Below are 55698 nucleotides of genomic sequence, written 5' to 3' on the forward strand. Positions count from 1 at the left end.
ACCGTCCAGGTGGATCCATCACCACCTCACGAGACCAGCAACACCCCGAGACCACTACAGCCGAGACCAGCAACACCCCGAGACCACTACAGCCGAGACCAGCAACACCCCGAGACCAGCCCTGCCGAGACAAGCCACCCCAGCCACACCCGAGACCAGCCACCCACCCCGAGACCAGCCACTGCCGAGACGGGCTGCCCACCTCACCAACCGCAGCCGAAGAGGCCTGAAGCAAGCCGGGATCGTGAACACCACAACCGCCAGCCGAGCCACCCACCCACCAGCCCGAACCCCGCACCGTCAACACCATGGCCGAAGGTCGTAATAAGCCCTTGATTGTAAAACCACAGACCAACCGCAGCTCCCACAGCTCCCACAGCGCCCGAGTCAGTGCCCGAATCATCGCCCGAGTCAGCGCTCAGCGAGAAACTCCAGCACCGCGGCCCCCGCGACCGCGCGGAACTCGTCGAAGTAAGCATGTCGCGCACCTTCGATGAGCACTCTGCGTGCTCCGGGGATGCGCTCGGCGATCAGCGGGGCGTTCGCGGCCGGGTTGAACACGTCGTCGGTGCCGTGGACGACCAGCGTCGGTGCGGTGATGGCCGGCAGCGCGTCCCAGGCGTCGTGCTTGGCGCTGGCGGCGAGGTGCCGGCCGCGCGCGTAGCCGGGCATGGCCGGGTCGCCGAGCACGAAGTACGGGCCCTGATGCCTGGCCAGGTACGCCGGTGTGTACATCAGCTCCAGCAGGAACCGCTCGGCCGCGTCCCGGTCGGTCTGGGCCAGGGTCTGCCGGACCGTCTTGTCCCGCTCGATCGCGTGCGGGCCGCCGGGGGAGGTGCAGCCGAGCACCAGTGCGTCGACGCGGTCGGGGAAGTCGGCGGCCACCCACTGCGCGACCCGGCCGCCCATCGACGTGCCGTAGACGTGGGCCTTCGCGATGCCCAGATCGTCGAGTACGGCGATGACGTCCGCCGCGAACCCGCGTGTGGTGTACGGCGCGTCCGGCTTGTCGGAGTCGCCGACGCCGCGCCAGTCCAGCGTGATCGTGCGGTAGCCCGCGTCCTCGAAGTCGCCGCGCGAGCTGTCCCACCAGCGGTGGTTGTTCGCCTGCCCGGCCAGCAGCACCAGCGGGCGATCGTGGCCGGCGTCGCCACCGGCGCTCTGGTACGCGATCGCGACGCCGTCCCCGGCGACCGCCTTCCCGGCCTCCCGGTTCACGGGGCCGCCGCCCCGGCCACCGTGACCTCGACCCCGGCCGCGCGCAGCTGCGCGACCGCGTCCTCGTCGGCTGAAGCGTCGGTGATCACCTCGTGGACCGCGCCCACCGGCGCCACCCGGGCGAACATCACGGTTCCCAGCACCGACCCCGGGGCCAGTGCGACCACCCGTCGCGCGCGTTCCAGCATCGCCAGGGCGGTCCGCGCCCCCAGCTCGCTGGCGGCGGTCAGCCCGGCCGTCGCGTCCATCGCGTCCGCGGTCACGAACGCCGTGCCGATGTACACGTCGGCCAGCGTCTGCTCGGCCCACGGCCCGGTGAGGTCGTAGCCGCCGGGCTGTGTGACGCCCCCGGTGACCATCACCTTCAGCCGCGGCCGCACGGTCAGCGCCGCGGCGATGTTCAACGCGTTCGTGACGATGGTCAGGTCCGCCCGGTCGGCGATGGCCTGGGCCAGCTCGCTGGTCGCCGCGCCCCCGGTCAGCCCCACGACGTGCGGACCGGCCGGCACCTTCCGCGCCGCGGCCCGCGCGATCGCCCGGACGTCGTCGTGGCCTGCGTCCCTCGCCCGCGTCGTCGGCAGGTCGTAGACCAGGTCCTGGGCCCGCGCCCCGCCGTGCGTCCGGGTGAGCAGCCGCTGTTCTTCCAGCAGTGCCAGGTCGCGCCGCAGGGTGGCGGTGGAGACGTGGAACCGGGCCGCGAGCTCGTCGACGTGTGCCGAGCCGGTCTGCGCCAGCGCTTCCAGGATCGCCGCGAAGCGCTCTTGGCGGCGCACCGGCGCGCGCGCGGCTGGCGGGTCGCTCGGCACATCCATGGTCAGGTCCTCGTCGGTCGGAGTTCATACGGCGGTCGCGCCGGCTGGACGCTACACGATTCAACCACAGTGCGCGGTTTGCGCGATGAGCACGTCGCCTGCGCGCACAGTCGGGAGCATTTCCGGTTTCTCTCCGCGTAAACACGCACCATGCGCAGTCAGGTCACGGTCCGGCCCGTAAAGTGCGCAAAGTGAGCGCACACTCTTGCGCGTTTGGACTCCTGTGGTTCACCATGCTTCGCGTGACGACTATCACCTTCATCGGGGCCGGCAGTGTCGAGTTCACCCGCGACCTGATCGCCGACATCCTCGGCTTCCCGGAGCTGGCCGACGTGGAGCTGCGGCTGCACGACATCGACCCGGAGCGGCTGAGCACCGCCGGCGCGATCGCCGCCTCGGTGGCCGCGCAGCTGGGCGCGGCGCCGAAGATCGGTGAGTACGCCGACCGGCGTGCGGCGCTGGACGGCGCCGACTTCGCCGTCAACATGATCGCCGTCGGGGGTCTGGACGCCACCCGCACCGACTTCGAGATCCCCGCGCGCTTCGGACTGCGGCAGACCATCGGCGACACCCTCGGCATCGGCGGCATCTTCCGCGCGCTGCGCACCTTCCCGGTGCTCGACGGCATCGCCGCCGACATGCTCGAGGTCTGCCCCGACGCCTGGCTGCTCAACTACACCAACCCGATGGCCATGAACATCTGGTACCTGTCGCGAACGGCCCCCAAGCTCCAAGCGGTCGGCCTGTGTCACTCGGTGTACTGGACCGTGGTGGGCCTGGCCGAGGTGCTCGACATCGACCCGCTGGAGGTCAGCCACCTCTCCGCGGGCGTCAACCACCAGGCCTGGCTGGTCCGGCTGGAGCGCGACGGCCAGAACCTCTACCCGCTGCTCGACGAGCGGATCGCGGCCGACCCCGAGCTGCGCCGCCGGGTCCGCGTCGACATGTACCGGCGCCTGGGCTACTACCCGACCGAGACCAGCGAGCACAGCTCCGAGTACGTGCCCTGGTACCTGCCGCGCGAGGCCGAGATCGACCGCCTGCGCATCGAGCCCGGCGTCTACGTCGGCATGAGCGAGGACAACGTGGCCAGCTACGAGGCCACCCGCGCCACCCTCGCCGCGGGCCTGCCGGTCCAGCTGGAGGGCACCGCCACCGAGTACGCCCCGCAGGTGATCCACAGCATCGTGACCGGCACCCGCCGCCGCATCTACGGCAACGTCCCGAACACCGGCCTCATCACCAACCTCCCGGACGGCGCCGCGGTCGAAGTCCCCTGCGTGGTCGACGAGCTCGGCGTGCAGCCGCTGCACTTCGGCGAACTGCCCGCGCAGTGCGCCGCGCTCAACCGCTCCTTCCTGAACGTCGCCGAACTGACCGTGCGCGCCGCCGTGGAGGGCGACCCGCGCCACGTCCGCCAGGCCGCGATGCTCGACCCGGCCACCGCCGCCGGCCTGCCCGTCGACCAGATCTGGACACTGTGCGACGAGCTGACCGCCGCCCACGGCGACCGCCTGCACCCGGCGCTCCGCACCCCGGTCCGCTGGTGACCCAGCCCTCGAATCCCGTCACGAGCACCGGAGGAAGATCTTGAGAAGCCGCTTCACGGTTCGCGCCCCGCGCACCCCCCGCGCCTCGCTCCGCACTTTCGCCGCCGCGGCCGGTGTCGCCGCCCTGACCCTGACCGCCGCCTGCTCCGGCTCCGACGGCTCCGACGGCAACGTCGCCTCGAACGCGCCCGCGCTGTCCTCCTCGCCGCTGGACCCGAACACCAAAGTGACGCTCACCATGTGGAGCGGCCAGACCGCCGACGCCGAGAAGTCGCTGGAGAATCTGGCCGCCGACTACCACAAGGCGCACCCGAACGTGACCATCGACGTCACGCCGGGCGCGCCGACCACTGACGAACTGCTGCAGAAGATCTCAGCGGGGTTCGTCGGCAACACCTTCCCGGACATCTCCTACGCCTTCGGCAGCTGGGCCTCGCAGCTCGGCCACAGCGGCCACACGCTGGACCTCACCTCCTCGGTCGCCGTGCCCGGCGTGGACTGGGGCGAGTTCCCGGGCGCGGCGCGGCAGACCGCGACCGTGGACGGCAAGGTGATCGGCGTCCCCGCGGTCGTGGACAACCTGGGCCTGGTCTACAACAAGAAGATCTTCGACGACGCCCACGTCCCCTACCCGACCGACGACTGGAGCTGGGACGACTTCCGGGCCGCGGCCAAGAAGCTCACCGACTCCGGCAAGGGGATCTTCGGGACCGCCTACCCGGTCGACGGCAGCGAGGACACCACCTGGCGCCTGTGGCCGCTGCTGTGGCAGAAGGGCGGCGACGTGCTGTCCCCTGACGGGAAGAAGGCCACGTTCAACTCCGACGCCGGTGTGCAGGCCCTGGAGTTCCTCCGGAAGATGGCCGTCGACGACAAGTCCATGTACCTGGACCAGACCGACCAGAAGTTCCCGCAGCTGTTCCTGGACGGCAAGATCGCCATGCAGATCACCGGACCGTGGACGCTGCAGGACATGAAGACCGCCGGCACCGACTACGGCGTGACCCGGCTGCCCGGCTTCGGCAACAACCACGAGACGGTCTCCGGCCCCGACATCTGGGTCGCCCTCGACCACCACGACGTGGCCCGCGCGACCGCCACCCGCGACTTCCTGCTCTACCTCACCTCCAAGGACGGGGACGTGAAGTGGAGCCTGGCCAACGGCAACCTGCCGCTGCGTGCCTCCGAACAGAAGACCCCGGAGTACGAGCAGTTCGCCAAGGACTTCGCCCCCGGCGCGCAGAAGTTCGTCGACAACCTGAACAACGCCACCAAGTCGCGGCCCACGGTGCCCGGCTACGTGGAGATGTCCAAGCACGTCGGCGACGCCATCGCCAAGGTGCTGCAGGGCGACGGGAGCGCCAAGTCGGCGCTGGACCAGGCGGCGCGGGAGTCCGAGGACGCGCTCAACCAATAAAGCCGTCCCCACTCACTGAGGTGGGCCCCTCCCCTCAAGGGGCCCACCTCGCGACCGCAGCATGAGAAAGATAGGACCGCGATGGACCACCTCGCCCCACCGATGTCCCGCCGCGCGGACCTCGTCTCCGACGAGCACGTCCGCCAGGCCGCCAAGCGCCGCCGGCGCCGTATATCCGACCTGACCGGCTGGGGCTTCATCGGCGTGCCGACCCTGGTCGTGGTCGGGCTGTCGCTGTTCCCCGCCGCCTGGGCGTTCTATATATCCCTGCACAAGTGGAACCTGCTCACCCCGGCCAAACCCATCGGTATGCGCAACTACCAGCGCATCGGCGACGACCCGGACGCCCTGAGCGCAGTGTGGAACACGGTGTTCTTCACGGCGGTGTTCGTCCCCGTCTCGATCATCCTGGGCATCCTGCTCGCCGTCGCGCTGAACCAGAAGATCCGCTTCTCCGGCTTCTACCGCACCGCGATCTTCGTGCCCTTCGTCGCGTCGGCCGCGGCCACCGGCATCCTGGCCGGCTTCGTCTTCGAACCTAACTACGGCGTCGCCAACGACGTCCTGCGCCGCCTGCACCTGCACACCATGAAGTTCCTGGAGTCGCCGACCCAGGCCATGATCGTGCTCGTCATCATCGCGCTGTGGGGCCAGATCGGGTTCACCGTCGTGGTCTATCTGGCCGCGCTGCAGGACATCCCGAAAGAGACCATCGAGGCCGCGATCGTCGACGGAGCGAACCGCCGCCAGGTGTTCCGGCACGTCACGCTGCCCGAGCTCGCGCCGGTCACGGTGTTCACCGCGGTCTGGCAGACGATCACCGCGCTCCAGCTCTTCGACCTCGTCTACACGACGACCCGCGGCGGCCCGATGAGCGCCACCGAGACCATCGTCTACTACGTCTACAAGGTCGCCTTCCAGGAGTCCCGTTTCGGATACGGCGCCGCCCTGTCCTACCTGCTGTTCGCCGTGACCATGCTGGTCACCCTGTTCATGATTTGGTACTCGCGCCGCGCGAAGGTGGAGGCGTTCTGATGCGGGCCCGCAGACTTCCCTTCAGCGCCTGGCACCTGCTGCTCATGCCGGTCGCCCTGATCTTCGCCGTGCCGCTGGTGCAGATGATCCTCACCTCGGTCATGCCGGACAAGGACATCAACAGCTTCCCGCCGAAGTTCATCCCGACCCGGTTCACCCTGGCCGGCTATCGCGGCTTCTTCGGCGAGCCGCACGCCTGGCGCTGGATCCTCAACACGGTGGTCGTCGCGACCGTGTCGGTCGTCTCGCACCTGGTGCTGTGCTCGCTGGCCGGCTACGGCTTCGCCCGGCTGAAGTTCCGCGGCCGCAACTTCGGGTTCTTCGCGGTCGTCGGCACCATCATGATCCCGACCCAGCTGCTGATGATCCCGACCTACGTGCTGTTCTCCAAGCTGCACCTGGTGAACACCCTCGGCGCGGCCATCGTGCCCTGGCTGACCTCGGCGTTCGGCATCTTCCTGATGCGCCAGTTCTTCCTGACGCTGCCGCACGAGCTGGAGGAGGCCGGACGGCTGGACGGCTGCAGCCCGTTCGGCGTCTTCTGGCGCATCGTCCTGCCGCTGGCCAAACCGGCCCTGGCCACCCTGGCCATCTTCACGCTCCTGAACTCCTGGAACGATCTGGTGTGGCCGCTGGTGGCGATCAACGACCCGCAGAACTTCACGCTCCAGGTGGGCCTGACGACCTTCCAGGGCATGCACCGCACCGACTGGTCCTCGCTCATGGCCGGCAACGTCGTGGCCACTATGCCCTTGATCATCGGTTTTGTGGCTGCTCAAAGGCAGTTCGTCGCGACCATGACGCTGAGCGGTCTGAAAGGGTAGGCCCCATGCCGACCGCCGCTCCGCTCCCACCCGCCGCCCTCGCCGACCTCAGGTCCCTGTTGGGGGACCGCGTGCTCACCGAGCCGGGGGCGCTCGCCGCCTACGGACGGGACGCCACCCCGCTGTTCCGGCACGCGCCGGACGTCGTGGTGCAGCCGCTGACCACCGAGGAGGTGGCCGGCGTGCTGCGCATCGCCACGAAGCACCGGCTGCCGGTCACCACCCGCGGCGCGGGGACCAACCTGTGCGCGGGGACGGTGCCGCTGTCCGGCGGGATCGTGTTGTCGACCACGCGGATGACCGCGCTGAAGGAGGTCAGCCGGGACGAGATGCTGGCGGTGTGCCAGCCCGGCGTCACCGCCGGCGCGCTGAACCGCGCGGCCGCCGTCGAGGGCCTGGTCTATGTCCCGGATCCGGGCAGCAAGGAGGCGTCGACGGTCGGCGGGAACGTGGCGACCTGCGCCGGGGGACTGAGGGGTCTGAAGTACGGCGTCACCCGTCAGTACGTGCTCGGTCTGGAGGCGGTCCTGCCGGACGGTGAGGTCATCCGCACCGGCGGCCGTCTGGTGAAGGACGTCGCGGGCTACGACCTCACCCGCCTGCTGGTCGGCTCCGAGGGCACTCTCGCGGTGATCACCGAGATCACCATGGCCCTGGTCCCCAATCCGGCCGCGGCCCGCTACGGCGTCGCCTACTTCACGACCATGACCGACGCCTCCGAGGCCGTGCGCGAGATCGTCGCCAGCGGTCCCGCTCCGGCGACGCTGGAGTTCATGGACACCGTCTGTATAGCCGCCGTCGAGGACTTCGCGCACCTCGGCCTGCGCCGCGACGCCGGTGCCCTGCTGCTGTTCGGCGACGACGGTGAACCGGACGCGGTGGACCGCTCGGTGGCGCGGATGGCCGAGGTGTGCGCGCAGCGCGCGACGCACATAGAGCTCGCCGAATCGGTGGCCGCCGCCGAGGACCTGCTGGCGGCGCGGCGCTGCAACCTGCCCGCCCTCGCCCGGAGCGGGAGCATGACGATCCTGGAGGACGTCACCGTGCCCCGGCCCAAGCTGGCCGAGATGGTCGCGTTCGTCGCCGAGACGGCGGAGAAGCACGGCGTCCGCATCGGCACCTTCGGCCACGCCGGCGACGGCAACCTGCACCCGACGGCCGTCGTCGACGGCGACGACCGGGCCGCGATCGACGCGGCGACGGCCGCCTTCGACGAGATCTTCCGCCGCGCAGTGGATCTCGGCGGTACGATCACCGGCGAACACGGCGTGGGGGCGGCGAAACTGCCGTATCTGGAACACCGATTGGGGCCGGAGCAGATGGCGCTGCTGCGCCGGATCAAGAGCGCGTTCGACCCGCTCGGTCTGCTCAACCCCGGGAAGCTGGGGTCATGAGCGCGCACGACAGCGCATCGGGGATGGCCGCGGGCTCCGGCCCGGCTGCGGCGGCCGACGGTTCGGGGAAGCCGAGCGCGCCTGGCGGGGTGTTCAGCAAGGACTTGCTGGACGCTTGCATCTCTTGTGGCTTCTGCCTTCCCGCCTGTCCGACGTATGCGATGACCGGGCAGGAGCAGTCCTCGCCGCGCGGCCGGATCACGTTGATGCGTCTGTTGGAGACCGGTGATCTCGCTCCCGACGACGACACCCTCGCCGAGGAGTCCTCGCTCTGCCTCGGCTGCCGGGCCTGCGAGACCGTCTGTCCGGCCGGCGTCCAGTACGGCCACCTCCTGGAGGAGTGGCGCGACAAGCAGTGGACCGGCCTCAAGCGACCCTGGATCGTCCGGCCGCTCCTGATGGTCGCGAACCGCAAGTGGGTGCTGCGCATCCTGGGTGCCGTGCGCTTCAGTGCCCGCAAGCGCAAGGCCACCGAACAGCGCACTCTGATGCTCGGCTGCTTCGAACGCGCGTTGTTCCCTTCAGTGAGCCGCAGCATGGCCGCCCTGGACCCGGCTCTCTCCGTCGACCCGGACCAAGGCTGCTGCGGCGCCCTCCACGCCCACAACGGCGAACTCGACAAGGGCCGCGAGCTCGCCCGCGAACTCGGCGAGCGCCTCCCCGGCACGATCGTCACCACCAGCGGCGGCTGCGCTGCCCACCTGGCCGACGTGATCGGCCGCGAGCGCGTGGTCGAGGCCTCCGAGTGGTTGCTGAAGAACGCCGAGACCGAGCAGCGACCGCTCCGCGTCGGCCTTCAGGACAGCTGCCATCTGCGCAACGGCCTCGGTGTCTGGAAGGAGCCGCGCGAGCTCCTCGGCCGTACGGCCACATACGTCGAGCTGCCTTCCGCCGGCTCTTGCTGCGGGGCCGCCGGCACCTACGCCCTGGTCCGCAAGAAGGAGAGCAAAGCGATCCTCGCCAAGAAGATCGCCGAGATCGAGGCCGCCGACCTGGACCTGGTGATCGCCGTCAACCCGGGCTGCCTGCGTCAGCTGCAGACCGGGCTGCGCAAGTCCAAGAGCCGTACCAAGGCCGTGCACATCGTGGACTATCTGCGTCGGCAGCAGACCTGAGGAACGGCCTGAGAACTACGGACGCTGATAAGCGTCCACCATCTCCCGCAGCGCCCGCCCGATCTCCTCGGTCGTCTCCAACGGCATCCGCTCCTTCGGCGCCGTCACGCTGACCGCCGCGACCGGCGTGCGGCCGCCGAAGAACACCGGCACCGCCACGCACCGCACGCCGAGTTCGCTCTCCTCGTCGTCGACGGCGTAGCCCCGCGCGCGGACCGCCGCCAGACGCGCGGCCAGTTCGTCCGCGGTGACGGCCGAGTACGGGGTGCGGGCCGCGAGCGGGCCGCGGTCGGCGACCCAGGCGTGCACGGCGTCGTCGTCGGCCAGCACCTGGGCCAGCATCGCCTTGCCGACGCCGGTGGCGTGCGCGGGGTTGCGGCCGCCGAGCACGGAGGTCAGCCGGACCGCGTGCCCGGCCTCGGCCTTGTCCAGGTACACCACGTCGGCGCCGGCCAGCACGGCCATGTGCGCGGTCTCGTCGAAGCGCTCGCGGACGGCGGTGATCAGCGGGTGGATCAGGGCCCGCAGGTCCATGGCCTCGTGGAACCCGAACGCCGCCTCCAGCGCCGCGGGGCCCAGGTAGTAGCGGCCGCCTTCCTCGGGCTGGGTGGCGAAGCCGTGCGCGCGGAACACCGCGAGCATGCGGTGCAGCGAGCTCTTGGGGATCCCGAGGGAACGGCTCAGCTCGTCGAGCGAGAAGCCGCCGCCCCGGGTTCCCAACAGCGCGATCGTGCGCAACGCTCTATCAACACCCTGCATCGCCGGAGGCTGCTCCGCCGCCATCTCGCCACCCCTCTCGTTCCGCCTACCGGAATCATAGTCCGCAGGAAGGAATTGCGCTAGGCTCGGACCCCGGCCGACCGACGGCCCACCGATGGAGGGGTGCTGATGCGTGCGTTGGTGTTCACCGGGCCCGGGCAGATGGAGCTGCGCGACGAGCCGCTTCCGGAGCCGGGCGCCGACGAGGTGCTGGTCACGGTCGAAGCCTCCGGCATCTGCGGCAGCGAACTGCACGGCTTCCGCAGCGTCGGGATGCGCAAGCCGCCGCTGATCATGGGCCACGAGTTCGCCGGCCGGACGCCGGACGACACCCGCGTCGTGGTCAACCCCCTGCACACCTGCGGCCGCTGCCCGGCCTGTCGCGCCGGCCGTACCCCGGTATGCCGGAACCGGCAGCTGCTCGGAGTGCACCGGGCCGGCGGGTTCGCCGAGCAGGTCGCGGTGCCGGCCGGGAGTCTGCACGCGCTGCCCGACGGGCTGGACTGGACGGCCGCGGCGCTGATCGAGCCGCTCGCCAACGCGGTGCACGCCTGGCGACTGGCCGCGCCGGGACCGGCCGGGAGGGCGGCGACGGCTGAAGCGGCGGCGACGGCGAGTACAGCGGCGACGGCGGGCACAGCTGGAGCGGGCGGCGGATCGGGAGCCGCTGTCGCAGGCGCGGCGATCGCCCCGGTCACTCCGGCGTCGGCCGCCCTCCCGTCGGCTTCTACAGTCTCGGCGGCTTCGGCACCACCCCCGCCCCAGCCGACCGGCCCCATAGCGATCCTCGGCGCCGGCGCGATCGGCCTGGTGTGCCTGCTCGTCGCCCGCCACCGCGGCGCCACCGACGTCGTCGTCGCCGACCCCTCGCCGCAGCGCCGCGCCATCGCCGAGGCACTGGGCGCCGAGACCGTCGCCGACCTCACTTCCTACGGCCCCGCCTCGGGCTTCGACATCGTCTTCGACGCCGTCGGCGTCCCGGCCACCCGCGCGGCGTCGCTGGAACGCCTCGCCCCGGCCGGCACCGCGCTCTGGCTCGGCCTGGCCGCGGCCGAGGCCACCGTCGACGGCAACGACATCGTCCGCTCCGAGAAGCGCGTCCTGGGCTCCTTCGCCTACTCCGACGCCGACTTCTCCGAGGCCGTCGCGCTGGCCGCGTCCGTCGACCTGGACTGGGCGACGCCGGTGCCGATGAGCCGCGCCCACACCACCTTCATGGAGCTGGCCGGCGGCCGCACCGACATCATCAAGGCCGTTCTGCGGCGCGAGGAGGACTGAGCACCATGCGCGGACTGGCCGGTAAAGGCGTCCTGGTCAGCGGCGGCACCCGCGGCATCGGCCTGGCGGCCGCCCGCCGCTTCCTGGAGGAGGGCTGCCGGGTCCACATCTGCGGCCACGACGCGGCCGATCTGGAGACCGCCCTCGACGAGCTGGCGGAACGGGCCGACGGCCGGGTCACCGGTTCCGTCTGCGACGTCGCCGACGAAGCCGCCGTCACCACCCTCGTCGAGATCGCCGAGGAGGCCGTCGGCGGCATCGACGTCCTGGCCAACAACGCCGGCATCGCCTGGCGCGAGCCGTTCCTGGACATCACCGCCGAGCACTGGGACCGGATCCAGGCCGTGAACGTGCGCGGCATGTTCCTGGTCGCGCAGCGCGTCGCGAAGACCATGGTCGCCGTCGGCCGGTCCGGCTCGATCATCAACATGGCCTCCACCAACGCGATCGGCGGCGAGGAGGACTACGCGCACTACAACGCCTCCAAGGGCGCCGTCCTGCAGCTCACCCGCACCATGGCCGTCGAACTCGGCGCGTACGGCATCCGCGTCAACGCGCTCTGCCCCGGATACATCGACACGCCGTTGAACGCCGCGATCGCCGCGGGCGAGGGCGAAGGCTTCGCCGACGACTACGCCCGCGACCGGATCCCGCTCGGGCGGGCCGGGACCGCCGACGAGGTGGCGGCCGCCTACGCGTTCCTGGCCAGCGACGAGGCGTCGTTCGTGCACGGTGCGGCTTTCGTGATCGACGGCGGACAGACCGCTGTGATGTGATGACATATGACAACGCAGCGCCGCGAAGCGGCTCCTCAACGGGCGGTGGCGGGCGACGGGAGGGCGACGAGAATCGTCCTGCTGGGCGCGGGCAGCATGGAGTTCTCACGCACTCTGCTCGCGGATCTGCTGACGTCGCCGGTCCTGCGCGACAGCCACCTGGTCCTGCACGACATCGACCCGGACCGGCTGGCCACCGCCGCCGCCCTGGCCGCCGCGACCGCCGAGGCCACCGGCGCACACCCCACCATCAGTGCCGTCGACGACCGCCGCAAGGCGCTGGCCGGAGCGGACTTCGTCGTCAACCAGATCGCGGTCGGCGGCTTCGACGCGCTGCGGCTGGACTTCGAGATCCCGCGCAAGTACGGCGTGCGCCAGACCATCGGGGACAGCCTCGGGCTCGGCGGCATCTTCCGCGGCCTGCGGACCATCCCGGTCGTGCGGGCCCTCGGCGAGGAGATGGCCGAGCTGTGTCCGGACGCGTGGCTGCTGAACTACACGAACCCGATGACCGTGGTGCCGTGGGCGGTCTACGCCGGGTCCCCGTTCGAGCGGGTCGTGGGCCTCTGCTACTCGATCCGCGACACGCAGCTCAACCTCGCCGGGCTGGTGGGGATCCCGGAGGACGAGATCACGTTCCTCACCGCGGGCGTCAACCACCAGGCCTGGGTGCTGCGCTTCGAGAAGGACGGCGTGGACCTGTATCCCCGGCTGCGGCAGGTGATCGAGGACCGTCCGGAGATCGGCAACCTGGTGCGGATCGAGCTGTTCCGGCACCTCGGCTACTTCCCGACCGAGTCCAGCGACCACGGCTCCGAATACGTGCCCTGGTTCCTGCCGCACGAGGCGATGGTGCAGCGGCACGGCATCGACGTGGACCTGTACCTGCGCCAGAGCCGCGAGAGCCTGCAGGAGTACGACGACCTGCGGCGGCGCCTGGCCGGCGGCGAGCCGGTGGACGTCGATCCGGTGGAGGAGACGGCGGCCGTCGCGATGGCCGCGATCGTGTCCGGGGTGCCGGCCACGGTGCCGGGCAGCGTGCCGAACCGGGGGCTGATCGACAACCTGCCGGCGGAGGCCTGCGTCGAGGTGCCGTGCCTGGTCGACGGCGACGGGTTCCACCCGCGGCCGGTCGGCGCGCTGCCGCCGCAGCTCGCGGCGCTCAACCGGCAGTTCCTGAACGTGTCCGAGCTGACGGTGCTCGCCGGGCTGGAAGGCAGCCGCGAGCACGTGTATCACGCGGCGATGCTCGACCCGAACACCGCCGCCACGCTCACGCTCGACGCGATCGTCGCGGCGTGCGACGAGCTGATCGAGGCGCACGCGGCGTGGCTGCCGCCGGGGATCACAAGGAGGCGATGACCATGGCGGGACCGGGACCCGTGGACGTGTGGCGGGCCGAGGTGTTCGTCCCCGACGCCGGCGCGCTGTGCGAGGGGCCGCGGTGGGACGAACGGAGCGAGCGGCTGCTGTGGGTGGACATCCTGGCCGGGCGGCTGCACGAAGCTGACATCACCGGCCGTCGCCTGGCCGGTCATGACGTCGGCCTGCCGCTCGGCTCCTTCGCACCGCGGGAGAGCGGCGGGCACGTGCTGGCGCTGGAGACCGGGTTCGCGGTGGTCGACGCCGACTGGTCCGCAGGGCCGCGTCCGATCGGCACGCACCGGTCGCGTCCCACGCCGATCCGGTTCAACGACGGGGTCTGCGATCCCTTCGGGCGGTTCTTCGCGGGCACGATGGACTACGACGAGGCTCCCGGCGCCGGGACGGTGTTCCGGCTCGATCCGCCCGGTGCGGACGGGGAGTTTCCCGAGGCGGTACCGGTCATCACGGGGACGACCGTGTCCAACGGACTCGGGTGGTCGGACGACGGACGCACGATGTACTTCGTCGACTCGGTAGCCCGGACGGTGGACGCGTTCGACTACGACCCCGGCGGCGGGACGCCGACGAATCGCCGAACGCTGATTTCGATCGCCGAGGGGGACGGCTTCCCCGACGGGCTGGCCGTGGCCGCCGACGGATTCCTGTGGCTGGCGCTGTGGGACGGCGGGCAGGTGCGGCGGTACACGCCGGACGGGGAGCTGGCCGGCATCGTCGAGGTGCCGGTCGGACGGGTGTCCGCGTGTACCTTCGCCGGACCTGATCTCGACGAGCTGATCATCACCACCGCTCGGCAAGGGCTGGACGAGGCGACGCTCGCCGCCCAGCCCGCGAGCGGGTCCCTGTTCCGTTGCCGGACCGGGCACACCGGCCGGCCCGTCAGCCGCTACCACGGCTGACCCAGCTAGAAACGAGGAGAAGAGCATGGTCCGCATCGCAGCATCCTCCGACCAGTCCCCGCCACCGGCCGGGCCCTACTCGCCGAGCGCGCGCATCGGGCAGATCGTCGCCGCTGCCGGACAGGGCGGGTTCACCGCCGCCGGCGAACTGCTGGAGGGCGTCGGCGCCCAGACGCGGCAGGCGCTGGAGAACATCGTGGCCAACCTCGCGGCCAACGGCGCGGGGGAGCGGGACATCATCAGCGTCCGCGTGTTCCTCACGGATCCGAGCCAGTTCAAGGAGATGAACGAGGCGTACGAGGGGATCTTCAGCGAGCCGTACCCGGCGCGCACCACGGTCTACGTCGGCCTGCCCGCGGGGATGCTCGTCGAGATCGACGCGCTCGCGGTCGTCGGCCAGGGGGACGGATCGTGAGGCTCGCACGGTTCGGGGCGGTGGGCGAGGAGCGGCCCGCGGTGCTGCTCGACGACGCGACGCTGCTCGACGTGTCGACGTTCGTCGACGACTACGACCGGGCGTTCTTCGCGCGAGGAGGGCTGGAGCGGCTGCAAGGCGTGCTCGACACGCACGGCGCCGATCTGCCGCGCGTCGCCGTGGACTCGGTACGGATCGGGGCACCGATCGCGCGGCCGGGCAAGGTGCTGTGCATCGGGCTGAACTACGCGGATCACGCCGCGGAGTCGGGGATGCCGATCCCCGAGGAGCCGATCCTGTTCATGAAGGGTACTGACACGGTCGTCGGGCCTTTCGACGACATCTACATCCCGCGGGGCAGTGAGAAGACGGACTGGGAGGTGGAACTCGGGGTCGTGATCGGAGCTCCGGCTCGGTATCTGGCCGACCGGGACGCGGCGCGCGGGGTGATCGCCGGGTACTGCGTCTCGCACGACGTGTCGGAACGCGCGTACCAGCTCGAGCGGGGCGGGCAGTGGGACAAGGGCAAGTCCTGTGAGCGCTTCAACCCGCTGGGACCGTGGCTCGTCACCGCCGACGAGATCGCCGACCCGCAGGACCTCGGCATGGAGCTGGACGTCAACGGCGAGCCGGCCCAGCGCGGCTCCACCAAGACGATGATCTTCGACGTGCTGGAGCTCGTCCGCTACCTGAGCCAGTTCCTGGTCCTGGAACCCGGTGACCTGGTGAACACGGGAACGCCGCCCGGCGTCGGGATGGGCCACAACCCGCCGCGGTACCTGCGGGCCGGGGACGAGGTCACGCTCGGGATCACCGGGTTGGGGCGGCAGCGGCAGCGATTCGTGCCGGCGCCGTGAGCGGGGAGCTGCTGGACGCGGCGTTCAAGGGTCTGCCCCTGGACGCCGCCGTGACCCTCGAAGAGCTCGGATCGCAGGGCTGGAACATCCGCCGTGGCGACACGTCGACCCCGGTCGCCGTCCTGCGCTCGGCGCGACTCGACGCGAACATCGAGGTGATGCGGCGGTTCTGCGAGCGGGCCGGCGTCAGCCTCGCACCGCACGCGAAGACGACCATGTCGCCCCAGCTGGTGGAGCGGCAGTTGGCGGCGGGGGCCTGGGGGCTGACGGCGGCCTTGCCGGCGCAGGTGCGGTTGCTGTGGTCGTTCGGGGCGGATCGCGTTCTGATGGCCAACGAGCTCACCGATCCCGGCGCTTTGCGGTGGCTCGCACGCGAGCTCGCGGCTCATGCTGGGCGCGAGGTGCTGTGCTACGTCGACTCGGTCGACGGTGTCCGGATCGCCGAGCAGGCTTTCGGCGAGGTGCCGGGGGCGCCTCGCCTGCCGGTTCTGATCGAGCTCGGTCATGACGCCGGCCGTACAGGAGCGCGCGACTTGTCCACGGCTCTGGCGGTCGCTGAAGCGGCTGCGGAGGCACCTCACCTCGCTGTGGCCGGCGTCGCAGGATACGAAGGCACCATCGGGCACGATCGCGGTCCGGAGACGCTCGAACGGGTCGACGCCTTCCTGACGGAGCTGCGGGATTTCGCACGCGTCGCCGCTGGTCGCAACCTCTTCGATCCCGACCGCGAGCCGATCGCCACCGCCGGTGGCAGCAGCTACTTCGACCGCGTGGCGCACATTCTCGGTCCCGTGGCCGACGACGGCCTCCGGGTCGTGCTGCGGAGTGGGTGCTATCTGACACATGACGTGGGTCTCTATGCGGAGCTCACCCCCAGCGCCACTCCCGAATGGGACCTGCCGGCGTTCCAGCCGGCGTTGGAGGTCTGGACGCGGGTCGTGTCGCGGCCCGAGCCGGGGCTGGTGTTGCTCAACGCCGGTCGTCGCGACCTCTCGCACGATGCCGGGATGCCGGTGCCGCTTGCGGCGTGGCGGGCGCCTGGGACCCCTCTCGAGGTGCCCGCGGGCGCCCATGTCAGCGCGCTCAGCGATCAGCACACCTTCCTTCGCGTCGATCCCTCCAGCCCGCTGGCCGTCGGCGACCTCGTCGGACTCGGCGTCTCCCATCCCTGCACCACGCTCGACCGGTGGCGACTCTTCCTGCTGGTGGATGAGGACTATGACGTGATCGGCGGCGCTCGCACCTATTTCTGACCGTCCACTCGGAGGCCCGCAGTGTCTTCATCCCACCCGTCCCGCCTTCTCCACCCCGACGACCTGCCGCTCGGGTCGTTCACCCCCAAGAGCCAGGTCCGCAACGACCTGCACCACGTGCCGCGCAGCGCGGTGCCCAGCGTCGACGCCCACAACCATCTCGGCCGCTGGCTCCACCCCGAGGGGGACTGGATGGCGCCGGACGTCGGCTGGCTCCTGGAGATGATGGACCGGTGCAACCTGCGCGCCGTCGTGAACCTCGACGGGATGTGGGACCAGACGCTCGAGGAGAACCTGGACCGCTACGACCGCGCGCACCCGGGCCGGTTCGCGACGTTCTGCCAGCTGGACTGGAGCCTGCTGGGCCGCCACGACCCGGGCCGCGCGGTCCGGCTCCTGCTGCGCCAGCTGGACGCCGCCGCGGACGCCGGAGCCCGGGGCGTGAAGGTGTGGAAGGAACTCGGCCTGCGCTGGCGTGACCAGACCGGAGCGCTGGTCCTCCCGGACGACCCCCGCATCGCCGACGTCTTCACCCGCGCCGCCGAACTCCGCCTCCCGATCCTGATCCACACCGCCGACCCCGTGGCCTTCTTCGAACCCGTCGACGCCTCCAACGAACGCATCGGCGACCTGGCGGGCAACCCCGAGTGGTGGTTCGGCGCCCCCGGCTTCCCCACCTTCGAACGCCTGATGGCCGCCCTCGAAACCCTGGTCGCCGCCCACCCCGAGACCACCTTCATCGGCGCCCACGTCGGCTGCTTCGCCGAAGACCTCCGCTGGGTCTCCCGCATGCTCACCGCGCACCCCAACTTCCACGTCGACCTCGGCGGGCGCATGCCCGAACTCGGCCGCCAGCCCCGAGCAGCCCGCCGCCTGATCCTGGACCACCCCCGCCAAGTCGTCTTCGGCACGGACCAGTTCCCCATCGAGGAGGAGGGGTACCACACCTGGTTCCGCTTCCTGGAGACCGACGACGAGGCGTTCCCCTACGCGCCCGGGTGCGAGATCCCGCCGATGGGACGCTGGGACGTGTCGGCGCTCGATCTGCCTGCCGAGGCGCTTCCGGCGCTGTACGCCGACAACATTTTGCGGCTGGTCGACGTCGGCTGACCGGCGTCAGACCACCCCGGCCACCGGGAACCCCATCTGATACGCCAACCGCGCCTCGGCCCCCTCGCCGAGGCGCGTCAGCACGTCGTCGAGTTCGAGGAACTCCTCCCAAGCCGCCGCGGCGGGTCGGCCCCCGTTCCAGAGGCCGACCCGCCGCGCGCTATCGCTTACCTACAGGGCAGATACGGCTGCGAGAACAAAGTCGCATCCGCATTCTTGTGAATCGAGTTGAACCCATACCCGTTCGCCGTCGCACACCGGGCCGGTGCCTGGTCCGTGTAGCCGCCGCCGCTGGCCTTCTCGGTGTACTCGACCTGGAACACGGCCTTGCCCGCGTTCGTGAACTGGTCGTAGCCGTAGCCGCCGTTCTGGCTGGACAGGCATTCGGAGTACTGGATGCACTGCTCGTTGATCGCGTAGTCGAACTTGCTCAGCAGCTGGGGGATCTGGCTGATGTCGTTCTTCAGCGCCACCGACATGCCGTAGCGGTGGGCCAGGTCCGCGAGGGCCGTGTTGTAGGTGATCTGCGTCGCCGCGCTGATGTCCCAGCCGGTCGTCGCCTGGCCGTCCTCGTAGGCGTTGACCACGTCGAACTCGACGCCGTCGAAGCCGGCCTGCTTGCACTTGGAGACGCGGGCCTCCATGCGCTGGAGGAGGAAGTCGCGCTGGCCGACGTTGTTGTTGATGTTGGCGTAGCTCTCGTCGGGGAAGCCGGGGTAGGGCTTGCCGATGAGCTGGTGGTTGTGGGCGTTGTCCCAGTCGACCGCCGCCTGGTAGTCGGGGCGGTACTTCTCGATGCCGCCGGCGTCGACGTAGCAGATCGCGTGGGCGCCGTTGGCGTGGATGGCGGCGACCGCGGCGGTGTTGAGGGTGGTGTTGTTGCCGGCCACGTTGGCGTCGGCGTACAGGTCGATGTCGAACACCGCCGGCTTCACGCAGGCGCCGCCGGTGTAGGGGACGGTGCAGATGTCGACGTCGACGCCGCCGGTGCTCGCGTACGCGGCGTCGCCCTGCAGCTGGTACTGCCACCGGCTGTTGAGTGGCGGCTGCCACAGGCCGCCGGACGTCGCGGTGGTCGCGGTCACCGGCGCGGAGGCCGGCGACAGGTTCCCTGCGGCGTCGAAGGCCCGCACCGTGAACGTGTACGCGGTAGCCGCGGTCAGACCGCCGACGGTCGCGCTCGTCGAGGTCACCGTGGCGACCGGTGAAGCGCCGCCGCCCTGGAAGACCTCGTACCCGGCCACGCCGACATCGTCTGTGGAGGCGGTCCAGGACAGTGATGCCGACGAGGCCGTGGTGCCAGTGACCGCCAGCCCGGCCGGTGTGGACGGCGCCGTGGTGTCACCACTGCCGCTGGTGACCGTCACCGCCTCGTAGTCCACGTCGGCGCTGTCGGCGGTGTCGTTCGCGCGCAGCTGCACCCGGATCGCGCCCGTGCCGGACACGAACGCGGAGGCGCCGCTGGTCTGGTCGAACGTCAGCAGCTTCCACGAGCCCCAGTCCGGCGCGCCGGCGTTGGTGCCGATCGAGGACCAGGTGCCGGTCGTCCAGTTGTACAGGCTCCACGTCCAGGTCTGGGTGGCACTGGCCGGCCCCCGGTAGTTCGCCGCCACCTTCAGCCCGGTCACACTGGCCGGAGAGACCGAGCTGGGCAGGGTGTAGGCGCGGTAGCCGGCGTAGGGCGTCGAGCCGGAACCGGAGAACTCCACGTACTTCGTCCAGGTGTTGGTGGTGCCGGACTGGTCCTGCACCGCCAGGTTCGCCACCGACTGTCCCGAGCCGGTGACCCCGGCCGTGGTGGTGATGGCCGTAGGCGCGAGGGTCGTGGTCGTGGCGGCGTGGGCCGCGTCGACGCCGGCGACCGCCGCGCCGAGGCCGAGGGCGGCGGCCAGGGCGAGGGTGAGCCGGCGGCGCCACAGTGGCGGGCTCGCCGAGGAACGTGCATCGAGAAAGTGGGCATGGCTCATCGGGCCATCCTCCATTCCGTCTAGCGGAACGACGTTCCGCATTTCTGCGGCCGAAGATAGGATGGCGGCGGGTGTGAGTCAAGGGTTTGCGTTGGCAGGGGCCTGCCCAGGGAAATCCCGCAGGCCCGTGGGCAGGACGTCGGACAGGCATGTGCCCATGTCAGGCTGCTTCGGCGTCAGCATGTGGCGGATCCACGCCGAACGCTCGTGGACCACGACTCCGAGCTCGTACACGCACCCGATGACGGGCAGTTCACGTCCCGAACGTAGGCGGTTGCCACCGACATCCCTTGTCGGCGGCAACCGCCCCGCTCCGCGCCGCCGCTCCGGCGCGGAGTCCAGGTGTCCCGGCTCAGCCGTTGTACTGCACGAGGATCTTCGTGAAATCCCACGGGTTCTGCGCCACGCTGGAGCACGTCCCGTCGGCCCAGTTGTGCGGCACGCTCGGGTCGCAGGCCCGGTCCCGGTTGACCGACCAGTACGCGAACCACGCCGGGTGGTTGGCCTTCGCGAAGGCGAGCAGGGCCGAGAAGTCGCTCTGGGTGAACAGCTCCGAGGGCTGGTCGGTGTGGCCGTTCATGATCTGCAGGCCCAGGTGGGACCAGGCCTGGGCGGCGGTCCAGCCGTAGATCGACTGCAACTGGGCCACCGCGTCGCCGGCGATGGTCTCGGTCTGCCCGACCTCGGTGCCGGAGGTCAGGCCGGTGTCGAAGTCCATGATGTTGACGACGTCCAGCCGGGCGCCGGCGGCCACCGCCTGCCGGATCTCGTCGGTCCCGGAGCCCGGGAAGCCGATCGTGGTCATCGGGATGGTGAGCGAGACCTTCAGGTTCGGGTCGGCGGCCTCCAGGATCTTGATCGCGCCGAAGCGGACCGCGGTGTTGCTGTCCAGCGCCGTGTTCTCGTAGTCGAAGTCGGCGTGGTTCAGCTTGTACTTGGTGATGACCTGCTGGTAGGCGTTCGCCAGAGCCGAGGCGCTGCCACAGGTGGACCCGAGCTCGGTCCCGTTGTAGCCGCCGAAGGAGACCGCGACGTCGCCTCCGGCCGCGCGGATCGCGTTCACGTCGGCCAGCACCGTGCTGTCGGAGGCGACCGACGTCGACGCGTTGCCGCCCCATGCCGGCGTGCAGCCGCCGGAGTCCAGGACGAACGCCAGGTTCAGCTGCTTCTCGCCGGCCGCCACGATGTCCGAGATCGCCTGCGGGCTGTTGTCCAGCGGCATGAAGTACGCCGGGTGCGCGTAGCCGCTGTCGGGCGGCGGGGTGGTGGTCTGCGACGTGGTCGGCGTGGTGGGTGTGGTCGGGGGAGTGGTGGGCGTGGTCGTGGGCGTCGTGGACGGCGTCGTGGGTGTCGTGGACGGCGTCGTCGGCGGAGTGCTCGTCGAGCCGCCCGACGGCCCGATCAGGCTCACATCGTCGGCGTAGTACGTGCCCTGCCCGTACCACCCGTGCAGATAGATCGTGACGCTCGTCGTCGAGGCCCCGGTGGTGAAGTTCGTGGTCAGCTGGTTCCACGCGCCGTTGGAGCTCCAGGTGCTGGGATCGGTGGTGCCCGTCCCGGTCGCACCTATGTAGACGTAGTTGCCCTGCACCCACGCCGACAACGTGTAGGACGAGTTCGGCTGCACGCTGACCGTCTGCGTGCACTGCGCGTCGTCGGACGACGTCGCGGCGGCGGCCAGCGCGTGCGAGCCGGAGTGCGCCGGGCTCCCGACGACCGAGCCGCTGCCGGCCGTGCAGGACCACGGGGACAGCGCCCCGGTCTCGAACCCGGGGTTCGCCACCAGGTTCGCGTCCGCGGCGCTGGCGCCGGTCGCGGCCAGCGCGACGCCGGCGGCGGCGAGCGCGGCGGCGGCCAGGGCGGACAGGACGCCCGCCAGGCGGCGGGACGGCCCGGGTGGTGTGCTCGTGACCATCAGGTCTCCTCATCGGTTCGATGTCCAAGCGACCCCGCTGCCAGGAGCGTGGACTAGACCAATGGCCGCGTCAAGGGACTAGACCATTTCCTTGCCGAGTCCTGGGACGGAGGATTCATCGGTCTCCGAATGTTCCGGCGATGTGGATCTGACCTGCGGCGGCGCGCGGTCCGCCGTCTCACGGGACGTTTCGCGTCGACGCTGGTCCGCGCGCCGCGCCCGTCATCCCCTTGACCGCGTTAGTGCGGCCGCCCTACAGTTCCCGCGAAGTTTCATCGATGAACGATGCAAGAAGGGTGGCGGCGGTGTGACCCAGCTCCGGTTCACCCAGAAGGGGACGAAGAGTTCCCTTCGGGCCCGCAACGACGTGCTGGTGCTCCAGTGCGTCGCCGCGGGTGGTGGCCGGTTCTCGCGCACCGACGTGATCCGGGAGACCGGGCTGCCGACCGCGACCGTCTCCGAGATCGTCGCCGACCTCATCGAGCGGCGGCTGGTCCGGGAGGCTGGGCGGGAGGCGCAGCCGGTCGGGAAACCGCGGGTGCTGCTGGACCTGGACGACGCCCACCACCGGTTCGTCGGGGTGCAGGTCGCCAACGAGCGGATCACCGCCAGCCGGTTCACCCTCAACGGCCACATGGAGGCCACCGAGACGGTCTCGCGCCCGCTGGACGCGCCCGCGCTGACCCAGGTCGCGGACATGGTGCACCGGATGGCCGCGCCCACGCCGGGCCGGATCACCGGGGTCGGGGTCGCGGTGCCGGGCATCGTCGGCGACGACGGCGTGATCCGTGCCGCCGTCAACTACGGCTGGCACATGGTGTCCCTCGGCCACGAGCTCCAGGAGCAGTGCGACGGCCTGCCGGTGCACGTCGTCAACGACGCCAACGCGGTCGCGCTGTCCGAGGTGGCGCTGTCCACCGACCGCGTCAACACCGTGGTGGTGCTCTGGATCGGGACCGGCATCGGCGCCGGCATCGTGTTGGACGGCCGCCTCTACCACGGCGGCGCGTTCCGCAGCGGCGAGATCGGCCACATCGACATCGGCACCTCGCTGCGCTGCCACTGCGGCCTGATCGGCTGCCTGGAGACGGTGGCCGCGCAGCCCACGATCCGCGGCGACGCCACCGACCAGGCGGTCGCCCGCTACCTGGCCGGTGGCGACGACCAGGACTCCCGCGCGCTCGGCGAGCGCGTCGGCCGGGCCGCCAAGGAGATCGCCCGGCTGTTGTCGACGCTGGCCGGCACGCTGGACGTCACCGAGTTCATCCTCGGAGGGCCGCTGGCCGGCGACCCGCTCGGGCCGCCGCTGATGCGCGCCGTCAACGACCTGCTGGCGCTGCGTGTCATGGAGGGTTTCGAACAGCTGGTCCTGCGTTCCTCGACGCTGGGTACCCACAGTCTCGTGTTCGGCGCCGCCGCGCACGCCATCCGGCAGGAGCTCGGGGTCGTCATCACGATGCCCGCGGGCGCCGACGAGGCCGGTGATGTCCCGGCGGCCTGACCGCCGAACCCGCCTTCCGGTCCACCCCAGACCACCCCAGACCACCTCAGACCACCTCAGACCACTTCAGACCAGCCCAGATCAGCCCAGACCACCCGAACCGCGGCCGCGCCGGCCGCCCGAGACAGTGCCGCCCCGCATTCCTGAGCCGGGGCGACACGCCGGAGCCGCCCCGAAATCCTGAGCCGGGGCGGCCCCGGGGAGGCCGTCCCGCTTTCCTGAGCCGGGGCGGCGTCCGGACAGCGCCGCCCCCGCATTCCTGAGCCGGGGGCGGCGCTGGTTTTCCGGGGAGTCTCCTACGTCGCCGCGGGCTGCCGCCGATACCGCCCTGGCGCGACCCCGTACTCCCGCTTGAACGCTTTCGCGAACGCGAACTCCGAGGAGTAGCCGACGCGCTGCGCCACCGTGCTCAGCGGTGCGTCCGACTCGCGCAGCAGGCGGCCGGCCACAGTCATGCGCCACCAGGTCAGGTAGGTCAGCGGCGGTTCGCCGACCAGCTCGGTGAAGCGCTGCGCGAACGCCGAGCGGCTCAGGCCCGCGCGGTCGCCGAGTTCGGCGACGGTCCAGCCCCGCGCGGGGTCGTCGTGCAGCGCCGTCAGGGACTCGCCGATCGCCCGGTCGGTCAGCGCCGCGCGCCAGCCTGGGACCGGTTCGCCGGCGTCCCGGTGGATCCAGGTCCGCAGGATCAGCAGCAGCATCGCGTCGACCAGCGCCGGCACCACGCCGTCCTGGCCGGGGCGTTCCTGCTCCAGTTCCTCGCCCAGCAGCGCGACGGCCGCCGCCAGGCCGGGGCCCTCGCCGGCGCGCAGGTGCAGCAGGTCCGGCAGTTCGGCCAGCAGCGGGTGCGGCCGGCTGCGCCCCAGCTGGTAGGCGCCGCAGATGAGCAGGGACCGCTCGCCCGGCCCTTCGACGTCGACCCGCCCGATCACCTGCCCCGGACGCCAGCCCTCCGGCCGGAAGTCGCGCAGCGGCGTCGCCGGGTCGTCGGCCAACGAGACCGTCCTGCCGTGGCGCAGGAACACCACGTCGCCCGGCGCCATCGCCACCGGCTCGCCGTCCGGCGGCAGGATCCAGCACCGGCCGCGCAGCAGCGCGTGGAACGTAGTCCCGCCGACCGCCGGGAACCGCAGCCCCCACGGCGCGCGGACCTCGGTGCGGGCCGACCGCGTCTGCCCGACGCGCATCGCGCCCAGGGCATCGGTGAGGACATCCATGCCGCCGATGATAGCTCGGACGATCGGATATGTTTTCAGGATTCGACGACATTCATCATCCGCCACCGCCCTCCTACCGTGGAACTCGCCAGCAACAGAAAGCAACAGGGAGCTGATGAAGATGACCGTCCTGGTGATCGGCGCGACGGGCAAGACCGGACGCTCGGTGGTCGAGGCCCTCACCGCGCGCGGTGTGAAGGTCGCCGCCGCGAGCCGCACTCCCGACACCGCGCACCACGGTGACGCCGTCCGCCCCGTGCGCTTCGACTGGGCCGACCGCGGCACCTGGGCGCCGGCGCTCGAAGGCGCCTCAGGCCTCTACATGGTCGGCCCCTACGCGCACCCCACCGGGGAGACCCTGGTCGGCGAACTCCTCGCCGAGGCTCCCGACCTCCGCCGCGTGGCCCTGCTGTCCGTCATCGGCGCCGACCGGCTGCCGCCGGAGGTCATGATGGCCGACTGGGAACGTGACGTCCGCGCCTCCGGCAAGGAGTGGACCATCCTGCGGCCCAACTGGTTCATCCAGAACTTCGGCAACGCCTTCGCGGCCGGCCTGCGCGACAAAGGTGCGCTGGACCTGCCCGCCGGCGACGCCGCCCTCAGCTTCGTCGACACCCGCGACGTCGCCGAGGTCGCCGCGGCGGCGCTGGCCGAGGACGGCCACACCGGCCAGACCTACGACGTGACCGGTCCGCAGAGCCTGACGTATGCCGAGGCGCTGAAGACCATCGGCGACGCCGCGGGCAAAGACCTGACCTACCATCCGATCAGCCACGAGCAGGCCGCCGAGAACCTGCGCGCGGCCGGTGTGCGGGAGCGCGCGATCACCTGGCAGCGCGGCCTGTACGACCTCATCCACGAGGGCGTGAACGCCCCGGTGACCGACGTCGTGGAACGGGCCACGGGGCGTCCGGCCCGCAGCCTCGCGCAGTACGCCGCCGAGAACGCCGCCACCTGGCGCTAGTGCCCCTCGCGCATCCCCCACGGCGAGCCGTACTCCACCAGCAAGTCCAGGAACGGCCGTGGTGCGAAGGCCTCCGGGCCCAACACCCCGGCCCCGTTCCACGCCCCGGTCGCCAGCAGCTCCAAGGCCACCACCGGGTTGATCGCCGTCTGCCACACCACGGCCTGCGACCCGTACTCCTTCATCGACCACTCGTTGTCGACCACGTGGTACAGGTACACCTCGCGGCGCGCGCCGTCCTTGGTGCCGGTCACCCACGTCCCCGCGCACGTCTTGCCGCGCATCCGGTCGCCGAGCGTCGCCGGGTCCGGCAGCGCGGCGGCGACGACGTCGCGCGGCGACACCGCCACCGGTCCGCGGGCGCTGCCCACGACCACCGGCTCGGTGCGGTCCAGCCCGAGATCGTGCAAGGTCTTCAGCTTGCTGATGAAGTCGTCGCCGAGCCCATACTTGAAGGTCACCCGCTTGGCGTCGATCCAACGGGGGACCAGCAGCACCTCCTCGTGCTCGACGTTCACGCACTCCACCGGCCCGATGCCCTCGGGGAAGTCGAAGACCTCCGGCTCGCTGAACGGCGCGGTGGTGAACCAGCCGCGCTCGCGCTCGTAGACCACCGGCGGGTTCAGGCACTCCTCGATCGTGGTCCAGATGCTGAAGGAGGGCGCGAAGTCGTAGCCCTCGACGGTGAGGTTCGCGCCGTCGCGGACGCCGATCTCGTCGATCTCGTCGAAGAGCTCATCGGCGGCGTACCGGGCGAAGACGTCGGACAGGCCCGGCTCGACGCCGATGCCGACCAGCGCCAGCCGTCCGGCCGCCTCCCACTCCCCGGCGCGGGCGAACTGGGCGTCGCCGAGCTTCTCGCCGCACTCCTCGTACGGCCGCTCGGGATGAGGGTGCGACAGCGACATGGCCATGTCCAGATAGTCGGCGCCGGCGGCCAGCGCGGCCTCGAACAGCGGCGGTACGAAACGCGGGTCGGTGGCGTTGAGCAGCACGTCGCAACGGTGCTCGGCGAGCAGCGCGCGGACGGCGCCGCGGTCGGAGGCGTCGACGCGGGCCGCGACGAAGCGGGGGTCGCCTCCGAGCGCGGCCACGGCGCTCGCGGCGCGGGCCGGGTCGTAGTCGGCCACCACGAAGTGCTCGAAGAAGGGACGGCGAACGGCGATACGGGTCACGGCGGTGCCGACACCGCCGGCGCCCACAAGAAGGATGCGCATGCCGGGATCGAACCGGCGCCGCCCCGCTAACGTCAATGGTGTTGACATAAGCCGCTACGCTGCCGGTCATGCCCCCCACGCCCGAGAGCGCCCGCCGCCGACGCCGCCCCACCAAGCAGGGCACCGTCCTGACCCACGACCTGATCGTCGCGACCGCGCTGCGCATGCTCGCCGAACACGGCGCCGCCGGACTGTCCGCGCGCCGCCTCGGCTTGGCCCTCGGCGCCGACCCCAGTGCCGTCTACCGCTATTTCGCGGGCATGGACGACCTGGTCCTGGCCATCGGCGACGAACTGATCCACCGCGCTCTCGACGGCTGGGAGCCCACCGGTGACTGGTGCGAAGACCTGCGCTCGCTGGGAACACGCATCCACCGCGCGTATCTCGCCCATCCGCAGGCCGCGCAGCTGACGGCGAACCGGGTGTCGGGCCGTTCCCACGAGATCGCCGCCGACGAGACGATCCTCGGCATCCTGCACACCGCCGGATTCCGTGGCGCGGCCGCCGCACGGGTCTACCACGCCTTCATCGACCAGACGCTGGCGTTCGCCGCCCTGGACGCCGCTTCGCTCGCGCTGCCGGACCAGGCACGGGAGGCGGACGAGCAGCAATGGCGGGCCACGTACGCGCGACTGCCCGCCGCGACGCATCCGCACATCGCCGCCGCCGCGCCGCTGCTGGTGGCGCGGATGAACGACAGCGCCTACCCGGCGGCGCTCGACCTGCTGCTCGCGGGCGCGGCCGCCGAGCTCGAAGCCTGATGCCGCCGACTCTCCCCGCATTGAACTAGTACAATGACAGTTGCTACTAGTTCAATTCTTGAATAGCATTCGATCATGCCTGCGAAGACTCCCGCACCCGTGACCTTGACCGGCCGCCACGTGCGCCTCGAGCCCCTCACCCGCGACCACCTGCCCGACCTGTTCGCGGCCGGCGGCAACGACGACGCGGTCTGGCAGTGGCAGGGCGGCCCGACGCCCCGCACCGAGACCGAACTCGGCGAGAAGCTGGACACCGTGCTCACCGGCGACTACGTCGCCTTCGCGGTCGTGCTGCTGGAGACCGGGCGCGCCATCGGCTGGACCACGTACCTCGACATCAGCCCCGTCGACGAGCGGCTGGAGATCGGCTGGACCTGGTACGGCAGCGCGTACTGGCGCAGCGCGGTGAACACCGAGTCCAAGCTGCTGCTGCTCACCCACGCCTTCGAGGACCTCGGGATGGGGCGCGTGCAGTGGAAGACGGACCACATGAACCAGCGTTCGCAGAACGCGATCGCGCGGCTCGGGGCCAGCCGCGAGGGCGTACTGCGCCGGCACCGGCTGCGGCCGGACGGGACGTGGCGCGACAGCGTGTACTTCTCGATGCTGAAGGACGAGTGGCCCGCGGCCAAGGAGCGGCTCACGGAGCGGCTGGCGCGCGGGTGAACGAGTGACGATCACGCGGTCCTTCGCCCGTTAGGGTGAAGGACCGATCAGTCACGCAGGGGGAGACCATGACTGCCACGCCCGCTCCCGTCGAGAGTCCACCCGGCACCGAGCACGATCCGGTCCCGCGCCGCGTCACCACGCTGGAGCTGTTCTTCGACCTCGTCTTCGTCTTCACCATCACCCAGCTGACGGTGCTGCTGGCCGACGACCTGTCCTTCGCGCAGGCCGGCCGCGTGCTGCTGATCTTCGCGATCCTGTACTGGATGTACGGCGCCTACGCCTACCTCACCAACCAGGTCCCGCCGGAGAACCTGGCCCGGCGCGTCATCCTCGTGGCGGGCATGTTCGGCTTCCTCACCTGTGCGCTGGCCGTGCCGAAGGTCTTCACCAGCGACGGCGTCGCCTTCGGACTGGCGTTCATCCTCGTCACCGCCGTCCACAGCACGCTCTACGCGCTCATCCACGGCAAGTACGTCCTCAGCTTCGCGATCCCGAACCTGGTCGCCGCCGGCTGCGTCACGCTCGCCGGAGCCGCCGACGGCACGGCCGGTGACGCGCTCTGGGTCGCCGCCGTGCTGCTCCAGCAGCTCGCGCCGATCGTCTCCTCCCGCATCACCGGCGAGTACGCGGCCGGCCGCGCCCCGGTCACCGAGCAGGTCGGCGAGCTGGACCCGGCGCACTTCGTCGAACGCCACGGCCTGCTGCTGATCATCGCCTTCGGCGAGTCCGTGGTCGCGATCGGCGTCGGCGCCGCCGATCTCCCGCTGGACTGGGCCCTGGCCTCCGGCATAGCCCTGGCGCTCGGGCTGGCCGCCACCCTGTGGTGGACGTATTTCGGCACCGACGAGTCCGCCGCCGAGCACGCGCTCGGCGCCGCTCGCGGAATCTCCCGTTTCCGCCTGGGAATGCTCGCTTACTACTACAGCTTCATCCCGATGTTGCTCGGGGTCGCCATCCTCGCCGCCGGACTGAAGAAGGCGATCGCCCATCTCGGCGACGCGCTGGGCACCGCGCCGGCCGTCGCCCTGGCCGGCGGCGTCGCCGCCTTCCTGCTCGGTGACCTGGGCTTCCGCCTGAGTCTGGGCATCGGGCCGCGGCGCTACCGGGCGCTCGGCGCGGCCGCCGTGCTCGCCACCGTCCCGCTGGCCCGAGTCGCGTCGGCCGCCCAATTGCTGGGCCTCACCGTTGTCATGGTTTTGATGCTGGTCGCGGAGGGTTACGCGGGACGCCGTGACGCGCCACCGGCGCCTGCCTAGATCCCAGTGGATCACCTATTGACGCCTGCCTTCCGGCTGGTTAGACAGAGCAGAGTCCGCACATCAGCCGCCCTGTCCTGAGGAGCGCCGACGATGACCGAACTGCTCGAACTGGAGCCGCGCGAGACCGCCACCGAAGACCTCGACGTCGACACCGCCTTCAGCAATGTGGTGGACGCCAGCCGCGACCATACGCAGTGCTTCCACTGCTCCGGCGACGACGCCGGCGAGTGGTTCCTCGCCGCGGACGTCCCCCGGTAGCGGCCCGGGCGGTCCCGCGGACACCCAGGGCCCCGGCGCGGCCCCGGCACGAGGACGGCGACGGTCCGACGCACTGACGGCACTGACGGCACTGACGGCTTTGATGGCACGGACGGCACCACGGCTCCACGGGAAGAGGGAACGGTCGACATGAAGGGCGGACTGTCGGCGGAAGAGGTCGAACGCCTGGTCGCGGCCCACGCCGAACGGGCCGGCACCCCGGTGCGGACCCAGCCCGGGCCGGTCTGGCTGATGGTCCTGCCGCACGGCGCGCGCGTCCCCGAACAGGGGTGGAAGCTGCACGTCTCCAGCCGCATCACCACCCTGGGCGCGACCGCGGACGCGATCCTCCCGGCGCTGCTCGCCGAGGGCTGCGCCTTCAAACTCGCCCGCTCGTCCGACGCACTGGCCCGCCTCAACGACGGCACCACCACCCCCTCCTCGATCGGCAAGGCCTTCACCGTCTACCCGGAGCAGAACCGGGTGCGCGAAGTCGGCCTGCTGCTCGCCCGGCTGTTACAGGGCTGGGCGGCGCCGCGCGTGCTCAGCGACCGCCGCGTCGCCCCCGACGCCCCCGTCTACTACCGGTACGGCCCGATCGACAAGCCGTGGACCGCCGACGCGCAGGGCAAGCTCGTGCTGACCCTCACCGGCCCGGACGGCGAGGAGTTCCCGGCGCTGGCCACGCAGCGGTACCGGCAGCCCGCCTGGGCCGTGGACCCGTTCACCGGCGAGCGCGGCCGCCGCGCCCGGCCTGCCCGCCCGGACCAAGCGGACCCGCCGACCCTCCTCGGCGACCACTTCCAGATCGACGGCGGCATCGTGCACGCCGGCCGCGGCGACGTGATGCGCGCCGTGGACCTGCGCGACGGCAGCCGCGTGATCGTCAAGCAGAGTCGCGCTCTGGTCGACGAGGGCGAGGACGGCGTCGACACCCGGCTGCGGGTCCGCAACGAACGCCGGGTCCTGGCGGCGCTGCGCGGCGTGGAGGGCGTCGCCGGCTACGTCGACCACTTCCGCACCGAGGCCGACGAGTTCCTGGTGACCCGCGACGTGGGCCGCTTCAACCTCGCCGACGACGTGGTGGAGCACGGCCGCTACGCCGCGGCCGGCGAACCCGGCGCCGTGCCCGGGCGCACCCTCGAACGGCTCGCCGAGCGCATGGCGGGCGTCATCCTCGCCGTGCACGGACGCGGGGTCCTGATCCGCGACCTGAACCCGCGCAACGTCGTCATCGGCCCGGACGGCGCCGCCACCCTCATCGACCTCGGCCTGGCCGGCTTCAACGGCCTGCACCTGCCCGGCGGCACCTCCGGCTACTCCTCGGCCCGCCAGTTCCGCCACCAGGAGCCGACGACCGGCGACGACCTCGTCGCGCTCGGCGCCACACTGCTCTACGCCTGGTCCGCGCTGCCGCCGGTGGTGCTGAGCGCCGACGTTGACGAGCCGCGCCGCGCGGCGCTGCGGATGATCCGTGCGCGCTGTGGCGAGAGCCCCGCCGGCGTCCTGGGCCTGATCTGCGACCTGCTCAGCATGGACGACGCCCGCGCCCACGACGCGGCCCGCCGCATGGCCGCGGGCGCGTTCGCCACAGCGGCGCCGACGCGCACGCCTCTGCCGCCGTCGGCCCCGGTGAGCGAGGCGCTGGTCGCCGAGATCACCGGCAACGTCCTGGCCGATCTCATGGCGCAGACCCGCAGGGTCCTGACGGAGGTGCCCCGCCACGAGAAGGTCGGCGTCGACGGGTGCGTGTACCGGGGCGGCGCGGGCATCGGCCTGGAGCTGCTGGAACACCTCGACACGCCGGGCACCGCCGAGCTCGCCGCCGGACTGGTCCGCTTCAGCGAGGCGGGAGCCGACGTCGTCGGCCTCGGACCGGGCCTGTGGACCGGACGCACCGGGCTCGACTACTTCCGGCTCAGCGCCCGCCGGCGGCTGCCGGCCCGCATGGTGCACCCGGCGCCGGGCTGGGGCGCCCAGATGGACTGGAAGCCCGAGTACTGCGACCTGATCAGCGGAGCGTCCGGCGTCGGCCTCGGGCACCTGCTCCTGCACGACCTCGACGGCCGTGCCGAGCATCTGGACGTCGCCCGCGCCTGCGCCGAACACGTCCTGGCCAACACCGCCCCGGACGAGACCGCCCAGCCCGGCACCCTGCCCGAGCCGGCGGGCGTCGAGCCGTCGGCGGCCAAGGGGCACGGCCTGGCGGGCACCGTCGACGCCCTCGCCGCCATCGGCGCCCGCCTCGGCGACACCACCATCCTCGCCGCCGCGGACGAACGCGCCCGGGACCTGATGCACCGCTCCGACCGGCTGGTCGCCAAGTCCCGGCGGCCCACGACGGTGCCCCTGGCCGCGTCCTGGTGCCAGGGACTGTCCGGTATCGCGTCATCGCTGCTCATGGCGGGCGACCACCTGGGGGAGCCGCAGTACGTCGCCGCCGCCCGCCGCGCCGCCGACGCGTGCATCGCCCTGATCCCCCGAGTCGACAAGCCGGTCCAGTGCTGCGGCCTCGCCGGCATCGGCAACATGCTGATAGACGTCGCGGCCCACGACGACGACGAGAAGTACTGGGACGCCGCGCACGCGGTCGCCGCCCAGATGCTCCTGCGCAGCGCCGGCCCCGCCGACCACCCGGTGTTCGTGAAGAACAACCCGACGGACTACAGCGCCTCCTGGGCCTACGGTCTGGCCGGCATCCTGGGCTTCTTCCGCCGCCTGTCCCGCCACGGCGGCCCCACCGCTCTGACCCTCACCGCGTCCGCGGCGGTTCTGCACTGATCCGGACCGCCATGCCGAGGTGCTCTTCAAGCAGGACCCTGAGCCGCGGGCCGTCGATGAGCGTGATGCGCCCGACCTCGTCGGCGAACGCATGGCTGGCCGGACCGAACGACGACGTGGTGACGACGACTCCGGTAGAGGCCTTCTGCGCCTGCATGCTCCCGAACAGCGCGCGCACCGCCTCGACCGGCACGGTGTGGTTGTACCGCTTCGCCTGGATGACGCAGACGCCGCCGATGGCGAGGTCGTCGCGGACGGCGACGGCGTCCACGCCGCCGTCGTGACTGTCCGGCGTCCGCCAGGCCTTGAAGCCCATGGCGAGGAAGAGATCGCGGATGAGGCGCTCGAAGGCGAAGGGATCCATCGTGGTCAGGTCCAGCTGCGCGTCCCGTGTATCCCCAGCAGCGCCGAGCCGCTCCAGATCGAGCTCCACGATCGGAAGGACGGCGTCGTGGTCGTAGGCACTGGGCGAGACGCGTGCCCCGAGGCGTTGCAGGCAGCGCACAGGGTCGAGGCCGGGCTCGTCGAGGGCCACGTGCGCGAAGGCCTCACGCGAAGTCAGGAGGCTGACGAGACAAGGCCGGACGGCGTGCCCGGTAGCGGGATCGGTGGTGCGCGCGAAGCCGTTGACGGCGACGGCGTCGACGAGAGCGGCGGAGGTGATCGCGGCGACGTAGTCGGCGACGCAGAGAATCAGGCGCGCGACGGCGTCCTGGTAGATGCTCCGCACCTCGGACTCTTTGCGAGGCTCGGCAACGACTTCTTCGCGCGCGGCGACATAGCGGTAGCACTTCTCGGCCGGTATGCCCTCCCGTCGCGGTAGGTCGACTTCGAGCGTCAGGCGCCGGTTGGCGGGGGAGTAGACAACCTGGACAGGCCGTCCTCGCTTGAGGAACGCGCGCTCCGCCAGGATCGCTGCCACACACTCGGCGAAACCTTCGGCCCCGTCGCTCTCGTACGCGCCGTCGGTCTCTTCTCGCAAGGCTTCCAGCCCACGATCCCGCCCGGCCAAGATGCTGCCGATCGCCCGGACCCGCCCCTCAACCTCCGCAGTCCGTTCAGCGGCCTCCGCCCGCAACCGCCGCGCAGCCTCCCCTTCCGCAGCCCGCAACGCCTCTCGCTGCCTCAGCAACGCCTCCCGCGCCTCAGCCTGCTGCCGCGCGGTCTCCCGCTTCTCCATCCCCCGCAGGACCTGCTCAACCTGCCGCGCATCAGCCGCCTGCTTCCGCCGCGCTTCAGCCTCCGCCGCCCGTTGCACCCGCCGGGCCTCCGCTTCGGCCCTGCGCGCCGCAGCTCGCCGCTCTTTCTGCTCCACCTCACGCTCGGCTTTCTCCCGCGCGGCCTTCTCCTTGGCCCGCCGTTGCTGCGCGTCGATCAACTGCTGCGTGATGCTCTTCGCCTTCGACCGTGCCACAGAGCAGCCCCTCCCGTACGCCGAGTCCTGCGTACCTGAGTAGCTTCCCGAGCCGGACTGAGTACGAACCCGGATAAACGATGCCGTCGGCCGTGCCTACTTTCAAAGTATGGGGCACATTGTGGCGAACGTCCTATTCGGTCTCTGCGCCGTGGCCGCAGTCGCGGGTCAGGCCTTCTACCTCTGTCTGGCTGGACAGGCGCGTCGCGGCGTCTCTGGTACCGAGATCGTAGCCGCAGCACTTGCCCCGATCACGGCTCCGATCGGAGGGATCTGCGCGCCAGCCGGCGCGATCCTCGGCTTCAACCTCGCGTCACAGGAGGCGAACACGGCTGCATGCATCGCCTACGCTGTACCCGCTATGGCGTTGCTGCTATTGGCGATAGCTTTCTTCCTCGCGACGGCCTACGCCATCTGGGACCGCCACCTGCTTTGACGTCGAAGCGTGACCCCCTACCAAGCCCACCGCCTCCACGGACTGTCCACCCGCGTCAACAACTGCTTCCCGCAACTGGTGAACCGCCGGTAGTCCCGTCCCATCTCCATCGAGTCATACCCGCCGGTACTGCTCTGCCAGAAGGCCCGCCCCGCGAGAAACCCGAGTTGGAACTCCTCCCACGAGGCGTACTCCGACCGGCACATCGCCGTCGCCTCCGCGATCGCGGACCACGCCTCGGCCGGGTCGAGGTAGCCGGCGTCGAGGATGAAGCGGCTGACGTGCACCACGCGGGCCGCGTCCCAGGCGGCGATCGAGTCGATGATGCGGCGGGGGTGGTGCCACTGCATCATCGCGCGCTGGGGCCAGGCGGCGTTGAAGTAGCGGAGGGCGACGTCCGGGCGTTCGCCGCGTTGGGCGGCCACGGCCGGGATCTCGCGGGTCGCCTGTTCCAGGCGGGCCCGCTCGTCGGAGCGTGTGAGGTCCCAGCCGGCGTTGAGGTAGCCGCGGACACAGGTGTAGACGGCGCGGTGACCGCCGCCCTGGAGCAGGAACGCGTACGTGTCCCGCGCCGTCGTGGCGTCCGTCACGCCCCAGCCCGCGTCCAGGATCTTCGCCGCGGAGCGCGGGTCGCACTCCGTCGTCAGGGCGTTGACCGGCAGGACGTCGTCGGCGGCGTACATGGCGCCCAGTGCCAGGCCGCGTTCCTGCTCCGCTGTCAGCGGGGGCGCGTCCGGCAGCACTCTGAAGCTGAACTCCAGCAGGCTCTTCAACTTGTCCAGCAGGCCCATGGCCACGGGACAGTAATCGGCCCGGACGGCGGGTCGTACCGGCACAACTACCCGCACTCGGGTGCGGGCCCGGGTATTTGTACGGTCACCGCGACGGCCGCTACCGATTACGCGTCGCGCGCTCCACGATCGCGTTCAAGCTGGTCGAGTGCGCGCCCCGCCAGTAGGCCTGACCACAGGATTCGCATTCGGCGAACGTGTCGTAGGTCCGCGCGGTCCCGCTCTGCAGCCGGTCCCCCATCTGCTCCTTCGTCACCGCCCGCAGTTCGCCGTTGCACGCGGTGCAGCGGGTCCACGGGGCCAGTTCCGGTTCGAACCGTGCCAGCACCTCGTCCACCTGCTCGGCCGGCTTGGTGCTGTAGACGTACGCGCCGGCGAACAGCTCGCGCCGGTGCAGCAGCCCGCGATCGCGCGACAGCATCACCCGGTGCTCCGCGGCCGAGCGGGCCGCCAGGGCGGCGTCGCCGATATCAGGGGTCTCATACGCGGTGTCGATGCCGAGCAGCCGCAGCCGCCGCGCCAGCGTGCCCAGGTGGATGTCCAGCAGCAGGCGCAGCGGTCCCTCGACGCGCTGCGGGGTCGTGAACTTGCGGACCTCGATGTGCTCGCCGTCCGCCGCGACGTGGCCGGGCGACACCGGCCGGCCGTCCGCCAGCAGCGCGCCGACCTCGGTCAGCGGGACGCCGAGCGACTCCACCACATGGCCCAGGCTGGAAGTGCCGTCGGTTTCGACCGGCGCGGCGGGCACCCGGTTCGGACCCGCGACGAACAGGTGCAGGCCGGGGTCGAAGGTGATGGTGATCTCCGCTTTCGCCACGGGCCCAGCATGCCAGGCGCGGTGATCGGGTCGCGACTCCTTTGCGCGGCCCGCCCCGTGGCCGGGGTGGCCTCTAATCCGGCTCCACCATGCTCGGCGCCGCGTTCGCCATCACCCACTCCACCAGCGGCGTCAACGCCCGCCAGTCCTTCTTGAGGACGGCCACGAAGCCCGGTCCGGCGGCGTCGGCCGGATCCACGTCGCGCCCAGCGTTCACGTACTCGCGGCGCATCAGGTCCAGCCGCGGGTGGTCCGCGGGCACGCCGCGCGGGCGAGTGCGTACCTGCCGGCCGCCGATCGTGAAGCCCCGCTTCTCCAGCCTCGCCACGATCGCGGCGAGTTCGGCCCCGGTCACGTCGTCGTCGACCGCCGCCCGGAACCGCTTGACCTGCTCGCGATCCTGCGAGCGGAAACCGCCGCCGACGTACAGCCCGTCCATGCTCAGTGAGAGGTAGTACCCGACGCCGCGCGCCGTCGACAGGAAACCCGTCTGGCGGGTCTTGTAGGGGGACTTGTCCTTGCTGAAGCGGACGTCGCGGTACGGCCGGAACATCGACGGATCGGCGGCGAAGTCCGGCGCCAGCTCGTCGAGCAGCGCTTGCATGGGATCGCGGACCATCTGCTCGTACACGTGCTTGTGCGCGGTCCAGTACTCCTTCGAGTTGTCGGCGGCCAACTCGAAGTAGAAGTCGTACGCCTCATCACTGAACCCTGCGAAACGCGCCATGCCGCCATCTCACCACGTCCCGGTCCCCCCGCCCCGCCCGCCCCGCCACCTGGCTCACCCGTTCGGACGGCCCGGATGCGCGAGCGGCCCCGATGCGGGAGCGTGGACCGGAAGTCCGCCGCCGTGGGAGGCAGAACATGAGCAACGAACACACTTACCGCGTCACCGAGATCGTCGGCTCCTCACCCGAGAGCATCGACGCTGCCATCCGCAACGGCCTCAAGCGCGCTGGGGCCACCCTGCGCAAACTCGACTGGTTCGAGGTCACGCAGATCCGTGGGCACCTGGTGGACGGCGAAGTCGGGCACTTCCAGGTCGGCCTGAAGGTCGGGTTCCAGTTGGAGGACCCGGAGTAGGGCTCAGCCGCGCGCGGCACCGCCGACCATGCGCTGTAGCAGCGCCAGCAGCGTCGCGCGCTCCTCCTCGTCCAGCGGGGCGAAGGACTCGGCGAGGGCCCCGGACGCGAACGGCCGTCCGTCGGCCAGCACCCGCTGCCCGGCCTCGGTGATGAAGTGCTCCACCCGGCGGCCGCGACCCGGCCGCCGCTCGATCAGCTTCTGCGCTTCCAGGCGCCCGGCCAGCGCGCCGAACGACTGCTCGCCCTGGAAGGTCTCCGCGGCCAGTTCCCGCCCCGACGAGCCCGGCGTCCGGGCGATCGCGCGCAGGGCGTCCCATTGCACGAGCGTCGTGCCGACCTGCGCCAGAGCGGTCTCCAGCGCGCGGTGGTTGCGGTATTGCGCCTGTTTGACGGCGCGTCCGAGCGATTCGATGTCCACGGGCACGGGCCTCATCCTATCGTGACTACGCATCAATAGCTACGCTTGCTTAACTACGCATACGTAGCTACGGTGGCGGGCATGGCTTCTGATGACTTCCTCACCCCCGCTCCTGCCTCCGCCCCTGCCCCGGCCCGCGTCGCCCTCGTCCTGCACGGCGGAGGCGGCCCGGCCACCGTCGCCGGCCTCGCCGAGCACCTGGCCGGCCGCGGCATGCACGTCCTGACGCCGACCCACCCCGGGTGGAACGGCACCGAGCGTCCGGAACAGCTCGTCGACGTCGCGTCGCTGGCCGCCTTCTACCTCGGCGAGCTGGCCACGGCCGGCCATCGGGACGTGCTGCTCGTCGGGTCGTCGGTGGGCGGCTGGATCGCGGCCGAGATGGCGGTCCGCGACGACGCCGGCCTCGTCGGCGGCCTCGTCATCGTCGACGGTGTCGGCATCGCCGTGGACGCCCACCCGATCCGCGACTTCTTCGCCCTCGACGCCCGCGGTGCCGCGGAGTACAGCTACCACGACGCCGACCGCTTCTACGTCGACCCCGCGAGCCTCACCGAGGAGCAGCGGGCGCAGCGCGTCGCCAACATGGCCAGTCTCAGGGCCCTGGCGGGCGACCCCTATATGCACGACCCGACCCTGGCCGCCCGGCTGGCCGCGATCGACGTCCCCACGCTCGTCCTGTGGGGCGAGTCCGACCGGATCGTCACCACCGGCTACGGCCGCGAACTCGCCGCCCGGATCCCCGGCTCCCGCTTCGAACTGATCCTGCGTGCCGGCCACCTCCCCCATCTGGAGCGTCCCGAGGCGACCTTCGCCGCGCTCGACGCGTTCGCGGCGGAACTGGATGTTGACCGGCCTCGATCCGTGCGGTAGAAACAACAAGAACAAAGAGAAACGGCGCCGAAACCAATCAAGCGGGCGCGACGTCGAGACGGCGATCTCAGGGGCGGGCCATGTACGCGGAGGAACGGCAGCTGGCGATTCTGGCGAAGGCGCGGGCCGAGGGCCGGGTCGACGTCGTCACCCTGGCCGAGGAGCTGGCGGTCACCACCGAGACCATCCGCAGGGACCTGACGGCGCTCGAGCGCGCCGGGGTGGTGCGCCGGGTGCACGGTGGTGCGATCCCGGTCGAGCGCCTCGGCTTCGAGCCCGGCGTCGCCGCCCGGGACGCGGTGATGACCGCGGAGAAGGAGCGGATCGCCAAGGCGGCGCTGGCCGAGCTGCCGGAGGAGGGCTCGGTGATCATCGACGCCGGGACCACGACCGGCCGGCTGGTGGAGATCCTGCCGGTCGACCGGGAGCTGACCGTGGTGGTCAACGCCCCGGCCTTCGCCGCGCAACTGGCCACCCGCCCCCATCTCACGGTGCTCATGGTCGGCGGCCGGATCCGCGGCCGCACCATGGCCGCGGTCGACGACTGGGCCCTGGCCCCGTTGTCGCAGCTGTGCGCGGACGTGGCGTTCGTCGCGACCAACGGGGTCTCGGTGGCGCGCGGTCTCACTACCCCGGACGTCACCGAGGCTGCCGTGAAGCGGGCGATGATCGCCGCGGCCCGGCGCACGGTCCTGCTGGCCGACCACACCAAGGTCGGCAACGACTGCATGGCCCGCTTCGGCACGCTGGCCGACGTCGACGTCCTCGTCACCGACACGGGTCTGGACGAGGAGACCGCCGCCGCGTTCGGCGGCGCGGGCGTGCGGGTGGTCCGGGCGTGATCGTCACCCTGACGCTCAATCCGAGCCTGGACCGGACGCTGGAGCTGCGCCGGCTGCGGCGCGGCGCGGTGAACCGCGCCGTCTCCGTGCACCTCGACCCCGGCGGCAAGGGGGTCAACGTGACCCGGGCGCTGCGCGCCTTCGGCGTCGCGTCCCGTGCGGTGATCCCGTGCGGCGGCGCCGACGGCCGGGAGACGGTGCGGCTGCTGGAGGAGGCCGGGATCCCGGTCATCGCGGTGCCGGTCGGGGGCCGGACCCGGTCGAACGTGACGCTCGTCGAGGGCGGCGGCACGTCGACGAAGATCAACGAGCCCGGGTCGCCGCTGACCGCCGGAGAACTGGCGGCGGTCGGCGAGGCGATGCTCCGGGCTTGCGGGAGCGAGGACGGCGCCGGCGAGACCACCGGCACCGGCACCGGCACCGCAACCGGCACCGCAACCGGCACCGAAGCAGCCGAAGCGACACGCGCATCCTGGGCCGTGCTGTGCGGCAGCCTGCCGCCCGGCGTCCCGGACGGCGTCTACGCCCGCCTCACCGAACTGTTCGCCGGGCACGGCTTCCGCGTCGCGGTGGACACCAGCGGATCCGCCCTGGTCGCGGCCGTCCCGGCCGGACCCGACCTGATCAAGCCCAACCGCGAGGAACTCGCCGGGGCCGTCGGACGGCCGCTGGCGAAGGTCTCGGACGTCGTCGCGGCGGCCGAGGAACTGCGGGAACGGGGAGCGGGGGCCGTGCTGGCCAGCCTCGGCCCCGACGGCGCGGTCCTGGTGGACCGGGACGGAGCGCGGTACTGCCGCGCCGACCCGGTCGAACCGCGCAGCACCGTCGGTGCCGGAGACGCGATGCTCGCCGGATTCCTGGCCGCGCAGGCGGCCGGGGCGTCCGGGGAGGACGCGCTGATCGAGGCGGTGTCCTGGGGGAGGGCCGCCGTCGGGCTGCCGGGCAGCCGGATGCCGGGGCCGAAGGACGTCAGTCGGGAGGGGGTCCGGGTCGTCCGCGATCCGGAGAACCGGCCCGGCGGGCAGCTCCTGTCGGCGTACGACACCTGACACGACACCTGACACGACACCTGACCACCGCCGGTTTCGCCGCCACTCGACGGCGGCTGAGCCGGTCATCGCAATCGCACTACCCGAAGGGCCCCATCCCCGAGAACACAGTCCGTCCCGAGGAGGACGACATGTCAACGATGGCTTACACGCCGGCTCCGACCGGCACCGGGCTGAAGGCCACGGTCCAGAAGTTCGGCTCCTCCCTGGCCTCCATGGTGATGCCGAACATCGGCGCCTTCATCGCCTGGGGCCTGATCACGGCCCTGTTCATCCCGACGGGCTGGACCCCGTCGGCCGGCCTCGGCAAGCTCGTCGGCCCGATGATCACCTATCTGCTGCCGATCCTGATCGGCTACACCGGCGGCCGGATCGTGCACGGCCAGCGCGGCGCGGTGATCGGCGCGGTGGCCACCATGGCGTCGTCGGCTCGCTGCTGCTCGGATTCGGACGTGGCGAGAAGGCCGGGGCTGAAGCCGGTGCCGAGGCCGGGGCCGAAGCAGGGGCCGAGGCCGAGGAGTCCGGCGACGCCGCCGGCACCGCGATCCCGGCGCAGGCCGCGACCGAGGGGGCGGCGGCATGACGGCCCTGGACGCCTCCGGCATCAAGAAGATCATCGTGGCCTGTGACGCGGGCATGGGCTCGTCGGTGATGCTGGCCGGGACCCTGAAGCGCAAGCTGAGCAACAACGGCGTGACCGTGGACCACGCGCCGGTCTCGGCGATCCCCGCCGACGCCGACCTGATCCTGACCAACGCCGGGCTCGCCCAGCGGGCTCGGGCGGCGGCGCCGGGCAAGCCCGTCGTCGCCTTCCAGATCTTCCTCGGCGACCCGGCCGTGGAGAAGGTCGTCAAGGCGATCCAGGACGGCGGCACCATCGATGTCTGACGTACGCGACGGTCTGCGCACCGAGCAGGCCGTCCGGGTCGGGGTCCACGCCGCCGACAAGGAGACGGCGATCCGGGCCTGCGGCGAGCTGCTGGTCGAGGCCGGAGCGGTCGAGGCGGGCTACGTCGAGGCGATGCTGGCCCGCGAAGACGAGATCTCCACCTTCATCGGCGAGGGCGTGGCGATCCCCCACGGCACGCTGGCCGGACGCGCGCTGGTGCGCCGCGACACGCTGGCCGTCGTCCGCCTCGCCGCCCCGGTCGACTGGGGCGACGGCGACGAGGTGGTGCTGTGCGTGGCGATCGCCGCGCTCGGCGAGGGCCACCTGGACGTCCTCGCCGACCTCGCCGAGATCCTCATGGACCCGGCCCGGGCCGAGGCGCTGCGCGCCGCCATCGGAGTCAAGGAACTGATCCGGCTGCTGACGCCGGACGGAGAGGCTGAATAAGAACATGGAAGTCGCACGTTTCCACGGTCCCGGCGATCTGCGCCTGGAGGACATGCCGGAGCCGGCGCCGGGCCCGGACGAGGTGAAGATCAGGGTCCGCAACTGCTCCACCTGCGGCACCGACCTGAAGATCTTCCGGTTCGGGCACTACCGGATCGACCCGCCGCGGGTGCTCGGCCACGAGATCGCCGGCGAGGTCGTCGAGGTCGGCGCGCAGGTCTCCGGCTTCGCGGCCGGCGACCGGGTGCAGGTGATCGCCGCCATCCCGGACGGGACGTGCGAGGAGTGCCGGCGCGGGCACCAGACCGTGTGCACGAACCAGGAGTCGATGGGCTACCAGTACGAGGGCGGGTTCGCCCAGTACATGATCGTGCCGCGCTCGGTGCTCGCCGTCGGCGGGCTCCACCGCGTCCCGGAGGGGGTCGGCTTCGACGAGGCCTCCGTGGCCGAGCCGCTGGCCTGCGTGCTGAACGGCCAGGAACTGGCGAGGGTCGGCGCCGGTGACGTGGTCGTCGTGTTCGGCGCCGGGCCGATCGGCTGCCTGCACGTGCGGCTCGCCCGCTCGCGCGGTGCGTCCCGGGTCATGCTGGTGGAGCTCAACCGTGAACGTCTGGAACTGGCCGCGTCCCTGGCGCGGCCGGACGAGGCGGTCTGCGCCGAGGACGGCGACGTGGTGGAACAGGTCCGCAAGCTCACCGACGGCCGCGGCGTGGACGTGGTCATCACGGCGGCCGCCGCCGGCGCGGCTCAGGAACAGGCGCTGCGGATCGCCGCGCCGCGCGGCCGGGTCAGCTTCTTCGGCGGCCTGCCGAAGGACAAGCCGACCATCACGGTCGACTCCAACCTGGTGCACTACAGCGAGCTGACGATCGTCGGCGCGAACGGTTCCTCGCCCGACCAGAACGCCCGCGCGCTGGAGCTGATCGCGTCCGGGGCGGTGCCGGTGAAGAACCTGATCACGCACCGGCTGCCGCTGGACCGTGTCCACGAGGCCCTGGACCTGGTGGCGCGCGGCGCCGCGATCAAGGTCACCATCGAACCCTGAGCGGGAGGAGCGAGGCATGCCGGAGCGCACGGTGACGGTCGGTTCCCGCAGCGGTCTGCACGCGCGGTCCGCGAAGCTGTTCGTGCGGGCGGCGTCGGCGCAGCCGGTGCCGGTGCGGCTGCGGGTGGGCGACCGCCCGGCGGTCGACGCGCGCAGCATCCTGGCGGTGCTGACGCAGCGCGTGAAGCAGGGGACCGAGGTGACGCTGGAGGCCGACGGGGAGGGCGCCGAGCAGGTGCTGGCGGCGCTGGCCGAGCTGTTGGGGCGGGACCTGGACGAAGAGGGCGAGGGGGCGCGGGCGGATGGGTGAGGTGACGGCCCGGACGCTGCTCAGCGGTCTCGGGGTCAGCGCGGGTGCGGCGTCCGGGCCGGTGGCGCGGATGGGACGGCCGCCGGCCCTGCCCGGGGCGCGGGTCGTCGCGGACGCCGAGGCCGAAGCCGCCGCGGCGCGGTCGGCGTTGGCCGCCCTGACCGAGGATCTCGAGGACCGGGCGGCGCGCACGTCGGGCGCCGCGCGGGAGATCCTCGAGGCCCTGGCGATGATCGCGGCGGATCCGCTGCTGGCCGAGGCCGTGGCGGCGCGGGTCGCCGGCGGCGCCGACGCGCCGCACGCGGTCACCGCCGCGTTCGACGAGCAGGCCGGACTGCTGCGCGAGGGCGGCGGCTATCTCGCCGAGCGGGCCGCCGATCTCGAGGATCTGCGGGATCGGGCGGTCGCGTGGCTGCTGGGCGCGCCGATGCCGGGGCTGCCGGCGCCCGGCCATCCGTTCGTGCTGGTCGCCGACGACCTCGCGCCGGCCGACACCGCGATGCTGGATCCGGCGGACGTCCTGGCCGTGGTCACAGTGCGGGGCGGGCCGACCAGCCACACGGCGATCCTGGCGCGGGCGCTGGGGATCCCGGCGGTCGTCGGGGTCGCCGGAGCACTGGAGCTCGCGGACGGCGTGGTGGTGGCGGTGGACGGCGACCTGGGGACGGTGCGGGCCGGGGGATCCGCCGCCACCGCGAGCGCGGGCCGTCCGCAGACGCGCGTCGCGGTCCCGGCCACGCCGGGCCGCACCGCCGACGGCCATCCCGTCGAGCTGCTGCTCAACATCGGGTCGGCCAAGGACGTCCGGCCCGAGGCCGAGGGTGTCGGCTTGTTCCGCACCGAGTTCCTGTTCCTCGGCCGCCGATCGGCTCCGTCCCCCGCCGAGCAGCGCGCCGCCTACGCCGAGGTCCTCGACCTGCTGCCGGGCCGCAAGGTCGTGATCCGCACGCTGGACGCCGGGGCCGACAAACCCCTGCCGTTCCTCGGCCTGCCTCCGGAGGAGAACCCCGCACTCGGGATCAGAGGCCTGCGAACGGCGGCCGGGCTCCCGCAGGTGCTCGACGACCAGCTGGCCGCGATCGCCCAAGCCGCGGCCGCGACCACCGCCGACGTCTGGGTCATGGCGCCGATGGTGGCGACCCCGGCCGAGGCCGCGTCCTTCGCCGCCCGCGCCCGCCACCACGGACTCGCGAAGGTGGGCGTGATGATCGAGATCCCCGCCGCGGCACTCCGCGCCCACCGCATCCTCCGCCACGTGGACTTCCTCTCGATCGGCACCAACGACCTCGGTCAGTACACGATGGCCGCCGACCGCCAGGACGGCCGTCTGTCCGACCTGCTCGATCCCTGGCAGCCGGCTCTCCTCGACCTGATCGGCCACTGCGCCGACGCGGGCCGCACCGTCGGCAGACCCGTCGGCGTCTGCGGCGAGGCCGCCGCCGATCCCCGCCTGGCGCCCGTTCTGGTCGGCCTGGGAATCAGTTCCCTGTCGATGGCGGCGACCGCCGTCCCCGCGGTCCACGCCGCGCTCGCCGAACGCACGCTCGACCAGTGCGCCCGGGCTGCCGCCCGGGTCCTCGACGCGGACGATCCGAGTGCGGCCCGGGAAGCGGCACCGTGATCCACGGCGCCGTCCGGATCACTGGTGTCCGACCAGCTCCAGCCAGCCGTGATGGGTCCACGCGGCCCGGCTGGCGGTGCGGAACATGGTGGAGGCGGGTCGCCAGGCGTCGGGACGGAAGCGGGCGGCCGTCAGGACGGGGTCGTTGAGGTAGGCCGCCGCCACACAGTCGCCGGCGATGTGCAGGGTGCCGGGTTCGCCGACGTCGCACGGCGTGCCGTCGTCGCGGAGGACGTAGTACCGGGCGTTCTGGATGGGGCGGCCGTAGGGCACGGTCGTCCACGCCGGATCGACCCGGGTGACGGGGAAGTCGTTCGACCAGATGCACGTCTCCGGCCCGCCGCCCAGCGTGACCAGCTCGGCGTTCGGAAACTGGCGCCGCATCTCCTCGAAGGAGGTGAGGGGCACCGGCTCGCGGGAGAGGAACACCCGCCGCATGCGGCTCCGGTCCCCGAGAGGCCGGGCGGCCAGGGCGGCGAGAAGCGCGGTGAACGCCGTCGGTCCGGAGTTCCACAACGTGACTCCGCTCCGCACCAGGACCTCGGCGACGCGGTCCGCGTGAGCGAGCGCGACCTCGGGTAGCAACAGAACGCTGCCACCCGCCGCGAGCATCCCGAACAGGTCGTACACCGAAAGGTCGCTCGTCAGCCCGGCGAACTGCAGGATCAGGTCCCGGTGGGTGACCTCGTGGCGCCGGTTGAACCAGTCCACCAGGTTCACCACACTCCGGTGCCGGATCGCCACCGCGGTGGGCGACTCCGCGGAGGTGGTGATCGCGTAGGCCGGATCGGCGGGGCTGGGAGCCGCGACCGCCGATCGCGGCAGCGCGTCCCACGCCCGCGGCTGGTCCGTCAACGGCACGCGAGGGAGTCCGGGCCCGGACTTCGGGCGGGGGCCGACGGTCAGCACGACGTCGTACCGCTCGGCCAGCGGCCCCAGGCCGGTCCGGCCGGTACGGGTCCTGACATGGATGCCGACCCCGGGGCGCGCCATGACGTACTTGCTCGCCCACCAGCGCCTCGGGATCCGCAGGCTCCCGGGCGACTGGCCGCTCGACGGGTCGATGAGGTCGGCCAGCACGATCGAGCCGCCCACCGGCAGGGCGTCGGCGATGGTGTCGAGGACGTCGGCCAGGTAGCCGATGCTCGGGAAGTCCTGCACCGTGCCGGCCAGGACCACCACCTGGGCGTTTCCGGCGTGGTCCAGGATCCCGCCGATCTCGTCGACGGCCACCACCGGCCGGCCCTGCTCGGTCAGGCGCCGGGCGAGCAGGCCGCTCCCGGCGCCGACCTCGACGACCGGACCGTCGGAGGGGGGAATCAGGCCTGCGACGTGCTCGATGTAGGCCAGCACCTCCTCGGCTGTGCAGTGGTAGGAGGGCGCGTAGGGTCTCGCCGCCGTCTCGACGCCCGCGGCCGCCGGCCGCAGGTACCCCGGCGTGGACAGCACCGTGTTCATCCCCGGTACGCTCGCGGCGATCTCCCATCCGAGCCGCCACAGGCCCTGCCCCGCGACCAGTCGTGTGACGCCCAGCGACACCAGCAGCTCGACAGACCGTGCCACCGGCCACCGCGGATCCAGTGGCACGTAGCAGCCACCCGCCCGCACGATCGCGATGATCGCCTGCACGCCCGCCGGTTCGTGGTCGACGAGCACCGCCACCGGCACCCCGGGCCCCACCCCGACCGACGCCAGTTGGGCCGCCTGCACCCGGGTCGCCTCGGCCAGCTCCCGATGCGACAGCGCCACGCCCGCCGCCGTCCGCAGCGCCGGAGCCGTCCCGTGCGCCCACGCCGCCGCGTCGAGCAGATCCGGGATCGTCAGCTCGGCGGGATACGGACGGTCCGTCGCGTTCGCGCGCGCCACCAGATCCGGGAACGTGGAGGCGAGCAGCGAGCCCGGCGTGCGCACCGGAAACGGCTGAGCAGGCGAACCCGGAACCGCCGCCGGGCCGTGGTTCATGCCGACGCTGCTGTGGTCTCGAGCCCGGCCACGGGCGCGTTCGCCGCCGCCCCCCTGTCGGCGAACGCACATACGTCGCGTGGGAACCGGGGTACGACCGTGGTGATCGCGAGCGCCGCGAGGCCGATCCCCGGCACGGACGCGTTCCCGATGCCCGCCGCGACCACGGGGGCCGGCGCCAGCCCCACCGGCTGCATGGCGAACGTGCCGCGGGTGTCGATCGCGAAGACCCGGCCCAGCATCTCCGACGGGCCGTCACCGACGGCGCTGGCCGCCTGCCCGGCCCAGACCCGCCGGAAGCGCGGGTGGCGCGGCGCGGCGGCGAACGACAGGACCTTCATTCACGTCTCCTTCGGGAACGGCCCGAGCGTGCTGCGACCGCGACGCGGTGTCCTGTCACGGGAAAACAGGACGTTCGCGGAGCCGCCGATCCCGGCACAGTGACGCTGCCGCTCCGCCGCGCATGAAGGATGTACCCGATGATGCTTGAAGCCCACTCGCCCCTGATCCACGAACTCGTCGCCGAACACGCCGCCCGGCAGCCCGACGCGGTCGCGCTCAGCCTGGGCGACACCACGGCCACCTACCAGCGGCTGCACTTCGTCGCCGACGGTTTCGCCGCGAAGATGCGGACGCACGGCGTGCGGCCGGGCGAAGTCGTCGCCGTGCTGATGCACCGCACGCCGCGGCTGGTCGTGGCCTTGCTCGCGGTACTCCGCGCCGGCGCTGCCTACCTCGCCCTCGATCCGGAGGACTCCGAAGCCCGGCATGCTGAGCTGGTCCGGGGTGCCGGAGTGCGGTTCCTGGTCTCCGACCTGGAAGACGGACTGCCTGTCGGTCTCAAGGTGCTCACTCCCGAGACTCCCGTCGCCGAGGGTGCCACCGACCCTGGCGCGCCTAACCAGACCTCTGACTCACCCGCCTACATCAGCTACTCCGCCGATCAGTCCGCCGGAACACCTGTGTCGCACCGGGCTCTGGCAGAGTTCGTCACCAGGCCGAACGGCCTCGTCCTCGGCGCCGACGCCTCGGCCGTGGCGCTCTGGGCTCCGCTGGTCCGCGGTGGTCATCTGGCGATGGCGGACATGCCGGCGCTGACCGGACGCTGACCGAACGCTGACTCACGCCTCAAGCGGTTCCCCAGCCACGCTCCAGCCGTTTCGCGCGGGATAGGGCCGCCGGCCTGCCATACGGCGGCCGGCGGCCGGCGGCACCGGATCGCGGTCGGGGGAGGGGAACCGTGCTCGAAGCCTGCCAGGTTGCCGCCACCTCTCAAGGTGGGTACTTCTGCCCTCGCACCCCGAAGCCCCGCGCAGGATCCTGTGCTGCGACCTTGAACCGCACCTGACGAGGAGGCACGCCGTGGCGACCGATCCTGGCTACTTCAGCATCGACCTGCACCAGGTCGGTCTGGTTGTGTCCGAGGTCGAAGGGCTGGTCTGCTCCGGCACCGACGTGGTCGGGGAAGTGGGTTCGCTGCTCCTCGGCAGCGAGGACTTCTCCCTCATCGGCTCCATGGTCGGCAGCGCGGACGGCCAGCTCCACAGCAACCTGATGGACGCTCTCACCCGCGGTATGCAGCTCTTCAGCGGCCTCAACGGCGCCGTGCAGTGCTGTGCCGCCGACTACGCAGCCCTGGACTCCCTCGTCTCCGACAGCTTCGGCGGCAAGCTGACGCCCACCGTCCCCGCCCGCGGCAGCGACCCCACCGCCGTGAAGAAGTGGTGGGACGCCCTGAGCGACGACCAGCGGAACACCCTGCTGACCACCGACGCCGCCGAGATCGGCGCCCTGGACGGCGTACCGGCCGCGGACCGCGACATCGCCAACCGGTCGGTGCTGTCCACCCTGCGCCAGGAGACCGAGCATCAGCTCACTGACCTGAAGAACACACCACTGTCGCCCTACGAGTCCGAGGGCGGCGCCTACATGCTGCGACAGAGGCAGATCGACGCCCTGCAGACCAAGCTGGACGGCATGGACGAGCTGCAGAAGGTCCTGCGCCCGGCCACCGACGGAACACCGCCGAAGTACCTGCTGGAGGTGGACACCGACGGCGTCGGCCACGCGATCGTCGCCAGCAACAACCCCGACACCTCCGCCAACGTCGTGACCGTGGTCCCCGGCGTGAGCACCGACTTGTCAGTGGGCCACGTCGACGCCTACACCCATGCCGCCGACAGCATCGTGGCGTCGGCCCACACCGCGGACGCCTCCCAGTCGACATCCGCCGTCGCATGGATGAACTACGACGCCCCACCGAACGTCCCCTCCGCCCTGTTCTCCAGCCCCGCCATCGCCGGCGGCCCCACTCTCGACCACTTCCAGCAAGCCCTCTACGCCACCCACGACCCGAGCGACCCGATGCACACCACCGTGATCGGCCACAGCTACGGCACCACCGTCGTCGGCGAGGCGTCCAAGGCGGCGGGCGGTCTGCGCGCCGACGACGTGATCCTGGCCGCCAGCCCCGGCATCAACGTCGACAACGCCGCCGCGATGCACACTCCCGGCGGCCCCACTCACGTCTGGGCCACCCGCGACGACCACGACCCGATCGTCTGGGCGGAGGGCTTCCACGACACCGACCCGGTGACCCCGGCGTTCGGCGCCCACGTGTTCGACGCGGGCGAAGGCCCATCCGGCTTCCTCGCAGCGCACTCGTACTACTTCGATCCGTCGTCCCCGGCCATGGCGAACTTCGGACGGATCGCGACAGGACATTATGGGGAGGTGACGGCGCCCGCACCGGTGGAGACGGATCCCGTGTTTCCGTTCATCGCGGATTGACGGGACGCACCCCGTTCAGCCCCACCCACATGCCGCCTGATCACCTCCGGGTTAGCGTCGCCATGTGGATCTCCCGGTCATGCCTCCAGTGCGGCCGATGCTGGCCAAAGCCGTACGTGAGGTGCCGCGCGAACCGGGCCTGGCCTACGAGCCCAAGTGGGACGGCTTCCGCTGCATCGTCTTCCGGGACGGCGACGAGGTGGAGCTGGGCTCGCGCAACGACCGGCCGCTGACCCGCTACTTCCCGGAGCTCCTGGAGCCTCTGCGCCAAGCGCTCCCGCCCCGCTGCGTCCTCGACGGCGAGATCGTCGTCGCCACCGAGGCCGGCCTCGACTTCGACGCCTTGCAGAACCGCCTGCACCCGGCCGCGTCCCGGGTTCGCAGACTCGCGGGGGAGACACCCGCCAGCTATGTCGCCTTCGACCTGCTGGCCCTCGACGACCGGGACCTGACCGGCGAACCGTTCAGCGCCCGCCGGCGCATGCTGGAGGGCCTGCTCGGCAACGTGGTCGGCGCCGTGCTGCTGACGCCGGTGACCGATGACCCGGACGTGGCGCAGGACTGGTTCACCAGGTTCGAGGGCGCCGGGTTCGACGGAGTGATGGCCAAACCCGTGGACCTGCCGTACGAGCAGGACAGACGGGTCATGATCAAGGTCAAGCACGAGCGCACGGCCGACTGCGTGGTGGCCGGCTTCCGCTGGCACAAGGACGGCCAGGGCGTCGGGTCGCTGCTGCTCGGGCTCTACGACGACGAGGGCGTCCTGCACCACGTCGGCGTGGCGAGCAGCTTCACCGCCGCACGGCGCCGGGAACTCGTGGACGAGCTGGCGCCGCTGCGGGAGAACGCGCTGGAAGGACATCCGTGGCGGAGGTGGGCCGACGCACAGGCCGACGCACAGGCCGCCACCCAGCCCGCCACCTCCACCACCCGCATACCCGGAGCCCAAAGCCGCTGGGCACCCACCAAAGACCTCACCTGGGAACCCCTGCGCCCCGAACTCGTCGCCGAGGTCCGCTACGAGCACCTCCTTTCCGGCCGGTTCCGCCACGGCGGACGCCTCGTCCGCTTCCGCCCGGACCGCACCCCGGAGTCGTGCACCTACGCCCAGCTCGAGCAGGTCGCGCCGGCCGAGCTGGCATCGCTGTTCGGTGAGGAGGAGCCGGGCTGATGAAGGACACGACGGTCCTGGAACTCGACGGCCACGAAGTCCCCGTGTCCCACCCGGACAAGATCTACTTCAGCAAGCGCGGCGAGACGAAGATGGACCTCGTCCGCTACTACCTCGCGATCGCCGACCCGATCATGAACACTCTGCGAAACCGGCCCCTCCTGCTGGAGCGCTACCCCGACGGTGCGGGCGGCAAGTCCTGGTTCCAGAAACGGGTCCCGAAGACCGCACCGGAGTGGCTGACCACAGTGGAGGTCTCTACGCCGAACGGCACCACCAGCGACGCTCTGGTCGCCGCCGACATGGCACACCTCGTCTGGGGCGTGAACCTGGGCTGCCTGGGCTTCCACGTCTGGCCGATCCGAGCCGCCGACCCGGACGTCACCGACGAGCTGCGCGTCGACCTCGACCCCTCGCCCGGCGTCGGCTTCCCGGAGGTGCGGCAGGCCGCGGTGCTGACCCGGGACCTCCTGACCGAACTGGGCATCGAGGCGTATATCAAGACGTCCGGATCCCGTGGCCTGCATGTCTATCTCAGGCTTCAGCCACGCTGGGACGGCTACGGGGTGCGCGCCGCGGCCGTCGCCCTCGCCCGCGAACTGGAACGGCGACACCCCGACCTGATCACCGCGCAGTGGTGGAAGGAGGAACGCGGGGCACGCGTGTTCGTCGACTTCAACCAGAACGCGCCCCACAAGACCGTGTTCGGTGCATGGTGCGTCCGCCCGCGAGTCGGCGCGCAGGTGTCCACACCGATCCACTGGGACGAACTCGCGACCGTCGTCCCCGACACGCTGACCATCGCCACGGTGCCCGCCCTCGTCGCCGAACGCGGCGATCCGTGGGCCGAGTACAACGTGCGGCCGCAGTCGATCGAACCGCTGCTGGAGATGTCGCGCCGGGACATGGAGAACGGTCTGATGGACGCGCCGTGGCCGCCGGTGTATCCGAAGATGCCCAACGAGCCACCCCGCGTGGCACCCAGCCGGGCGCGCCACACCGATGATGAGGTCTGATTCACTCCGCGCCCCGCTCTTGGGCGTGAAAGCGAAGCCGACCCTGACCCCGGCGCTGACCCTGACCCCACCCCTCGTCACTCCTCGGCGAACTCCGCGCGGACCCCGAGCAGCCGCACCGGCTGATCCTGGTCCAAGCCGGCCAACACCTCCAGTGCCGCGCGCTCGATCTCCTCAGCCGCACTCGTCGGCGCGGCCAGTGTGAGGCTGCGCGTCTTGGTGATGAAGGGCGCGTACCTGATCTTCACGCCGACGCGTGCCGCCGGACGGGCCTCCTCCACGACGTCCTCCGCCACGTGCCGGGCCAGCAGCCGCACCTGTTCGGCCAGTTCCGTGGGGTCGGTGAGGTCCTCCTGGAAGGTGACCTCCCGGCTTCGGGACCGCGGCGCATACGGTGTGTCGGACACCTCCGTGTCGCCCGCGCCGTGGGCCAGCAGCCAGAAGTACGGTCCCATCTTCGGGCCGAATCGTTCGGCCAGCGCGTCCGGGTCGGCGCGTGCGAGGTCGGCCACCGTCCGCAGCCCCATCTCGGCGAGTTTCTTCGAGGTGCGGGACCCGATGCCCCACAGTGCGTCGGTCGGCCGCTCGCCCATCACCGCGGCCCAGTTCTCGGCGGTCAGCCGGAAGACGTGGCCGGTCGCCGCCCCGGCCGGTTTGGCGAAGCCGGTCGCCGTCTTGGCCCGCAGCTTGTTGTCGCCGATTCCCACCGAACACGCCAGCCCGGTCTCGGCGCGGACATGATCGCGGACCCGCTCGGCCAGCGCCTCCGGATCGTCGGTCCGCGCGCCGAGGAAGGCCTCGTCCCACCCGATCACCTCGACCACGACCGGCAGCCGGCGCAGCGCGGTCATCACCTCCTCCGAGGCTTCCTCGTAGGCCGGCCGATCCGCCGGGAGGAACACGGCGTCGGGGCACTTCTTCGCCGCCAGCCGCATCGGCATGCCCGAGTGCACGCCGAACTCCCGCGCCTCATAGGAAGCGGTGGCCACCACGCCCCGCAGCGTCGGATCCCCGTGTCCGCCGACCACCACCGGACGTCCGCGCAGCTCGGGACGGCGCGCCACCTCGACCGCGGCGATGAACTGGTCGAGGTCGACGTGGAGCACCCAGTCCTCGGTGGACATGGCTCCAGTATGTGATCGTCGGGCGGGGCCCACCTGTCGGGCGGGCCATGGGAGCGCGGCAGCGGGTATGGGTCGATCCCCGTATTGACAGCGCCGCGCCGCACGTATGTGCGACCCTTCTGTCCGTCATTGAGAGTGTGACGGCGCGGACCGGGCGACGGCCGTGACCCGCCATTCCAGGAGGAGGCCGACGTGGAGCACGGGCCGGGTGACTTGACGAAGGCGCAGCAACGACAGGTGCTCGACCTGCTCGGCTCCGAACTGCGGGCCGCGTGGCGTGCGGCGGTGACACCGGAGGCGGACGACGACGGACCGCCGGAAGAGGCCGCGGAGCGGGCCGCCGCCAGGCGTGCCGCGCTGGCCGCGCACCTGGAGGACCGTCGCGCGGCGCTGGAGCACCACTCGGAGGAAGCGCCGGCCGAGGCGGTGGGCAGCGAGGAATCGCAGAACCTTGACGAGACCGTGACCTCGTGACGCGGGTCCTGCGCTCGCGCCGGGACCGGCCTGAGGTCCAGCGTTCGGCGACCCGCCGGGACCGGACCGGTGTGGCTCCCGGCGGCGCGTCGGACCTGCGTGCCATCCGTCGTCGGGCCGGGACCGGCGGGGCGTTCGCGGCGCGCGACCGGCGTGGAATCCGGCAGCGCGCCCCGGGCCGGCACGGTGTCCGGCAGCCCGCGTCGTGTCAGCACTCGGTGATGATCGCCAGAACCGCGGTCACGATCCGCTCGATCTCAGCCGGGTCGCCGACCAGTGCCAGCGCGCGCTCACCGGGCTCGGCGTGGTCGTGGGGCGGCCGCGCGTGAGCCTCGGGGTCGTCCGCGGCGCCGAAGACGGTCCGCACGACCGTCTCCACCGCCGCGCGGGCCGGCTCGCCGGCCACGAGCCGGCGGCGGATCTCCTCCAGCGCCGTCTCGGCGAGGGCGTCCAGGCGTGCGTCGTCCTCCTCGTCGCTGCTGACCAGGCGCAGCGGCGTCGGATCGGCGGCGGGCCCGGCCGGCTGGGCGGCGACCGGCGCGACCTTGTGACCGAGCGGCCGTTCGACGTAGTCGGCGAACCAGCGCGGCCGCAGCCGCATCGCGGCCAGCACCATGTCGACGTCCCGCTGCACCCGGTGCGCGTCGCTGCCGGGCCAGTCGCCGGTGGTCTCGGCGCGGCGCTGGGCCCAGTCGTCCAGCGGCCACAGGCCGGCTCCCGCGGTGGCCGGGACGCCGACCCAGACCAGGATCCGCACCGCGAGCTCGCAGGGCCAGGGCTCGGTGTGCAGGGCGGTGGCCAGCCAGGCGGGGAGGCGGGGCCGTTGCAGTGCCCCGCGCTGGCCGCGCTGGCGGCGATGGGCGTCCACCGTCGCCGGGGATATCCGGGTGGCTATCCACGCCGGCAGGTTGCGGATCGGGGTGTCGGCGTGGACGAGGACGTATTCCACGACCGCGCCCACCGCGTCGTGGAAGCCGTCGAGGCACTCCGGCAGCATCTTCTGGAAGGAAGCCGCGCAGCCGCGGTGGCCGCGGCGGCGCTCGATGTCCCGGGTGAGGCGTTCGAAGACGATCGGCCAGGCGACCGTGTAGACCTGCCCGGCCAGCCGGCGCCGGGCCTCCGGCGACCGGGCGGCCGCGCTCGCGAGGGTGCCGCTGCGGGCCAGTTCGGCCGCCTCGGCCGCCCCGGCCGGGCCGGCGGATTCCGCGGACAGCAAGTCGACCTCCTGGTGGGAGTCATGAGATCAGGACCCGTATGCCGGCGGCTGGTGGCCCCACGGCGGCGATACGCGCAGACATTCTGCGACCGCCGCGCCGCCGGAACTGGCCAGATACCGGCCGGGAATCGGGGGTAATGGCCACACGGCGGCCGGCTGAGGGTGGCGTGCCTGGGCGAATACGGGTTCTGCCGTCCACCGCGCCGCCGGGCCCGGCATAATCGGCGGGCGTGGAGCCTGACGAACGCCCGCGCACCGGCCAGACCCGCCTGTCCGACGTCGGCGACGTCGAGATCTTCGACGGCGCCGAGTGGCAGCCGGTGGGGACCGCGGGATCGGTCCTGGTGGATCCGCAGCTCGGAAGCCGCCAGGGGCCGGACGGCGGGCCGCTCCGGGCCGGGTCCCGTGACGCGTCCGGCGGCGAACCCGATCACGAGCCCGCTGAGTCCGGCGGTGACCCGGCGCCCCCGGACCCCGGCGATTAAGGAAGCACACCCCCGGCATCGCCGCACTCGACCCGCAGCTGGCTGAGCAGCAGAACGGTGCGGAGCGTGTCGGGGTGCTCGTCGCCGAGGATCTTGCGGCGCCCGGCATGAGCCGCCTCGGCGAACTCCCTGGCGCGGTCGGTGTCCCCGGTGTGGTGCAGGCTCACGGCCAGACCGTAGGCCGAGCGGAGAGTGTCCGGGTGGTCGGGGCCGAGGGTCCGGTTGAGCCGGTCGTGAGTCTCCTCCTCCAGTTTCAGGGCTTCGGGGTGGCGCGCCAGCGCGCGGAGGTCGAGCGCGGCGGCGAGCGCACTGCGGAGCGTGTCGGGGTGGTCGGGGCCGAGAGCCTCGGCGAAGTGCGTCCGGCAGGTCTCGTCGAGCTCCAGGGCTTCGGCGAAGGCGCCGGCGGCACGGCGGGCCAAGGCCAGGTTGTGCACCGAGCGCAGCGTGTCCGGGTGGTGGTCGCCCAGGATCCGGGTGCGCCTCCGGACGACGTCCTCGAGCAGCGCGGTCGCGGCGGCGCGGTCGCCGTCGGCCTGCGCGGCCGCCCATCGGTCGATGGCCAGATTGTGTTCGGCCCGCAGGGTCCGCGGGGCGTCGGCACCGTCCGAGCGGCGCCGTTCTTCGAGCACCGACACGTCCAGCCCGGCCGCCCGCCGGTGGTCGCCGAGCCGGTACCAGGCCTGGGCCAGCCGCTCGGTCGCGGCCGCGGCCTCCGGTCCGGCGGCCCAGTGCTCCACCGCCGACTGCGCGAGGTCGCGGGCCGTGCCGGCGTCGGCGTGCACGACCAGGTACTCCATGACGTCCAGCGACAACGCCCGCCAG

54 protein-coding genes and 1 pseudogene (1 of these 55 only partly in view) are annotated in these 55698 nt (G+C 71.8%); 38 read left to right on the forward strand and 17 right to left on the reverse strand.

The window, feature by feature from the left end:
- Nucleotides 1-411: 411 nt before the first annotated feature.
- Both ABD466_RS35590 and ABD466_RS35595 read right to left on the reverse strand, forming a co-directional pair.
- Nucleotides 412-1218 carry an alpha/beta fold hydrolase gene (locus tag ABD466_RS35590; RefSeq protein ID WP_344661656.1) on the reverse strand — a complete coding sequence of 269 codons (807 nt, stop codon included), beginning with the start codon at nucleotides 1216-1218 and terminating at the stop codon, nucleotides 412-414.
- Entirely contained in the window at nucleotides 1215-2030 is an 816-nt protein-coding gene (locus ABD466_RS35595; RefSeq protein ID WP_344661657.1) for a DeoR/GlpR family DNA-binding transcription regulator, read from the reverse strand. The genes ABD466_RS35590 and ABD466_RS35595 overlap by 4 nt, the downstream gene beginning before the upstream one ends.
- Before the next feature lie 242 nt (nucleotides 2031-2272).
- On the opposite strand from ABD466_RS35595, the gene melA (ABD466_RS35600) reads away from it, so the two are divergent.
- From melA (ABD466_RS35600) to ABD466_RS35625, 6 genes are all read left to right on the forward strand, one after another.
- A complete protein-coding gene (gene melA, locus ABD466_RS35600) occupies nucleotides 2273-3580 on the forward strand; it encodes an alpha-glucosidase/alpha-galactosidase (protein ID WP_425558829.1) in 1308 nt (435 codons plus the stop codon).
- A 40-nt stretch (nucleotides 3581-3620) separates the two neighbouring features.
- Entirely contained in the window at nucleotides 3621-4997 is a 1377-nt protein-coding gene (locus ABD466_RS35605; RefSeq protein ID WP_344661658.1) for an ABC transporter substrate-binding protein, read from the forward strand.
- Nucleotides 4998-5078: 81 nt separating this feature from the next.
- Nucleotides 5079-6032 carry a carbohydrate ABC transporter permease gene (locus ABD466_RS35610; protein WP_344661659.1) on the forward strand — a complete coding sequence of 318 codons (954 nt, stop codon included), beginning with the start codon at nucleotides 5079-5081 and terminating at the stop codon, nucleotides 6030-6032.
- Nucleotides 6032-6856 (forward strand): carbohydrate ABC transporter permease, encoded by an 825-nt coding sequence (locus tag ABD466_RS35615; RefSeq protein WP_344661660.1) that lies wholly within the window; start codon nucleotides 6032-6034, stop codon nucleotides 6854-6856. The genes ABD466_RS35610 and ABD466_RS35615 overlap by 1 nt, the downstream gene beginning before the upstream one ends.
- A gap of 5 nt (nucleotides 6857-6861) precedes the next feature.
- A complete protein-coding gene (locus ABD466_RS35620; RefSeq protein WP_344661661.1) occupies nucleotides 6862-8250 on the forward strand; it encodes an FAD-binding oxidoreductase in 1389 nt (462 codons plus the stop codon).
- Nucleotides 8247-9365, forward strand: a complete 1119-nt coding sequence (locus ABD466_RS35625; RefSeq protein WP_344661662.1) for a (Fe-S)-binding protein — start codon at nucleotides 8247-8249, stop codon at nucleotides 9363-9365. Before ABD466_RS35620 ends, ABD466_RS35625 begins: the two co-directional genes overlap by 4 nt.
- Nucleotides 9366-9380: 15 nt before the next feature.
- Here ABD466_RS35625 and ABD466_RS35630 read toward each other — a convergent pair whose 3' ends face one another.
- Nucleotides 9381-10148 (reverse strand): IclR family transcriptional regulator, encoded by a 768-nt coding sequence (locus tag ABD466_RS35630; RefSeq protein WP_344661663.1) that lies wholly within the window; start codon nucleotides 10146-10148, stop codon nucleotides 9381-9383.
- Nucleotides 10149-10253: 105 nt separating this feature from the next.
- On the opposite strand from ABD466_RS35630, the gene ABD466_RS35635 reads away from it, so the two are divergent.
- The 8 genes from ABD466_RS35635 to ABD466_RS35670 are packed head-to-tail and all read left to right on the forward strand — an operon-like array spanning nucleotide 10254 to nucleotide 18095.
- Entirely contained in the window at nucleotides 10254-11402 is a 1149-nt protein-coding gene (locus ABD466_RS35635; protein WP_344661664.1) for a zinc-dependent alcohol dehydrogenase, read from the forward strand.
- A gap of 5 nt (nucleotides 11403-11407) precedes the next feature.
- Nucleotides 11408-12178 carry an SDR family NAD(P)-dependent oxidoreductase gene (locus ABD466_RS35640; RefSeq protein WP_344661665.1) on the forward strand — a complete coding sequence of 257 codons (771 nt, stop codon included), beginning with the start codon at nucleotides 11408-11410 and terminating at the stop codon, nucleotides 12176-12178.
- A 6-nt stretch (nucleotides 12179-12184) separates the two neighbouring features.
- Nucleotides 12185-13540 (forward strand): alpha-galactosidase, encoded by a 1356-nt coding sequence (melA, locus tag ABD466_RS35645; RefSeq protein ID WP_344661666.1) that lies wholly within the window; start codon nucleotides 12185-12187, stop codon nucleotides 13538-13540.
- Nucleotides 13541-13542: 2 nt separating this feature from the next.
- Entirely contained in the window at nucleotides 13543-14460 is a 918-nt protein-coding gene (locus ABD466_RS35650) for an SMP-30/gluconolactonase/LRE family protein (protein WP_344661667.1), read from the forward strand.
- Nucleotides 14461-14485: 25 nt separating this feature from the next.
- Entirely contained in the window at nucleotides 14486-14875 is a 390-nt protein-coding gene (locus ABD466_RS35655) for a RidA family protein (RefSeq protein WP_344661668.1), read from the forward strand.
- Nucleotides 14872-15732 (forward strand): fumarylacetoacetate hydrolase family protein, encoded by an 861-nt coding sequence (locus ABD466_RS35660; protein ID WP_344661669.1) that lies wholly within the window; start codon nucleotides 14872-14874, stop codon nucleotides 15730-15732. Before ABD466_RS35655 ends, ABD466_RS35660 begins: the two co-directional genes overlap by 4 nt.
- 50 nt (nucleotides 15733-15782) lie before the next feature.
- Nucleotides 15783-16985, forward strand: coding sequence for an alanine racemase (locus tag ABD466_RS35665; RefSeq protein WP_344661670.1), 1203 nt, complete (start codon nucleotides 15783-15785; stop codon nucleotides 16983-16985).
- A 21-nt stretch (nucleotides 16986-17006) separates the two neighbouring features.
- Nucleotides 17007-18095 carry an amidohydrolase family protein gene (locus ABD466_RS35670; protein ID WP_344661671.1) on the forward strand — a complete coding sequence of 363 codons (1089 nt, stop codon included), beginning with the start codon at nucleotides 17007-17009 and terminating at the stop codon, nucleotides 18093-18095.
- Between the two features lie 167 nt (nucleotides 18096-18262).
- Here the strand turns inward: ABD466_RS35670 and ABD466_RS35675 are convergent, their stop codons facing one another.
- Both ABD466_RS35675 and ABD466_RS35680 read right to left on the reverse strand, forming a co-directional pair.
- On the reverse strand, nucleotides 18263-20062 hold the full coding sequence (locus ABD466_RS35675) for an endo alpha-1,4 polygalactosaminidase (RefSeq protein WP_344661672.1): 1800 nt from the start codon (nucleotides 20060-20062) through the stop codon (nucleotides 18263-18265).
- A 352-nt stretch (nucleotides 20063-20414) separates the two neighbouring features.
- On the reverse strand, nucleotides 20415-21977 hold the full coding sequence (locus ABD466_RS35680; RefSeq protein WP_344661673.1) for a carbohydrate binding domain-containing protein: 1563 nt from the start codon (nucleotides 21975-21977) through the stop codon (nucleotides 20415-20417).
- A 307-nt stretch (nucleotides 21978-22284) separates the two neighbouring features.
- On the opposite strand from ABD466_RS35680, the gene ABD466_RS35685 reads away from it, so the two are divergent.
- Nucleotides 22285-23478, forward strand: a complete 1194-nt coding sequence (locus tag ABD466_RS35685; RefSeq protein ID WP_344661674.1) for an ROK family transcriptional regulator — start codon at nucleotides 22285-22287, stop codon at nucleotides 23476-23478.
- Nucleotides 23479-23774: 296 nt separating this feature from the next.
- Here the strand turns inward: ABD466_RS35685 and ABD466_RS35690 are convergent, their stop codons facing one another.
- Nucleotides 23775-24692, reverse strand: coding sequence for an AraC family transcriptional regulator (locus tag ABD466_RS35690; protein WP_344661675.1), 918 nt, complete (start codon nucleotides 24690-24692; stop codon nucleotides 23775-23777).
- Nucleotides 24693-24807: 115 nt separating this feature from the next.
- On the opposite strand from ABD466_RS35690, the gene ABD466_RS35695 reads away from it, so the two are divergent.
- Complete coding sequence (locus tag ABD466_RS35695) at nucleotides 24808-25656, forward strand: NAD(P)H-binding protein (RefSeq protein ID WP_344661676.1); 849 nt, start codon at nucleotides 24808-24810, stop codon at nucleotides 25654-25656.
- On the opposite strand, the gene ABD466_RS35700 is transcribed toward ABD466_RS35695, so the two are convergent.
- On the reverse strand, nucleotides 25653-26873 hold the full coding sequence (locus ABD466_RS35700; RefSeq protein WP_344661677.1) for a saccharopine dehydrogenase family protein: 1221 nt from the start codon (nucleotides 26871-26873) through the stop codon (nucleotides 25653-25655). The genes ABD466_RS35695 and ABD466_RS35700 overlap by 4 nt on opposite strands.
- A gap of 68 nt (nucleotides 26874-26941) precedes the next feature.
- On the opposite strand from ABD466_RS35700, the gene ABD466_RS35705 reads away from it, so the two are divergent.
- The 5 genes from ABD466_RS35705 (at nucleotide 26942) to ABD466_RS35725 (ending at nucleotide 32601) form a co-directional block, all read left to right on the forward strand.
- Nucleotides 26942-27634 carry a TetR/AcrR family transcriptional regulator gene (locus ABD466_RS35705; protein ID WP_344661678.1) on the forward strand — a complete coding sequence of 231 codons (693 nt, stop codon included), beginning with the start codon at nucleotides 26942-26944 and terminating at the stop codon, nucleotides 27632-27634.
- Nucleotides 27635-27709: 75 nt separating this feature from the next.
- Nucleotides 27710-28300: a GNAT family N-acetyltransferase gene (locus tag ABD466_RS35710; protein WP_344661679.1), complete on the forward strand. Its 591-nt coding sequence runs from the start codon at nucleotides 27710-27712 to the stop codon at nucleotides 28298-28300.
- Between the two features lie 68 nt (nucleotides 28301-28368).
- Nucleotides 28369-29559, forward strand: coding sequence for a low temperature requirement protein A (locus tag ABD466_RS35715; RefSeq protein WP_344661680.1), 1191 nt, complete (start codon nucleotides 28369-28371; stop codon nucleotides 29557-29559).
- Between the two features lie 93 nt (nucleotides 29560-29652).
- Complete coding sequence (locus ABD466_RS35720; RefSeq protein WP_344661681.1) at nucleotides 29653-29820, forward strand: hypothetical protein; 168 nt, start codon at nucleotides 29653-29655, stop codon at nucleotides 29818-29820.
- 150 nt (nucleotides 29821-29970) lie between these two features.
- Nucleotides 29971-32601 carry a class III lanthionine synthetase LanKC N-terminal domain-containing protein gene (locus ABD466_RS35725; protein WP_344661682.1) on the forward strand — a complete coding sequence of 877 codons (2631 nt, stop codon included), beginning with the start codon at nucleotides 29971-29973 and terminating at the stop codon, nucleotides 32599-32601.
- Here the strand turns inward: ABD466_RS35725 and ABD466_RS35730 are convergent.
- A complete protein-coding gene (locus ABD466_RS35730; protein WP_344661683.1) occupies nucleotides 32573-34015 on the reverse strand; it encodes a restriction endonuclease in 1443 nt (480 codons plus the stop codon). The genes ABD466_RS35725 and ABD466_RS35730 overlap by 29 nt on opposite strands.
- A gap of 109 nt (nucleotides 34016-34124) precedes the next feature.
- On the opposite strand from ABD466_RS35730, the gene ABD466_RS35735 reads away from it, so the two are divergent.
- Complete coding sequence (locus ABD466_RS35735) at nucleotides 34125-34451, forward strand: hypothetical protein (RefSeq protein WP_344661684.1); 327 nt, start codon at nucleotides 34125-34127, stop codon at nucleotides 34449-34451.
- A gap of 17 nt (nucleotides 34452-34468) precedes the next feature.
- On the opposite strand, the gene ABD466_RS35740 is transcribed toward ABD466_RS35735, so the two are convergent.
- The 3 genes from ABD466_RS35740 to ABD466_RS35750 form a co-directional block, all read right to left on the reverse strand.
- Nucleotides 34469-35242 (reverse strand): DUF1266 domain-containing protein, encoded by a 774-nt coding sequence (locus ABD466_RS35740; protein ID WP_344661715.1) that lies wholly within the window; start codon nucleotides 35240-35242, stop codon nucleotides 34469-34471.
- Nucleotides 35243-35342: 100 nt separating this feature from the next.
- Nucleotides 35343-36059, reverse strand: coding sequence for a Mut7-C RNAse domain-containing protein (locus tag ABD466_RS35745; protein WP_344661685.1), 717 nt, complete (start codon nucleotides 36057-36059; stop codon nucleotides 35343-35345).
- A gap of 73 nt (nucleotides 36060-36132) precedes the next feature.
- Entirely contained in the window at nucleotides 36133-36786 is a 654-nt protein-coding gene (locus ABD466_RS35750) for a DUF2461 domain-containing protein (RefSeq protein ID WP_344661686.1), read from the reverse strand.
- A gap of 137 nt (nucleotides 36787-36923) precedes the next feature.
- On the opposite strand from ABD466_RS35750, the gene ABD466_RS35755 reads away from it, so the two are divergent.
- Entirely contained in the window at nucleotides 36924-37142 is a 219-nt protein-coding gene (locus tag ABD466_RS35755) for a dodecin (RefSeq protein WP_344661687.1), read from the forward strand.
- Nucleotides 37143-37145: 3 nt separating this feature from the next.
- Here ABD466_RS35755 and ABD466_RS35760 read toward each other — a convergent pair whose 3' ends face one another.
- A complete protein-coding gene (locus tag ABD466_RS35760; RefSeq protein ID WP_344661688.1) occupies nucleotides 37146-37568 on the reverse strand; it encodes a MarR family winged helix-turn-helix transcriptional regulator in 423 nt (140 codons plus the stop codon).
- Nucleotides 37569-37643: 75 nt separating this feature from the next.
- On the opposite strand from ABD466_RS35760, the gene ABD466_RS35765 reads away from it, so the two are divergent.
- From ABD466_RS35765 to ptsP, 9 genes and pseudogenes are all read left to right on the forward strand, one after another.
- The gene (locus ABD466_RS35765) at nucleotides 37644-38435 is read left to right on the forward strand and encodes an alpha/beta fold hydrolase (protein WP_344661689.1); all 792 of its coding nucleotides are present in this window, start codon (nucleotides 37644-37646) and stop codon (nucleotides 38433-38435) included.
- An 80-nt stretch (nucleotides 38436-38515) separates the two neighbouring features.
- Complete coding sequence (locus tag ABD466_RS35770; protein ID WP_344661690.1) at nucleotides 38516-39277, forward strand: DeoR/GlpR family DNA-binding transcription regulator; 762 nt, start codon at nucleotides 38516-38518, stop codon at nucleotides 39275-39277.
- A complete protein-coding gene (locus ABD466_RS35775; RefSeq protein ID WP_344661691.1) occupies nucleotides 39274-40326 on the forward strand; it encodes a 1-phosphofructokinase family hexose kinase in 1053 nt (350 codons plus the stop codon). Before ABD466_RS35770 ends, ABD466_RS35775 begins: the two co-directional genes overlap by 4 nt.
- Before the next feature lie 131 nt (nucleotides 40327-40457).
- Nucleotides 40458-40745 (forward strand): annotated as a pseudogene (locus ABD466_RS35780) (PTS mannose transporter subunit IIA); the annotation flags it as partial.
- A gap of 160 nt (nucleotides 40746-40905) precedes the next feature.
- The gene (locus ABD466_RS35785) at nucleotides 40906-41214 is read left to right on the forward strand and encodes a PTS lactose transporter subunit IIB (RefSeq protein ID WP_344661692.1); all 309 of its coding nucleotides are present in this window, start codon (nucleotides 40906-40908) and stop codon (nucleotides 41212-41214) included.
- Nucleotides 41207-41662 (forward strand): PTS mannitol transporter subunit IIA, encoded by a 456-nt coding sequence (locus tag ABD466_RS35790; protein ID WP_344661693.1) that lies wholly within the window; start codon nucleotides 41207-41209, stop codon nucleotides 41660-41662. Before ABD466_RS35785 ends, ABD466_RS35790 begins: the two co-directional genes overlap by 8 nt.
- Nucleotides 41663-41666: 4 nt before the next feature.
- Nucleotides 41667-42707 carry a zinc-dependent dehydrogenase gene (locus ABD466_RS35795; RefSeq protein WP_344661694.1) on the forward strand — a complete coding sequence of 347 codons (1041 nt, stop codon included), beginning with the start codon at nucleotides 41667-41669 and terminating at the stop codon, nucleotides 42705-42707.
- 16 nt (nucleotides 42708-42723) lie between these two features.
- Nucleotides 42724-43017, forward strand: a complete 294-nt coding sequence (locus tag ABD466_RS35800) for an HPr family phosphocarrier protein (RefSeq protein ID WP_344661695.1) — start codon at nucleotides 42724-42726, stop codon at nucleotides 43015-43017.
- Nucleotides 43010-44638, forward strand: coding sequence for a phosphoenolpyruvate--protein phosphotransferase (ptsP, locus tag ABD466_RS35805; protein WP_344661696.1), 1629 nt, complete (start codon nucleotides 43010-43012; stop codon nucleotides 44636-44638). The genes ABD466_RS35800 and ptsP overlap by 8 nt, the downstream gene beginning before the upstream one ends.
- 18 nt (nucleotides 44639-44656) lie before the next feature.
- On the opposite strand, the gene ABD466_RS35810 is transcribed toward ptsP, so the two are convergent.
- Together ABD466_RS35810 and ABD466_RS35815 are read right to left on the reverse strand one after the other, a co-directional pair.
- Nucleotides 44657-46600, reverse strand: a complete 1944-nt coding sequence (locus ABD466_RS35810; RefSeq protein WP_344661697.1) for an AMP-binding protein — start codon at nucleotides 46598-46600, stop codon at nucleotides 44657-44659.
- On the reverse strand, nucleotides 46597-46941 hold the full coding sequence (locus ABD466_RS35815; RefSeq protein ID WP_344661698.1) for a hypothetical protein: 345 nt from the start codon (nucleotides 46939-46941) through the stop codon (nucleotides 46597-46599). Before ABD466_RS35815 ends, ABD466_RS35810 begins: the two co-directional genes overlap by 4 nt.
- A gap of 138 nt (nucleotides 46942-47079) precedes the next feature.
- Here ABD466_RS35815 and ABD466_RS35820 point away from each other — a divergent pair, with 138 nt between their 5' ends.
- The 4 genes from ABD466_RS35820 to ligD all read left to right on the forward strand — a co-directional run bounded on the left by ABD466_RS35820 (nucleotide 47080) and on the right by ligD (nucleotide 51577).
- Nucleotides 47080-47709 carry an AMP-binding protein gene (locus ABD466_RS35820; protein WP_344661699.1) on the forward strand — a complete coding sequence of 210 codons (630 nt, stop codon included), beginning with the start codon at nucleotides 47080-47082 and terminating at the stop codon, nucleotides 47707-47709.
- Between the two features lie 253 nt (nucleotides 47710-47962).
- Nucleotides 47963-49390, forward strand: a complete 1428-nt coding sequence (locus ABD466_RS35825) for an alpha/beta hydrolase (protein WP_344661700.1) — start codon at nucleotides 47963-47965, stop codon at nucleotides 49388-49390.
- A 64-nt stretch (nucleotides 49391-49454) separates the two neighbouring features.
- Complete coding sequence (locus tag ABD466_RS35830; protein ID WP_344661701.1) at nucleotides 49455-50561, forward strand: ATP-dependent DNA ligase; 1107 nt, start codon at nucleotides 49455-49457, stop codon at nucleotides 50559-50561.
- On the forward strand, nucleotides 50561-51577 hold the full coding sequence (gene ligD / locus ABD466_RS35835; protein ID WP_344661702.1) for a non-homologous end-joining DNA ligase: 1017 nt from the start codon (nucleotides 50561-50563) through the stop codon (nucleotides 51575-51577). The genes ABD466_RS35830 and ligD overlap by 1 nt, the downstream gene beginning before the upstream one ends.
- A 77-nt stretch (nucleotides 51578-51654) precedes the next feature.
- Here ligD and ABD466_RS35840 read toward each other — a convergent pair whose 3' ends face one another.
- Nucleotides 51655-52701 carry a DNA polymerase IV gene (locus ABD466_RS35840; protein ID WP_344661703.1) on the reverse strand — a complete coding sequence of 349 codons (1047 nt, stop codon included), beginning with the start codon at nucleotides 52699-52701 and terminating at the stop codon, nucleotides 51655-51657.
- Between the two features lie 192 nt (nucleotides 52702-52893).
- On the opposite strand from ABD466_RS35840, the gene ABD466_RS35845 reads away from it, so the two are divergent.
- Complete coding sequence (locus ABD466_RS35845; RefSeq protein WP_344661704.1) at nucleotides 52894-53175, forward strand: hypothetical protein; 282 nt, start codon at nucleotides 52894-52896, stop codon at nucleotides 53173-53175.
- 208 nt (nucleotides 53176-53383) lie between these two features.
- Here ABD466_RS35845 and ABD466_RS35850 read toward each other — a convergent pair whose 3' ends face one another.
- Nucleotides 53384-54391, reverse strand: coding sequence for a hypothetical protein (locus ABD466_RS35850; protein ID WP_344661705.1), 1008 nt, complete (start codon nucleotides 54389-54391; stop codon nucleotides 53384-53386).
- A 230-nt stretch (nucleotides 54392-54621) separates the two neighbouring features.
- Here ABD466_RS35850 and ABD466_RS35855 point away from each other — a divergent pair, with 230 nt between their 5' ends.
- The gene (locus tag ABD466_RS35855) at nucleotides 54622-54876 is read left to right on the forward strand and encodes a hypothetical protein (RefSeq protein ID WP_344661706.1); all 255 of its coding nucleotides are present in this window, start codon (nucleotides 54622-54624) and stop codon (nucleotides 54874-54876) included.
- Here the strand turns inward: ABD466_RS35855 and fxsT are convergent.
- Nucleotides 54873-55698, reverse strand: the 3' end of a protein-coding gene (gene fxsT, locus ABD466_RS35860; protein ID WP_344661707.1) for an FxSxx-COOH system tetratricopeptide repeat protein. It continues 1754 nt past the right edge of the window; 826 of the gene's 2580 nt are visible here — the last part of the coding sequence; its start codon lies beyond the right edge, outside the window; it ends in the stop codon at nucleotides 54873-54875. The two genes, ABD466_RS35855 and fxsT, sit on opposite strands and share 4 nt — an antisense overlap.

Source organism: Catenulispora subtropica, from assembly GCF_039531675.1.
Taxonomy (GTDB): Bacteria; Actinomycetota; Actinomycetes; order Streptomycetales; family Catenulisporaceae; genus Catenulispora; species Catenulispora subtropica.

Excerpts from the sequence above, each read along its gene's own strand:
- ABD466_RS35635 (WP_344661664.1), top strand. The coding sequence starts at position 10,254 with ATGCGTGCGTTGGTGTTCACCGGGCCCGGGCAGATGGAGCTGCGCGAC.
- ABD466_RS35620 (WP_344661661.1), top strand. The coding sequence starts at position 6,862 with ATGCCGACCGCCGCTCCGCTCCCACCCGCCGCCCTCGCCGACCTCAGG.
- ABD466_RS35705 (WP_344661678.1), top strand. The coding sequence starts at position 26,942 with ATGCCCCCCACGCCCGAGAGCGCCCGCCGCCGACGCCGCCCCACCAAG.
- ABD466_RS35675 (WP_344661672.1), bottom strand. The coding sequence starts at position 20,062 with ATGAGCCATGCCCACTTTCTCGATGCACGTTCCTCGGCGAGCCCGCCA.
- ABD466_RS35800 (WP_344661695.1), top strand. The coding sequence starts at position 42,724 with ATGCCGGAGCGCACGGTGACGGTCGGTTCCCGCAGCGGTCTGCACGCG.
- ptsP (WP_344661696.1), top strand. The coding sequence starts at position 43,010 with ATGGGTGAGGTGACGGCCCGGACGCTGCTCAGCGGTCTCGGGGTCAGC.
- ABD466_RS35655 (WP_344661668.1), top strand. The coding sequence starts at position 14,486 with ATGGTCCGCATCGCAGCATCCTCCGACCAGTCCCCGCCACCGGCCGGG.
- ABD466_RS35650 (WP_344661667.1), top strand. The coding sequence starts at position 13,543 with ATGGCGGGACCGGGACCCGTGGACGTGTGGCGGGCCGAGGTGTTCGTC.
- ABD466_RS35785 (WP_344661692.1), top strand. The coding sequence starts at position 40,906 with ATGACGGCCCTGGACGCCTCCGGCATCAAGAAGATCATCGTGGCCTGT.
- ABD466_RS35630 (WP_344661663.1), bottom strand. The coding sequence starts at position 10,148 with ATGGCGGCGGAGCAGCCTCCGGCGATGCAGGGTGTTGATAGAGCGTTG.
- ABD466_RS35710 (WP_344661679.1), top strand. The coding sequence starts at position 27,710 with ATGCCTGCGAAGACTCCCGCACCCGTGACCTTGACCGGCCGCCACGTG.
- ABD466_RS35690 (WP_344661675.1), bottom strand. The coding sequence starts at position 24,692 with ATGGATGTCCTCACCGATGCCCTGGGCGCGATGCGCGTCGGGCAGACG.
- ABD466_RS35695 (WP_344661676.1), top strand. The coding sequence starts at position 24,808 with ATGAAGATGACCGTCCTGGTGATCGGCGCGACGGGCAAGACCGGACGC.
- ABD466_RS35840 (WP_344661703.1), bottom strand. The coding sequence starts at position 52,701 with ATGTCCACCGAGGACTGGGTGCTCCACGTCGACCTCGACCAGTTCATC.
- ABD466_RS35755 (WP_344661687.1), top strand. The coding sequence starts at position 36,924 with ATGAGCAACGAACACACTTACCGCGTCACCGAGATCGTCGGCTCCTCA.
- ABD466_RS35810 (WP_344661697.1), bottom strand. The coding sequence starts at position 46,600 with ATGAACCACGGCCCGGCGGCGGTTCCGGGTTCGCCTGCTCAGCCGTTT.
- ABD466_RS35820 (WP_344661699.1), top strand. The coding sequence starts at position 47,080 with ATGATGCTTGAAGCCCACTCGCCCCTGATCCACGAACTCGTCGCCGAA.
- ABD466_RS35795 (WP_344661694.1), top strand. The coding sequence starts at position 41,667 with ATGGAAGTCGCACGTTTCCACGGTCCCGGCGATCTGCGCCTGGAGGAC.
- ABD466_RS35720 (WP_344661681.1), top strand. The coding sequence starts at position 29,653 with ATGACCGAACTGCTCGAACTGGAGCCGCGCGAGACCGCCACCGAAGAC.
- ABD466_RS35640 (WP_344661665.1), top strand. The coding sequence starts at position 11,408 with ATGCGCGGACTGGCCGGTAAAGGCGTCCTGGTCAGCGGCGGCACCCGC.
- ABD466_RS35790 (WP_344661693.1), top strand. The coding sequence starts at position 41,207 with ATGTCTGACGTACGCGACGGTCTGCGCACCGAGCAGGCCGTCCGGGTC.
- ABD466_RS35740 (WP_344661715.1), bottom strand. The coding sequence starts at position 35,242 with ATGGGCCTGCTGGACAAGTTGAAGAGCCTGCTGGAGTTCAGCTTCAGA.
- melA (WP_344661666.1), top strand. The coding sequence starts at position 12,185 with ATGACAACGCAGCGCCGCGAAGCGGCTCCTCAACGGGCGGTGGCGGGC.
- ABD466_RS35595 (WP_344661657.1), bottom strand. The coding sequence starts at position 2,030 with ATGGATGTGCCGAGCGACCCGCCAGCCGCGCGCGCGCCGGTGCGCCGC.
- ABD466_RS35815 (WP_344661698.1), bottom strand. The coding sequence starts at position 46,941 with ATGAAGGTCCTGTCGTTCGCCGCCGCGCCGCGCCACCCGCGCTTCCGG.
- ABD466_RS35700 (WP_344661677.1), bottom strand. The coding sequence starts at position 26,873 with ATGCGCATCCTTCTTGTGGGCGCCGGCGGTGTCGGCACCGCCGTGACC.
- ABD466_RS35725 (WP_344661682.1), top strand. The coding sequence starts at position 29,971 with ATGAAGGGCGGACTGTCGGCGGAAGAGGTCGAACGCCTGGTCGCGGCC.
- ABD466_RS35770 (WP_344661690.1), top strand. The coding sequence starts at position 38,516 with ATGTACGCGGAGGAACGGCAGCTGGCGATTCTGGCGAAGGCGCGGGCC.
- ABD466_RS35735 (WP_344661684.1), top strand. The coding sequence starts at position 34,125 with ATGGGGCACATTGTGGCGAACGTCCTATTCGGTCTCTGCGCCGTGGCC.
- ABD466_RS35625 (WP_344661662.1), top strand. The coding sequence starts at position 8,247 with ATGAGCGCGCACGACAGCGCATCGGGGATGGCCGCGGGCTCCGGCCCG.
- ABD466_RS35715 (WP_344661680.1), top strand. The coding sequence starts at position 28,369 with ATGACTGCCACGCCCGCTCCCGTCGAGAGTCCACCCGGCACCGAGCAC.
- ligD (WP_344661702.1), top strand. The coding sequence starts at position 50,561 with ATGAAGGACACGACGGTCCTGGAACTCGACGGCCACGAAGTCCCCGTG.
- ABD466_RS35615 (WP_344661660.1), top strand. The coding sequence starts at position 6,032 with ATGCGGGCCCGCAGACTTCCCTTCAGCGCCTGGCACCTGCTGCTCATG.
- ABD466_RS35765 (WP_344661689.1), top strand. The coding sequence starts at position 37,644 with ATGGCTTCTGATGACTTCCTCACCCCCGCTCCTGCCTCCGCCCCTGCC.
- ABD466_RS35680 (WP_344661673.1), bottom strand. The coding sequence starts at position 21,977 with ATGGTCACGAGCACACCACCCGGGCCGTCCCGCCGCCTGGCGGGCGTC.
- ABD466_RS35610 (WP_344661659.1), top strand. The coding sequence starts at position 5,079 with ATGGACCACCTCGCCCCACCGATGTCCCGCCGCGCGGACCTCGTCTCC.
- ABD466_RS35750 (WP_344661686.1), bottom strand. The coding sequence starts at position 36,786 with ATGGCGCGTTTCGCAGGGTTCAGTGATGAGGCGTACGACTTCTACTTC.